Origin of the sequence: Archangium minus (genome assembly GCF_044360475.1) — a bacterium.
Taxonomy (GTDB): domain Bacteria; phylum Myxococcota; class Myxococcia; order Myxococcales; family Myxococcaceae; genus Archangium; species Archangium minus.
This window is the reverse complement of record NZ_CP043494.1, coordinates 6,430,370-6,488,040: the sequence shown is the minus strand read 5'-3', so window position 1 is coordinate 6,488,040 and position 57,671 is coordinate 6,430,370. Positions and strand designations below refer to the sequence as shown.

General features: G+C 68.4%; 47 protein-coding genes (2 of these 47 running past the window's edge). 22 read left to right on the top strand and 25 right to left on the bottom strand.

Annotated elements, in window-relative coordinates:
- Together F0U60_RS26295 and F0U60_RS26290 are read left to right on the top strand one after the other, a co-directional pair.
- A protein-coding gene (locus tag F0U60_RS26295) for an MDR family MFS transporter (protein ID WP_395825449.1) crosses the window boundary here: on the top strand, window positions 1-183 show its final stretch. Its footprint begins 1,611 nt before the window's first position; the window shows 183 of its 1,794 coding nt (coding positions 1,612-1,794); its start codon lies off the left edge, out of view; the stop codon is at window positions 181-183.
- A 72-nt stretch (window positions 184-255) separates the two neighbouring features.
- On the top strand, window positions 256-1,557 hold the full coding sequence (locus tag F0U60_RS26290; RefSeq protein WP_395824811.1) for a UDP-glucose dehydrogenase family protein: 1,302 nt from the start codon (window positions 256-258) through the stop codon (window positions 1,555-1,557).
- Window positions 1,558-1,857: 300 nt separating this feature from the next.
- Here the strand turns inward: F0U60_RS26290 and F0U60_RS26285 are convergent, their stop codons facing one another.
- On the bottom strand, window positions 1,858-3,471 hold the full coding sequence (locus F0U60_RS26285) for a family 16 glycosylhydrolase (protein ID WP_395824808.1): 1,614 nt from the start codon (window positions 3,469-3,471) through the stop codon (window positions 1,858-1,860).
- Between the two features lie 165 nt (window positions 3,472-3,636).
- Window positions 3,637-6,711 carry a tetratricopeptide repeat protein gene (locus tag F0U60_RS26280; protein WP_395824805.1) on the bottom strand — a complete coding sequence of 1,025 codons (3,075 nt, stop codon included), beginning with the start codon at window positions 6,709-6,711 and terminating at the stop codon, window positions 3,637-3,639.
- Between the two features lie 153 nt (window positions 6,712-6,864).
- Between F0U60_RS26280 and F0U60_RS26275 the strand changes: the two genes are divergently transcribed.
- Entirely contained in the window at window positions 6,865-8,178 is a 1,314-nt protein-coding gene (locus tag F0U60_RS26275) for a sigma 54-interacting transcriptional regulator (protein WP_395824802.1), read from the top strand.
- A gap of 438 nt (window positions 8,179-8,616) precedes the next feature.
- Here F0U60_RS26275 and F0U60_RS26270 read toward each other — a convergent pair whose 3' ends face one another.
- Genes F0U60_RS26270 through F0U60_RS26260 form a run of 3 tightly spaced genes read right to left on the bottom strand, consistent with a single transcriptional unit; the run spans window position 8,617 to window position 10,746 of the window.
- Window positions 8,617-9,138, bottom strand: a complete 522-nt coding sequence (locus F0U60_RS26270) for a gamma-glutamylcyclotransferase (RefSeq protein WP_395824799.1) — start codon at window positions 9,136-9,138, stop codon at window positions 8,617-8,619.
- 28 nt (window positions 9,139-9,166) lie between these two features.
- The gene (locus F0U60_RS26265) at window positions 9,167-9,745 is read right to left on the bottom strand and encodes a GbsR/MarR family transcriptional regulator (RefSeq protein WP_395824796.1); all 579 of its coding nucleotides are present in this window, start codon (window positions 9,743-9,745) and stop codon (window positions 9,167-9,169) included.
- Window positions 9,742-10,746, bottom strand: coding sequence for a polyprenyl synthetase family protein (locus tag F0U60_RS26260; RefSeq protein ID WP_395824793.1), 1,005 nt, complete (start codon window positions 10,744-10,746; stop codon window positions 9,742-9,744). The genes F0U60_RS26265 and F0U60_RS26260 overlap by 4 nt, the downstream gene beginning before the upstream one ends.
- A gap of 181 nt (window positions 10,747-10,927) precedes the next feature.
- Here F0U60_RS26260 and F0U60_RS26255 point away from each other — a divergent pair, with 181 nt between their 5' ends.
- Complete coding sequence (locus F0U60_RS26255; protein WP_395824790.1) at window positions 10,928-12,460, top strand: MFS transporter; 1,533 nt, start codon at window positions 10,928-10,930, stop codon at window positions 12,458-12,460.
- A gap of 65 nt (window positions 12,461-12,525) precedes the next feature.
- Here the strand turns inward: F0U60_RS26255 and F0U60_RS26250 are convergent, their stop codons facing one another.
- A complete protein-coding gene (locus F0U60_RS26250; RefSeq protein WP_395824787.1) occupies window positions 12,526-13,602 on the bottom strand; it encodes an IS4 family transposase in 1,077 nt (358 codons plus the stop codon).
- 5 nt (window positions 13,603-13,607) lie between these two features.
- Window positions 13,608-13,946: a hypothetical protein gene (locus F0U60_RS26245; RefSeq protein WP_395824785.1), complete on the bottom strand. Its 339-nt coding sequence runs from the start codon at window positions 13,944-13,946 to the stop codon at window positions 13,608-13,610.
- A gap of 184 nt (window positions 13,947-14,130) precedes the next feature.
- On the opposite strand from F0U60_RS26245, the gene F0U60_RS26240 reads away from it, so the two are divergent.
- Entirely contained in the window at window positions 14,131-15,420 is a 1,290-nt protein-coding gene (locus F0U60_RS26240) for a hypothetical protein (protein WP_395824782.1), read from the top strand.
- A 69-nt stretch (window positions 15,421-15,489) separates the two neighbouring features.
- On the opposite strand, the gene F0U60_RS26235 is transcribed toward F0U60_RS26240, so the two are convergent.
- Entirely contained in the window at window positions 15,490-17,181 is a 1,692-nt protein-coding gene (locus tag F0U60_RS26235; RefSeq protein WP_395824779.1) for a type IV pilus twitching motility protein PilT, read from the bottom strand.
- Between the two features lie 6 nt (window positions 17,182-17,187).
- Window positions 17,188-17,664, bottom strand: coding sequence for a hypothetical protein (locus F0U60_RS26230; protein ID WP_395824775.1), 477 nt, complete (start codon window positions 17,662-17,664; stop codon window positions 17,188-17,190).
- Between the two features lie 223 nt (window positions 17,665-17,887).
- On the opposite strand from F0U60_RS26230, the gene valS reads away from it, so the two are divergent.
- From valS to F0U60_RS26210, 4 genes are all read left to right on the top strand, one after another.
- Window positions 17,888-20,566 carry a valine--tRNA ligase gene (valS, locus tag F0U60_RS26225; RefSeq protein ID WP_395824772.1) on the top strand — a complete coding sequence of 893 codons (2,679 nt, stop codon included), beginning with the start codon at window positions 17,888-17,890 and terminating at the stop codon, window positions 20,564-20,566.
- A gap of 12 nt (window positions 20,567-20,578) precedes the next feature.
- Window positions 20,579-21,157, top strand: coding sequence for a 2'-5' RNA ligase family protein (locus F0U60_RS26220; protein ID WP_395824769.1), 579 nt, complete (start codon window positions 20,579-20,581; stop codon window positions 21,155-21,157).
- Between the two features lie 71 nt (window positions 21,158-21,228).
- Window positions 21,229-22,122 (top strand): transporter, encoded by an 894-nt coding sequence (locus F0U60_RS26215; RefSeq protein WP_395824766.1) that lies wholly within the window; start codon window positions 21,229-21,231, stop codon window positions 22,120-22,122.
- On the top strand, window positions 22,119-22,832 hold the full coding sequence (locus F0U60_RS26210; protein ID WP_395824763.1) for a hypothetical protein: 714 nt from the start codon (window positions 22,119-22,121) through the stop codon (window positions 22,830-22,832). The genes F0U60_RS26215 and F0U60_RS26210 overlap by 4 nt, the downstream gene beginning before the upstream one ends.
- 21 nt (window positions 22,833-22,853) lie before the next feature.
- Here F0U60_RS26210 and F0U60_RS26205 read toward each other — a convergent pair whose 3' ends face one another.
- From F0U60_RS26205 to F0U60_RS26190, 4 genes are read right to left on the bottom strand one after another with little or no spacing between them, the layout of a single operon-like run.
- A complete protein-coding gene (locus F0U60_RS26205) occupies window positions 22,854-23,642 on the bottom strand; it encodes a hypothetical protein (protein WP_395824760.1) in 789 nt (262 codons plus the stop codon).
- Window positions 23,643-23,647: 5 nt separating this feature from the next.
- On the bottom strand, window positions 23,648-24,418 hold the full coding sequence (locus F0U60_RS26200) for an ABC transporter permease subunit (protein WP_395824756.1): 771 nt from the start codon (window positions 24,416-24,418) through the stop codon (window positions 23,648-23,650).
- Window positions 24,415-25,146 carry an ABC transporter ATP-binding protein gene (locus tag F0U60_RS26195; protein ID WP_395824753.1) on the bottom strand — a complete coding sequence of 244 codons (732 nt, stop codon included), beginning with the start codon at window positions 25,144-25,146 and terminating at the stop codon, window positions 24,415-24,417. The genes F0U60_RS26200 and F0U60_RS26195 overlap by 4 nt, the downstream gene beginning before the upstream one ends.
- 4 nt (window positions 25,147-25,150) lie before the next feature.
- On the bottom strand, window positions 25,151-25,795 hold the full coding sequence (locus F0U60_RS26190; protein ID WP_395824750.1) for a TetR/AcrR family transcriptional regulator: 645 nt from the start codon (window positions 25,793-25,795) through the stop codon (window positions 25,151-25,153).
- A 144-nt stretch (window positions 25,796-25,939) separates the two neighbouring features.
- Here F0U60_RS26190 and F0U60_RS26185 point away from each other — a divergent pair, with 144 nt between their 5' ends.
- The 3 genes from F0U60_RS26185 (at window position 25,940) to F0U60_RS26175 (ending at window position 29,904) form a co-directional block, all read left to right on the top strand.
- The gene (locus F0U60_RS26185) at window positions 25,940-27,502 is read left to right on the top strand and encodes a sigma 54-interacting transcriptional regulator (protein WP_395824746.1); all 1,563 of its coding nucleotides are present in this window, start codon (window positions 25,940-25,942) and stop codon (window positions 27,500-27,502) included.
- A gap of 189 nt (window positions 27,503-27,691) precedes the next feature.
- Window positions 27,692-29,218, top strand: coding sequence for a catalase (locus tag F0U60_RS26180; protein WP_395824743.1), 1,527 nt, complete (start codon window positions 27,692-27,694; stop codon window positions 29,216-29,218).
- Window positions 29,219-29,265: 47 nt separating this feature from the next.
- On the top strand, window positions 29,266-29,904 hold the full coding sequence (locus F0U60_RS26175; RefSeq protein WP_395824740.1) for an ankyrin repeat domain-containing protein: 639 nt from the start codon (window positions 29,266-29,268) through the stop codon (window positions 29,902-29,904).
- 4 nt (window positions 29,905-29,908) lie between these two features.
- Here F0U60_RS26175 and F0U60_RS26170 read toward each other — a convergent pair whose 3' ends face one another.
- A complete protein-coding gene (locus F0U60_RS26170; RefSeq protein WP_395824737.1) occupies window positions 29,909-30,655 on the bottom strand; it encodes an alpha/beta hydrolase family protein in 747 nt (248 codons plus the stop codon).
- A 163-nt stretch (window positions 30,656-30,818) separates the two neighbouring features.
- Between F0U60_RS26170 and F0U60_RS26165 the strand changes: the two genes are divergently transcribed.
- The 3 genes from F0U60_RS26165 to F0U60_RS26155 are packed head-to-tail and all read left to right on the top strand — an operon-like array spanning window position 30,819 to window position 33,423.
- Entirely contained in the window at window positions 30,819-31,571 is a 753-nt protein-coding gene (locus F0U60_RS26165; RefSeq protein ID WP_395824733.1) for an ABC transporter ATP-binding protein, read from the top strand.
- Complete coding sequence (locus F0U60_RS26160) at window positions 31,568-32,350, top strand: ABC transporter permease (RefSeq protein WP_395824730.1); 783 nt, start codon at window positions 31,568-31,570, stop codon at window positions 32,348-32,350. Before F0U60_RS26165 ends, F0U60_RS26160 begins: the two co-directional genes overlap by 4 nt.
- Window positions 32,351-32,379: 29 nt before the next feature.
- Window positions 32,380-33,423: an ABC transporter substrate-binding protein gene (locus F0U60_RS26155; RefSeq protein WP_395824727.1), complete on the top strand. Its 1,044-nt coding sequence runs from the start codon at window positions 32,380-32,382 to the stop codon at window positions 33,421-33,423.
- 589 nt (window positions 33,424-34,012) lie between these two features.
- Here the strand turns inward: F0U60_RS26155 and tesB are convergent.
- Window positions 34,013-34,882: an acyl-CoA thioesterase II gene (gene tesB / locus F0U60_RS26150; protein ID WP_395824724.1), complete on the bottom strand. Its 870-nt coding sequence runs from the start codon at window positions 34,880-34,882 to the stop codon at window positions 34,013-34,015.
- A 249-nt stretch (window positions 34,883-35,131) separates the two neighbouring features.
- On the opposite strand from tesB, the gene F0U60_RS26145 reads away from it, so the two are divergent.
- The gene (locus F0U60_RS26145; RefSeq protein WP_395824721.1) at window positions 35,132-35,692 is read left to right on the top strand and encodes a hypothetical protein; all 561 of its coding nucleotides are present in this window, start codon (window positions 35,132-35,134) and stop codon (window positions 35,690-35,692) included.
- Window positions 35,693-35,722: 30 nt separating this feature from the next.
- Here the strand turns inward: F0U60_RS26145 and F0U60_RS26140 are convergent, their stop codons facing one another.
- On the bottom strand, window positions 35,723-36,166 hold the full coding sequence (locus tag F0U60_RS26140) for a protease (RefSeq protein ID WP_395824718.1): 444 nt from the start codon (window positions 36,164-36,166) through the stop codon (window positions 35,723-35,725).
- A gap of 249 nt (window positions 36,167-36,415) precedes the next feature.
- Complete coding sequence (locus F0U60_RS26135) at window positions 36,416-37,516, bottom strand: M35 family metallo-endopeptidase (RefSeq protein ID WP_395824714.1); 1,101 nt, start codon at window positions 37,514-37,516, stop codon at window positions 36,416-36,418.
- Window positions 37,517-37,973: 457 nt separating this feature from the next.
- Here F0U60_RS26135 and F0U60_RS26130 point away from each other — a divergent pair, with 457 nt between their 5' ends.
- From F0U60_RS26130 to F0U60_RS26120, 3 genes are all read left to right on the top strand, one after another.
- Window positions 37,974-42,224, top strand: a complete 4,251-nt coding sequence (locus F0U60_RS26130; protein ID WP_395824711.1) for a M4 family metallopeptidase — start codon at window positions 37,974-37,976, stop codon at window positions 42,222-42,224.
- A gap of 3 nt (window positions 42,225-42,227) precedes the next feature.
- Window positions 42,228-43,022, top strand: a complete 795-nt coding sequence (locus F0U60_RS26125) for a hypothetical protein (protein ID WP_395824708.1) — start codon at window positions 42,228-42,230, stop codon at window positions 43,020-43,022.
- Between the two features lie 167 nt (window positions 43,023-43,189).
- Complete coding sequence (locus F0U60_RS26120) at window positions 43,190-43,888, top strand: hypothetical protein (RefSeq protein WP_395824705.1); 699 nt, start codon at window positions 43,190-43,192, stop codon at window positions 43,886-43,888.
- 27 nt (window positions 43,889-43,915) lie between these two features.
- On the opposite strand, the gene F0U60_RS26115 is transcribed toward F0U60_RS26120, so the two are convergent.
- A complete protein-coding gene (locus F0U60_RS26115; protein ID WP_395824702.1) occupies window positions 43,916-45,709 on the bottom strand; it encodes a YndJ family transporter in 1,794 nt (597 codons plus the stop codon).
- Window positions 45,710-45,769: 60 nt separating this feature from the next.
- Between F0U60_RS26115 and F0U60_RS26110 the strand changes: the two genes are divergently transcribed.
- A complete protein-coding gene (locus F0U60_RS26110; protein ID WP_395824699.1) occupies window positions 45,770-46,420 on the top strand; it encodes a 2OG-Fe(II) oxygenase in 651 nt (216 codons plus the stop codon).
- Window positions 46,417-47,076: an SRPBCC domain-containing protein gene (locus tag F0U60_RS26105; protein ID WP_395824696.1), complete on the top strand. Its 660-nt coding sequence runs from the start codon at window positions 46,417-46,419 to the stop codon at window positions 47,074-47,076. Before F0U60_RS26110 ends, F0U60_RS26105 begins: the two co-directional genes overlap by 4 nt.
- A 13-nt stretch (window positions 47,077-47,089) precedes the next feature.
- Here F0U60_RS26105 and F0U60_RS26100 read toward each other — a convergent pair whose 3' ends face one another.
- From F0U60_RS26100 to F0U60_RS26075, 6 genes are all read right to left on the bottom strand, one after another.
- Window positions 47,090-50,128 carry an SNF2-related protein gene (locus tag F0U60_RS26100; RefSeq protein WP_395824693.1) on the bottom strand — a complete coding sequence of 1,013 codons (3,039 nt, stop codon included), beginning with the start codon at window positions 50,126-50,128 and terminating at the stop codon, window positions 47,090-47,092.
- A 94-nt stretch (window positions 50,129-50,222) separates the two neighbouring features.
- On the bottom strand, window positions 50,223-50,855 hold the full coding sequence (locus F0U60_RS26095; protein WP_395824690.1) for a pentapeptide repeat-containing protein: 633 nt from the start codon (window positions 50,853-50,855) through the stop codon (window positions 50,223-50,225).
- Window positions 50,856-50,869: 14 nt separating this feature from the next.
- A complete protein-coding gene (locus F0U60_RS26090) occupies window positions 50,870-51,406 on the bottom strand; it encodes a hypothetical protein (RefSeq protein WP_395824687.1) in 537 nt (178 codons plus the stop codon).
- Between the two features lie 14 nt (window positions 51,407-51,420).
- Window positions 51,421-52,551 carry a hypothetical protein gene (locus F0U60_RS26085; protein WP_395824684.1) on the bottom strand — a complete coding sequence of 377 codons (1,131 nt, stop codon included), beginning with the start codon at window positions 52,549-52,551 and terminating at the stop codon, window positions 51,421-51,423.
- 171 nt (window positions 52,552-52,722) lie between these two features.
- Window positions 52,723-53,790 (bottom strand): hypothetical protein, encoded by a 1,068-nt coding sequence (locus F0U60_RS26080; protein ID WP_395824681.1) that lies wholly within the window; start codon window positions 53,788-53,790, stop codon window positions 52,723-52,725.
- Window positions 53,791-53,956: 166 nt separating this feature from the next.
- Window positions 53,957-55,543, bottom strand: a complete 1,587-nt coding sequence (locus F0U60_RS26075) for a carboxylesterase/lipase family protein (RefSeq protein WP_395824679.1) — start codon at window positions 55,541-55,543, stop codon at window positions 53,957-53,959.
- A 162-nt stretch (window positions 55,544-55,705) separates the two neighbouring features.
- On the opposite strand from F0U60_RS26075, the gene F0U60_RS26070 reads away from it, so the two are divergent.
- The gene (locus tag F0U60_RS26070) at window positions 55,706-57,145 is read left to right on the top strand and encodes a S41 family peptidase (protein ID WP_395824676.1); all 1,440 of its coding nucleotides are present in this window, start codon (window positions 55,706-55,708) and stop codon (window positions 57,143-57,145) included.
- A gap of 66 nt (window positions 57,146-57,211) precedes the next feature.
- Here F0U60_RS26070 and F0U60_RS26065 read toward each other — a convergent pair whose 3' ends face one another.
- Window positions 57,212-57,671: the 3' portion of a DUF4215 domain-containing protein gene (locus tag F0U60_RS26065; RefSeq protein WP_395824673.1), read on the bottom strand. Its footprint extends 1,274 nt past the window's final position; 460 of the gene's 1,734 nt are visible here — the last part of the coding sequence; its start codon lies beyond the right edge, outside the window; it ends in the stop codon at window positions 57,212-57,214.

Sequence of the window (57,671 nt, the reverse complement as noted above, 5' to 3'; positions counted from 1 at the left end):
CGGGTGCTCGAGCTCGGTCGCGCAGGCGAGCAGGCGGTGCGCCTGTCCTTCACCCGGGCCGTGACGCGCGTCTATGACTGGGCGCTGCTCGTGGGGTTGTGCGCGCTGATCCTGGCCTTGTTCACCCGCGAGATTCCACTGCGCAAGGCGAACCCTCCGGAGCCTTCATTGGCGAGCGAGTAGACCCGCCTCACCTCTCCCAAATCATACGCTGACGGGTGTCAGCCGAACGCTTCAAGCACCACGGGAAGACACATGCAACTTGCAGTCATTGGAACGGGTTATGTTGGACTGGTGGCCGGTGTGGGGTTCGCGGACATCGGGAATGATGTCGTCTGCGTGGACGTCGATGAGACGAAGATCGCGCGCCTGAAGCGCGGCGAGGTCCCCATCTACGAGCCCGGGCTCGACGCCCTCATCGAGACCAACGTCAAGGCCGGGCGCCTGACCTTCTCGACGGACATCGCCACGGCGATCCGCGCCGCCGAGGTCGTCATCATCGCCGTGGGAACGCCGCCCGCAGCGGACGGCTCCGCCGATCTGTCCGCCGTCTTCTCGGTCGCCGAGACCATCGGGAAGAACCTGAACGGCTTCAAGGTGGTGGTCACCAAGAGCACCGTGCCCGTGGGCACCGCCGATCGCATCGAGGAGCGCATCCGCCGCCACACGACTCAGCCCTTCGGCGTCGCCTCCAACCCGGAGTTCTTGAAGGAAGGCGCGGCGATCGAAGACTTCATGAAGCCGGATCGCGTGGTGATCGGCTCGAACAACGCGCGAGCGCTCGAGGTGCTGCGGAACCTGTACACCCCGCTCGTCCGCAAGAGCGAGGACATCCATGAGATGGACGCGCGCTCGGCCGAGCTGACCAAGTACGCGGCCAACGCGATGCTCGCGACGCGCATCTCGTTCATGAACGACCTGGCCGTGCTCAGCGAGAAGCTCGGCGCGGACATCGAGCGGGTGCGCAAGGCCGTGGGCGCGGATCCGCGCATCGGCCCCAAGTTCCTGTACCCAGGAGCGGGCTTCGGCGGCTCGTGCTTCCCCAAGGACATCTCGGCGCTGATCCAGATCGGCCAGGGCGTGGGACACGAGCTCGAGGTGGTGCGCGCGGTCGAGTCCGTGAACAAGCGGCAGAAGCGCTTGCTGTTCGAGAAGCTCCGCCGTCACCTGGACGGAGCGCTCGAGGGCCGGACGGTGGCGGTGTGGGGGCTCGCGTTCAAACCCCAGACCGACGACATCCGCGAGGCACCCGCACTCGTGATGATCCGCGAGTTGCTCGAGGCCGGCGCGAAGGTGCGCGCGCACGACCCGGAGGCCATGGACAACGTGCGAGCGGTCCTCGGTGACCGCATCACGTATTGCGAGAACATGTACGAGGCCCTCGAGGGCGCCGACGCCCTCGCGCTCCTCACCGAATGGCAGGAGTACCGGCAGCCGGACTTCGAGCGCGTCAAACGCCTCCTGCGCACGCCCACGCTCCTCGACGGTCGCAACATCTGGGACCCCAAGGCGCTGCGCGCCCTCGGCTTCTGGTACACCGGCATCGGGCGGCCGTAGGGCAACCAAGCCCTCCCCTTCCCCCAGCCGGCCAGCGCCTCGTGGCGAACGCGAGAGCCTGGACATTAAAATCCAGGCGTCGAGCACTCCGAGCAACCGAGGATCTGGCCATGAGCAACGGTGGAGAAGACGAAGGGATTGCGAGGTTTGCTTCCCGGACGGGGTTGCGGACCGCGATGGAGCCGGTGGGCGCGGGCTTCCACCGAGCCGCCGGTGTTCCACGAGGTGCGCGGCCGTGATTCGAGCACGGCCGCGCTGGACATGCGGCTCCGCCGCGTCCGAGGTGTCGGACCGGCCGGGTCAGTCGATGGCCGGCGCCGCCTCGGAGGACCTGAACTGCCAGGCGCGGACGTAGTTGACCTCGAAGGAGTTGCCCTCACCGGTGGGCGTGGTGCTGTCCGGCGTGCCGCTCGCGCTGCCAAACCACAGGTCCAGCATGATGTACATCGGGTCAGCCATGCTGACGTTCACCGTCCAGAACGGCTGGCCGTCGAAGTAGAACGTCTGCCGCCCCGGCTCCCACTTCACCGCGTACGTGTGGAAGCCCGCCGACAGGTCCACCGTCTGCAGCGTCTTGTGCCCGGCGTTGGGATTGCTCGCGCCGTTGGGCCAGACCGTCGCGGCGAAGGCGACCGGGTGAAGGTTGGCGTCACCCCAGCCGGAGTTGGGGCCGCCACCCGGGTAGGCTTCCATGATGTCGATTTCGGGGCGGCGGTCGCCCGGGTGATTGAACAGCCAGAACGCCGGCCACACGCCACGGCCGATGGGCAGCTTCGCCTCCATCTCGAAGAAGCCATACGTCTGGTAGTACTTCCCGTCGGTGTCGATGGTGCGGTTGAAGAAGCTCCCGCTCGCGTCGCGCTGCGGCCAGATCTTCAGCACGCCGTTCTTCACCGCGTAGTTGATGGTGGGGTTCGGGGTCTCGTACCAGATGTGGTTGTTCCACTTGCTGGTGTCGAAGCCGCTGTTGAACTCCTCGGAGAACGTCAGCACGTACTGGCTCGCGTCCTGGCCCACCGGCCCGCCCGGGGTCGTCGTGCCTCCGGTGACGTTGAGCGTGCCAACGATGTAGCGCGTCTCATTGTCCGCGGTGACGCCCGGCCCCACCGCCAGCGTGACGCGGTTGTTGGGGGCGGACATGGGGTAGAGGCCCACGCGAATCGTGTACGTCCCCGCCGGGAAGTTCGTGGGCACCGTCACCGAGCGGTTGTAGGAGATGGCCCCGCTCCAGACGGAGGTGTCCACCGGCGGCAGGTGGTCGCCACTGAGGGGCATCTGCGTGCCGCTGGCATTCACGAAGTGGACGAAGACGTAGTAGTTCTGGGACATGGGCACCGAGCTCCACCGCATGCCCAGCGTCACCGTCTGGCCCGTCTGCGCGGACAGGGCCGGGTTGGACAGCTGCAGGACCTGGGTGGTGGTGGGCTGCGTCTGGCCCACGGTGAGCGTGCCGACGGTGTAGCGGAGCTGGTCGTCGACGGTGACGCCCGTACCCATGCCCAGCGAGACGCGGCCCCAGGGCGAGCGCTGCTGGTAGAGGCCGACGCGGATGGAGTAGGTGCCGCGCGGCAGCGTGGACGGCAGCGCCACCGTGTGGTTGTAGGCGACGGTGCCGCTCCACCGGGAGGTGGCGACGGGCGGCGAGTGGTCCGCGCCGGCCGGGGCGTGGTTGACGCCGCTGGCGTCTACGAAGTGCACGAAGACGCCGTAGTCCTCGGCCAGGGGCACGGCGTTGAAGCGCATGGCCAGCGTCACGGACTGGCCCGGCGCGGCCGTCAGACCCGGCGTGCCCAGCCGCTGCACCGTGGTGCCCTGGGCCCGCGCCTCCGGGCTCAGCGCGAGGAGGAAGAACGCGAGCAGGACGCCGTACGATGACTCAGACAGTTTCTGGAGTGATTTCAGGATTTCTTTCACGGGCAATCCCTTGCAGGGGGAAGGAGGGGACTTCGCCCCACGCATTGGCAACCGCCGTGCCAGCGTCCGCCCCATTCCAGGAAAGCCAGAAGGCATGGAATTCCGCCCACTTATGGGGACGTCGCATTCCCGACGGCTGACACGTGACGACACACCTGTGTCAGCTCACCGGCGCGCCTCGCCCCCGGAGCGGGCCGTGGCGGCCGGGCCCGGCGCGGCGGTGCGCCGCTCGTGCCGGGCCAGCCACGCGCGCACCTGGGCGAGCGAGTGCTGGCCAGACTCGCCCACGGACTCGAGCTCCGCGCGGGCCTGGTGGGCTCCGGCGAGCGCCTCCGCGCGGCGGCCCGTGGCATACCGCCCCCGGGCCAGGGCGAAGCGCGCCTCGGCGAGATCCTGGGCCGTGGCGGGAATGGACTCCAGCAGCTTCAGGGCCTCCTCGAAGAGGGCCACGGCCTCGGGGCCGTGCCCGCGCGCCAGGTGCACCTCGGCCATGCCTCGCAGGGGCGCGGCCATGGTGGAGACCTTCTCCCGCCCCAGCGCCCGGTAGATGCGCAGGGCGCGCGCGTAGTCGTCCCACGCCTCCGGGAGCCGGCCCAGCGCGCGGTACACCTCCCCCCGCTCCGCGAGCGAGTACGCGACGTCGTCGTGCCGCTCGCCAAAGGCCTTCAGGCGCAAGTCCAGCGCACGCTGGTGCCAGGCCAGGGCCTCCTGGTCGCGGCCGAGGCGGTGCAGCACGATGGCGATGTTGCAGACGGCCAGGGCGACGCTCAGGTGCTCCTTGCCCAGCGACTTCTCCTTGATGGCCAGGGAGCGCTGGAAGTAGCGGAGCGCCTCCTGGTTGTCGTGCTGGAGGAAGGCGAGCACGCCCAGGCCGTTGAGCGCGGTGCCCGTCTCCGGGTGCTCCGGCCCCTGGACGCGCTCGCGGATGGAGAGGGTGCGCAAGAGCAGCGGGCGGGACTCCTCCAGGCGGCCCAGCTCCGTGAGGATGATGGCGGCGTTATTGGCGGAGGCGGCGACCTCCGGGTGGTCGGGCCCCAGGGCCCGCTCGCGCAGGCCGAGGGCCCGCTGGGTGAGGGCGAGCGCCGTGGGCAGCTCGTCCATCTGCCGGACGGTGGCGCCCAGCACGTGCAGCGAGGCCCCCACGTCCGGGTGCTCCGGGCCGAGCAGCCTCTCGCGCAGCGCCAGGGCGCGCTCGGACGTCTTGCGCGCCTCGGCCAGCCGCGTCTGTCCGAGCTGGACGACGGCCATCGTGTTCAGCGTGAGGGCCAGGTCCACATGCTCGGGGCCGAGCTCCTTCTCCTGCAGGGCCAGCGTGCGCTCCAGGTACCGCAGCGCCTCCACGGGCTTGCCCGCGCGCCAGGAGAGCTGGCCCAGGAACATGGACAGCGCCATCTCCAGCCGGGCCGGCCTTCCGAGCGACTCGAGCACCGCGTCCGCGTGGCGCGCGTAGCGCTGTCCGTCCTCGATGCGCCCCTGCTGCACGCCCACCGCGTTGATGAGGTGGATCCACGCCCACGCCTCGAGCTCCCGCTGCCGCGAGCGCGTGGCCGCGAGCAGGGCCTCGTCGAGGCTCTTCTCCGCCGCCCGGGCATCGCCTCCCGCGCTCCACAACACGCCGAGCCACAGCAGGGCCTCCGCCTGGAGCGGGGAGTCCGGCGCAGCCCGCTCCGCGGCGTCCTTCGCCAGGGCGATGCCCTGGGTGTAGCGGCCTGCGGCGCGCAGCACCCGCGCCCGCGCCACCTGGGCCCACAGCGCGGGGGCGGACTCCCCGGGCTCCTGCACCGCGGCAGGGGCCCCTGCCGCGCCGGGGCCGCACTGCGTGATGGGGCTCAGCGACTGCACGGCCTGCATCACCTTGCCCGCCACCTCATCGTCCGCCTGGGCGAGCAGCTCCCCCAGCGCGCGCAACTCGTCACGCCGCCGCTGCAGGCAGGTGTCGCGCAGGTGGTAGTCCTCCTCCGGCTGCGTGGCGCGCACGCGCGTGGCCTCGCAGTTGTCCCGGGTCTGCGCGGCCCAGGCCCGGGCATAGGTGTCCAGCAGGGGCCCGGCGCGCTTCCAGGCCTCCAGCGCGAAGGGACGCCCGAGGGCCGTGAAGGCCCGGGCCGCCGCGTCCCTGCGTGCGTCGTCCCACAGGCCCGCGAGGCTCGCGGACTCGGCGCACATGCGCTCCTCGCGCCAGCGCTTGTAGGGGAAGAGGCCCACGCCGGTGAGCACCGCCAGCGCGAGGGCCCCGAGGCCCAGCCGGCGCGCGTGCGTGGCGCTCGCGTCCCGCGTCAACTCCTGCAGCAGCGCGTCCAGGGAGGGATAGCGCTCGCGCGGCTCCAGGGACAGGCCGCGCCGCAGCACCCGCCGCACGCGGGCGGGGAGGCGGAGCGCGCTGGAGGGGGCGGGCGGTGCGTCGAAGCCCTCATCGAAGGGCCTGCGCCCGTGGAGCGCCTCGTACAGCGCGACGCAGAAGGAGAACTGGTCTGCGCGCGCGTCCGCGGGGCGGCCCGCCAGCACCTCCGGCGCCTGGTAGCCGCGCGTGCCCACCACGGGTGCGCCGCCCGCGCCTTCGCGCTCCACCTCGGCGGGGAGGAGCGCGAGCCCGAAGTCGGTGACGCGCGCGCGGCCGTCCCTGCCGAGCAGGACGTTGTCGGGCTTGAAGTCGCGGTGGACAAGCCCCGCGGCGTGCGCGGCCGCCAACCCCCGCCCCGCCTGGAGGAAGACCTGCACCGTGTCGCGCCAGGCGCGGGGGCCGTCCTTCAGCCAGTCGCGCAGCGTGCCGCCGTCGACGAACTCCATGGCCAGGAACACCTGGTCCCGGAGGTAGCTGCCAGCGTCGTGCACGGAGACAACATTCGGGTGGGAGAGCCGCGCGAGCGCCTGCGCCTCCTGGAGCAGCCGCTGCTGCCGGGCCGCCCCGGGCACGTCCGCGTCCATGCGCACGAGCTTGAGGGCCACCTTGCGGTCGAGCTTCGGGTCATACGCCGCGTACACCACGCCCATGCCGCCGGAGCCCACCGGCTCCAGCACGACGTAGCGCCCCACGCTCGTGCCCCGCATCAGCGGGCGCGACACGGGCCGGAGTCCCTCCCCCGTGGCCGCCGAGACGTCATCCGCCGTCGCGGCGCCCGGGCCCGGGCCGAGGTGCCGGCACCGCGCGCAGCCCTCGCGATGCGACGCGAGCTCGCGCAGCGTCCGTGCCGGCAGCGTGCCAAGGCTCCAAGCCCGCCATGTCTCCAGGTCCGGGCAGTCCATGCGTCCCCTCCTCAGGAAGTTCCCTCCCCCGGAGGCTGACACGGAAGTCTCGTCCCGCGACAGCCCGCCCGGCCCCCGCTCCGGGAGTGTGGCCGGGCGGGTGGCATCCATGTGACTGGCGGGGCCCGAGCCGCCTGTGCCAGCCTCCGCGGGATGCGAACGGGTCTGGAGACACAGGAGGACAGCCAGCTGGAGCCGGCCGCGCCGGAGCCTCCCCGGCCCGGGCTCGTCTTCGTCTTTTCCGGCGGCGCACCGCTGTTCCGCCCCGTCCCCCTCACCCAGGGCCGCCAGGTGCTGGGGCGCGAGGGCGCGGGCGAGCTGCCGCTGCCGGACGAGCGCCTGTCCCGCCAGCACGCGGAGGTGTGCCGCGAGGGCGCGCACTGGCACGTCGAGGACCTGGGAAGCCGCAACGGGACGTTCGTGGACGGCGAGCAGGTGACGGGCCGCCGCGCCTTCACCAACCCCCGCGTGCTGCGGCTGGGCAACACGCTGGCCCTCTTCCGGGACGACGTGCGCCCCCTGGCCGGCGCGGACGTCATCTGCGGTCCGGACGTGGTGCGGGGCCCCACGTTCCACGCGGTGCTGGAGCAGGTGGCCCCGGCCGCCCTGGCCGGAGAGACGCTGCTCATCACCGGAGAGAGCGGCACGGGCAAGGAGCTGGCCGCGCGCGCCTACCACCAGTCCGGCCCCAACGCGCGGGGGCGCTTCGTCGCCATCAACTGCGCCGCCGTCCCCGCCAGCGTCGCCGAGCGGCTGCTCTTCGGCTCGCGGCGCGGCGCGTACTCGGGCGCGGAGGCGGACGCGGAGGGCTACGTGCAGGCCGCGGACCGGGGCGTCCTCTTCCTCGACGAGGTGGCGGAGCTGTCAGCCGAGGTCCAGGCCAAGCTGCTGCGCATGCTGGAGACGCGCGAGGTGCTGGCGCTGGGGGCCTCGCGGGCGCAGCCGGTGGACGTGCGGGTGTGTTCGGCCACGCACCGGGACTTGCGCGCCGCCGTGGCCGCCGGCCAGTTCCGCGCGGACCTCTACCACCGGCTGGCCCAGGCCCGCGTGCGCCTGCCGCCCCTGCGCGAGCGGCTGGAGGAGGTGCCGTGGCTGCTCGCGCATGCGCTCCGGGACGTCCCCACGCCCGCCCTCCACGCCACCTTCGTCGAGGCCTGCCTGTTCCGCCCCTGGCCCGGCAACGTGCGCGAGCTGCTCGGCGAGGCCCGGCGCGCGGCACGCGAGGGCACCGCCTCCGGCACCCGCTCCCTGCGAGCGGAGCACCTGGACGCGGAGGCGGGCCTGCCGCTGGAAGGCCCCACCGAGGCCGCGGCCGCCTCCCCTGCCCCGGCGGCTCCGGACCGCGCCACGCTGGAGGCCACGCTGGCCGCGCACGGCGGCAACGTCAGCGCGGCGGCGCGTGCGCTGGGGCTGCACCGGACGCAAGTGTACCGGCTGATGCAGCGCTGGGGCCTGGGCACTCCGTAGACAGCGAGCCCCCATACCCGCGTGGAGCGAAGCATGAGCGAGTGCTTCATGACGTCATCGTGGCCGGAGCGGGACTGGCGGGGCTGACAGCGGCCCTGCGCCTGGCCCGTGAGAGGGGCGCGAGGTCCTCGTGTTGAAGCGGCGCGCACAGGCCGGCGGGCTATGCGGGGATGTTGCGGCTGCCAGCAACCAGTGCCTCCACCGCCCACCGTCCCGTGGGCTGTTGAGCATGCTGACGATGACGGGCTCGGAGTCACCGAGGGTGAGCTCGGAGCGACACCACGAAGGACAACCGGGAGGACCTGCTGCCCATCGCGATGGGCCTGGTGCCCTACCTGCGCGAGGCCATGGCCACGTCCCCCTCGGAGCTTCTATTCCCTCGATTTGAACCTGCGACCCCTTGGTCCCGAACCAAGGGGCTCGACACACCGCCCCCCCCTACTCCCCGCGACGCAGCCTCTCGATGTACTCCGCGGGCAGTCCCGCGCTCTGCGCGCCGCGCACCAGCGCCTCGATGAACCGCTGGCTCAGGGGGCCCTCGGTGGACGCACGCCTCGGCGACGTCACGAACGCCGTGGCCTGCAGCTCCTGGCCCTCCACCCGGACGCGCACGAGCCGCTCCACGCACATGCCCGTCACCGCGCCCTCCTTGTGCTGGATGATGGGCCAGTCCTTCCCGCCAATCTCGAAGAGCCTCCCGTACACGCTCTTCCCCGGCGCGTCCGTCAGCCCCGCTACCCGCCCTCCCCACCATCTCGAGGGGAAGTCGTACACCAGGTCCACGTCCAGCGCCTCGGCCAGCTTGCCCTCGGGCAGCTCGAAGAAGTCGTAGCCGTGCTGCGAGCGCCACTCCTCGAAGGCCGCCCGGTCCAGGATCGTCGAGTAGGCGAAGTACAGCTTCGAGGCCGCGGTATCCGCCGTGTTCCGCGCCTTCATCACCTGATCGTAATGCGAGTCCATGCCGTGCTCCTCCGGCCCCCAGGCCGCCTCACTGCCGGTTCGAGTCCTCGCGCAGCGCGCCGAGGATGGCGCCCACGTCCAGGCGCGCCGTCTTGATGAACAGCCGTAACGCGCGCTCGACGTGCTCGGCAAGGGTGGCCATCTTCTCCAGCCGGGAGAGATGTTCGTGGGGAACGTTCCCCGCCGCCTGGGCGAGCCGTCGGGCCTCGGCCAGGTCGGCGCGGATGCGCTCGATGAAGCCCGCCTCCCGCTCCTCGATCACATGCGACACCATGCGGATGAGGTCCGTCTCGGCGGCGTAGCGCCAGGCGCTGTCCTGGGGCGAGCGCACGCGCCGCACCACGCCCCAGCGCTCCAGATCCCGGAGCAGCATGGACACTCCGCCCTTGGAGAGCTCCAGCTCGCGCTCGAGCTCTCCGGCGGTGAGGGGCTCGCCGCGCAGGTACAGCAGGGCCCAGACGCGGCCCTGGTTGCGCTTGAAGCCCCAGAACTCAATCACGTTGCCAACGGCATCGACGGCGATGGCTTCCCAGGGAGCGAGACGTCCGTTGTTCGAGCCCACCCCCCGGGCCGATTCAAGACCGCCTGTCCACAGGTAGCCTTTCATGCAGCGCGGCTCCGTTCCTGCGCCTGGGCGGCGATGCCCACGGACAGCTTGCGCGCCCAATCCACCAGCTCCGCGCCCGTGCCCTGCTGGCCGTACGGCCCAAGCGCGTCCAGGGCGGCCTCGAGCTCCTTGTTCATCCGATCCATGGCCAGCTCCACAGCTCCGGTGGCCTCGATGGCGTCGCCGATAGCGCGGGTGCGCTCGGGGTTCACCGTGGTGAAGGCCCAGGCGTCCTTCAGCTTGCTCTTCAGGCTGCCGTCACGCGCCACCGCCAGGAGGATGGGCAGCGAGGGCGTCCCCGAGAGCACGTCCGCGTAGCGCGGCTTGCCGGGATCCGTGCCGAGCACGTCGCGGATGTCATCGGCGATCTGGAAGGCCACGCCAAAGCGGCGGCCGAAGCGATCAAAGCGCTCGGCGGCCTCGGGCAGACCGGCGAGCGTGGCGGCGGCGCTGCCGCACCAGCCGAAGAGCGAGCCCGTCTTGCCCTCGGCGACGTAGCGCAGGCGCTCCAGGGGCAGCTCCAGGTTGCCGCGGGACTCCACCTCGGTGATGGCTGCGCGGGACATCTCCATGACCACGGCCAGGGCACTCTGGGTGAGGCGCGAGTCCAGCGTGGCCAGGCGGTGCAGCGCGGTGGACAGGATGAGGTCCCCGCTCATGACCGCGACGATGTTGCCCCAACGGGCGTTCACCGTGGGCCGGGCGCGGCGGTACATGCCGGCGTCCACCACGTCGTCGTGCAGGAGGCTGGAGGAGTGGATCATCTCCGCGGCCACGGCCACGTCCACGAGCTTCTCGGGGGCCACACCCACGGCGCCGCCGAACAGGCGCACCAGTAGGGGGCGGGCGCGCTTGCCGCCAGTACCGATGCACAGGTGGCGCGCGGCCTCCATGAGCGTATCGCCCTTCACACCTGGGCCCGCATCCCCGTCCTCGAGCATCGAGCCTAGCCGCTGCTCCACGCTCCCCAGAAAGTCCGCCAGTTCTCGCGCGAGTTCCATGTACCCCTCGTGTCCTCTGCGCCCGTTCATATAGTTCAAGACTACGTGAACTGCACCTGCTTCCTGCATGGCCGGGCAGGCGGAGGGGCCTGCAAGGGGGGCAGGCAGGCGCAGGAGGTCGGTTTGAGTGGGCGCGGGGCGTCGTGAGACAGACTCGGCCTCTACCGCCACAAGGGTTCGTGTGTCACTCGCCGTCGTGCGCCGCAACGTTCTGCGCAGCTTCGCTGCCCTGGCATCTGCTGTCCCCCTTTTCAGGCCTGGAAACTCGCTGCCAGGCTCCGCCGCCCCGCTGCTGGGAGCACCCGCCGCGAGCACCACCGCGACGTCCGCTCCGGGCAACGCGGGACGCAGGGCCCTGCGCTGCTCGCTGACGGCCTCGGTGTCCGAGGGAATCGTGGCGGAGGTGTTCACCGCGTGCGCGGGAGCCACGGTGCTCACCGCCTGGGCGCTCGCGCTGAAGCTGGGGCCTTTCCTGGTGGGGGTGATGACCGCCCTGCCCTTCTTCGCTCAGTTCATCCAGTTCCCGGCGGCGTGGCTGACGTCCACCTTTGGCTACCGGCGGGTGGCGCTGGTGGCGGTGTTCCTGTCGCGCCAGGTGATGCTGCCGCTGTGTGTGCTGCCCTGGCTGCCGCTGACGCTGGAGGGACAACAGCGGCTGCTGGTGGCGGTAGCGGCGGTGTCGGCCGTGCTGGCTGTCATCGGCAATAACGCCTGGGTGGCGTGGATGGGCGAGCTCGTGCCCGAGTCCATCCGGGGGCGCTTCTTCGGCCGGCGCACGGCGCTGTGCACCCTGGGTGGCACGCTGGCCTCGCTGGTGGCGGGCGTGGTGATGGACAAGCTGCGCCCTCCCGAGGGCGTGGGCGTGGGCCTGCCGCTGCTGGCCGCGCTCGCCTGCGTGGCGGGCCTGGTGACCACGGTGCTGATGACGCGCCAGCATGATCCCGCGCCGCACCGGGAGAAGACGAAGCTCGACTTCCACGTGGCGCTGCTGCCGCTGCGCGACGAGCGAGCGCGCCGGGTGCTGCTGTACCAGGTGGCCTGGAACGCGGCGGTGGGCCTGTCCGCGCCCTTCTTCTCGTTCCACATGCTGAAGAACCTGAAGATGAGCTTCCTGACCATGGCGCTGTACCTGGCAGCCGTGGCCGGGATGCGCATGATCACCGCCCCCCTGTGGGGGAAGCTCATCGACAGCCTGGGGGCCCAGCCGGTGCTGCTGGCGTGCTCGCTGGGAATCGGCTTCATCCCCGCCATCTGGCTGTTCCCCACGGCCACGTTCCTCTGGCCGCTGCTGCTGGACGTGGTGATGGCCGGGGCGCTCTGGGGCGGTCACGGTCTGGCCATCTTCGCGCTGCCGCTGTCGGTCGCACCACGCAAGGGCCGGCCCTTCTACCTCGCGGCGTTCTCCACGGCGGGTGGGCTGGCCTACGCGGCGGCCTCGACGCTGGGCGGGGGACTGGCGAGCCTGCTGCCCACGGAGTTCACCCTCGGAGGCCACCTCTGGGTGAACCTGCACGTGCTCTTCGTGCTGTCCGCGGTGACGCGGGTGGCCGCGGCCTTCCTGGCCATGCGCATCGTCGAGCCGGACGCGAAGCCGGTGGGCTCGTTGGGGGCACTGGTGTCGTTGGTGGGCTCGAGACTCCAGGCCCGCGCGGCGCGGGAGCCCTCTCCGGCTCCGGTGCTCGCCGACAGCCCGTCCGCCAGCGCTAAGTCCTGACCCGCCGACTCCAGGGGGAAGACCCTCACCCTGACCCTCTCCCCTTGGGCTGAGGATTGCACACGCTAGGCAGGCGGGGGGGCGGCGGAAAGGAACTGGGCAAGGGAGAAGCCCGCGACGTAGTCGCGCAGCCGTTCGTAGCCGCGCCAGAGGACGAGCCAGCCCGGAGGGCGCTTCTGCGGGTTGGCCATGTAACCGCCCAGGGCGGCGATGAGCAGCAGGGCCTGACGAAGCGTCAGCGCCCCTTGCAAGGGCATGCGTGGAGAGAGTTGGGGTGCCATGGCTTGGAGCACTTGCACCTCGGCCGGAGCCAGCACTGCGTCGGCGGGCTCATCCGGGAGGGTACGGCTCAGGGTGCGCAGGCGCAGCAACTTGACGGAGGTCAGCAGGGTGAGGGCGAGCAGGTTCTCCAGGTGCTCGCGTGCCTCGTGCTGACGCCCCTCCAGTCGGCAGCCCGTCTTCAGGGCCTTGTGCAATTCCTCAATGCCCCACCTCTTCTGGTAGGCCGTCACTGCGCCCCAGGCCGCCTCCTCACTTTCAATGGGCGCGTTGCTCAGCAGCAGCCACTCCACGGCTTTCTGTCCCTGTGGCGGCGCCTCTTCGCGCACCAGTACGCCCCACACCCGCACCGGCTGCCCACCCTGGCGCCCGGGGGGCAGCAGCGTGAGGGGGGCATAGCGCAGCGACAGCGTGGCGTCGCGTGCCGTGCGCGCCACCCTGTCGGCCCGGGCTGGCTGGGCCGACACGTGCAACGGCCGGCTGCCCACCACGGGTAACCCTTCCAGGGTGGCCCACAGCTTCCCCCCTTCCCCCTCCACTCGCCTGTCCTGGCCGGCGCGCACCAGCAGCTGAAAGCCCTCGCCGGTCGCGCGGGAGAGCAACTCGAAAATGTCTCCTTCGGCGTCGATGATGTGCAGCAGCCGCCCTGGCTCTCCCACGCGCTCTTCGGCCTCCACCAGGGCCCGCCACCACAAGACGCTCTCCTTCTGCTCGAAGGGCCGCTGCTTTCTGCTCTTGGCCTTGCCCCTTTGCGCGGCCGGGCGCTCCCAGGTGCACGCTCCCAGCACTCCAAAGGCGGCGCCGTCCGTCTGCACCACCAACGCCGTCTGCACGAAGAAGCCCTGACAGACGGGGTTGCCCACCTGTCCTACCCGCTCATGGACAGGTGACTGAGTTCCACCTCGGTCCGGTCGTGCACGCACAGCGCCACTTCTCCCGCCAGCCCTTGTGCCACCGCCTTGCCCACTGTCTGGGCCGCCGGCTCCAGCAGCCTCTGGAAGCTGACGTCTTCATTCTCCACCATCCGGTAGGCCCCCATTCGCTCCGCCCGGCTGGTGCCCAATCGATTGAGGGTGACCCCAGGCTGCCCCTCCATCAGGTGAAGGGTGTGCAGCAGCCTGTCCCTCAGCCACACCTCGTCCTGGGGACCGAAACTCCCGGCCGGATAGAGAACCTCGTACGTCAGATACAATGCGGCAGCGTCCATGGGCTGCCTCCCTATCGGACCCTACCGCTCAAGTCATGCGCCTTCCTGCTTGCCCACCCCTTGCTCCCTCTCTCCCTCTGCGTGTGCATTCTTCAGCCCAGAGGGAGAGGGGGTGTCGGGGATGATTGTCACAATCTTGTAAAACAAGTAAGCCGCGCCTTCCATTGCTTTTCAGGAGGCGGACTTGATCGGATTCAAGGGGACGCGAGGGCTCTTCATCGCGACGTGGATGGCCGGGCTCGCGGGGTGTGGACCCGCTCCGGAGTTGGAGCCTGGGGACGAGCTCACGGGCTCCGAGCAGCAGGCGCTCACCGAGGGGGCACCGCTGACGACGCATGACGCGAGCTGCCTGAAGCTGCAGGACCAGAACACCTGGAGCACCTACGCCTCGTACATGACGCCCGTGGGCCCCGCGGTTGGACTGTCGGGCGTCCTCCAGGATCTGAACCGCGCAGGCCCCGTGCTCACCTCCAGCTCGCACCCGCCGGCCGTGGGCTACAAGGGTGGCTTCCGCTGGAACGATGGCGACATGGCCACCACGGACTGGGTGCCCCAGGCGCTGACCGCGGGCGTGTCTGGCAGCACGAATGTGGCCATCGTCTCCTGGCACTACGCGCCCACCACCGCTCCGGAGAAGGGCGTGCGCATCTCGGTGGCGGACATCTCGGACATGTCCGTGAGCGCGGTGAACTACCGCCACGTCCTGCTGGTGCGGCCCACCAGCTCCGGCAACTTCACCGTGGTGGGCGAGCATGGCGGCGGCCTGGCCTGGTACGGCAACTACCTCTACATGGCCGACACCTCAGACGGCATGCGCGTGTTCGACCTCACGCAGATCCGCGAGGTGGACACCAGCACCACGTGTGACACGGCGATCGGCAAGGTCGGCTCGGTCTGGTGCGCCTACGGCTACAAGTACGTGCTGCCGCAGGTGAGCGCGTACGTGGTGCCCTCGACCCTCACCAGCCCCTGCCGCCCCAAGTTCTCCTTCCTTGGCAAGGACACGCGCGGCACCACGGACGTGGTGCTCTCGGGCGAGTACTGCAACAACACCGGCACGTCATGCCCCTACGACGGCTCCACGCCGGGGCTCGGTGGGCGGCTCTACCGCTGGCCGGTGGACTCCTCCACGTACCGGCTCAAGACGGTGAACGGCGCGGTGACGCCTGAGCGCGCCTACATCATGAACGAGCCCAACGTGCAGGGCGTGGCCCCCATCATGACCACGACCTCGACCACCTCGTACTGGCTGAGCTCGACGCGCTACTCCGGCGCCCTCTTCAAGGTGTCCACGAGCGCCTCGCGCACGGCGTACCTGTCCGGGAGCAGCCAGTGGGCCCGAATGCCCGAGGGCATGCACGCCACGGGCAGCGGCACCAACCTGTGGACGGTCACCGAGGGCTACAACGACTCCACGAACCCAGCGACTGGCGGGCGCGTGGTCTTCTTCGTGGATCAGGCCGCGGTCGACTGAGGAGCGCCCTTCCAGTGGGCGCCGCCACGCACGCAGCGGCGCCCCACCCCGGGAGCTCAGTCCGGAGACTCAGGAGGTCGGCAGGTCGATCTTGAAGCCCGAGCGCTCCAGCATCTGCTTGAACTCCGCCTTGGCGATGGCCTTGACGTAGGCGTCGTTCGGCTCGCACAGCTTCTTCTTCACCAGATCCAGCAGGGCATCGTTGAGCGTCTGCATGCCGATGCCGCGCGAGGTCTGCATGATGGAGGGAATCTGGAACGTCTTACCCTCGCGGATGAGGTTGGACACGGAGTTGGTGCACAGGAGCACCTCCTGCGCCGGTACGCGGCCTCCGCCGATCTTCTTCACGAGCATCTGCGAGATGACGCCCTTGAGGGACTCGGAGAGCATCATGCGGATCTGCTCCTGCCGGTCCGCGGGGAACTGGTCGATGATGCGGTCCACCGTCGAGGGCGCCGTGTTGGTGTGCAGCGTTCCGAAGACGAGGTGGCCCGTTTCGGCCGTTTCAATCGCGATGGCGATTGTCTCCAGGTCTCGCATTTCGCCCACGAGCACGATGTCCGGGTCCTCTCGGAGGGCGGCGCGCAGGGCGTTCTTGAACCCGTGGGTATGGACGTGCACCTCGCGCTGGTTGACCAGGCACTTCTTGTTCGGGTGAACGAACTCGATCGGGTCTTCGATCGTGATGATGTGGTCCTCGCGATTGCGATTGATGTAGTCAATCATCGCGGCCAGCGTCGTGGACTTACCCGAGCCCGTCGGACCCGTGACGAGCACCAATCCCTTGCTGAGGAAGCACAGGTCGAGGATGTGCTTGGAGAGCCCCATGTCCTCGGCGGTCATGATCTTGCTGGGGATCTGCCGCATCACCGAGCCGATGCCCTTGCGATCCTCGAAGACGTTGACGCGGAAACGGGCGCGCTCGGTCTCGTGGGCGAAGTCCGTGTCGCGGGTCTCCTCCCACTGCTTCTTGTTCTTCTCCGGGGCAATCGTCCAGAGCATCGCCTTGAGGCGCTCGGGCGAGAGGGGCCGGTAGTCCTCCTGCGGCACCATGTCGCCGTCGATGCGCAGCATGGGCACCACGGTGCTCGACAGGTGGAGGTCCGAGGCCTTCTTGTCGAGCATGCGATCCAACAGCCCGCGCAGGGCCTGGCTCGCATCCACGTCCGCCCCATCCACCGGCAGCACCTGGATGGCCGGCCTGGCCTCGGCGGCGGGAGCAGCAGGAGCGGCCGGGGCCTTCGCAGCGGGGGCAGCCGGCGTCTTCGCGGCCGGAGCCGCGGGAGCACGCGCAGGAGCGGCGGAGGCGTAGGCACCGCCGGCGCCACGGGCCGCCAGCTCCATCATGTCGGAGGGAGAGGCCAGCTCCAGCTTGTCGTCCTCGGACGCAGGGGGCAGATCCAGGGCGACGGGGGCCGAGGGTGCCGCCGCCACGGTGTTCACCGCCGGCTGCGAGGGCGCCTTGTAGGGCACCAGCGCCACCTTCAAGTGGCCCGAGACGTTCTGCACCTTCACCTGCACCGAGCCGGCGGGAGCGGCGTACGGGAAGTTGGTGACCCCCTCGGCGGGGAAGCTCCCGCGCATGTCGGCGGGGAGGATCTCCGAGAGCGCGCCGATGATCTGCTGGGAGTTGAGCCCCGCTTTCACCATGGGCACGTTGCCCGAGGCGGTCCGCAAGGTGATGCCACTGCCGGTCTCCAGCATGATGGCGACACCGGATTCTTTGTAGAGCTTCTCGATGAAGGCGTCGAACCGAGCCATGGCTTCTCAGCGGCGAAGAGTTTCCACGTACGCGACGTGGCGTTTGTTGACGAGCGCGACCTGCTTCCCCTCCAACACGGGGATGAACGGGGGGGCGCTGTTGAGGTAGTCCGTCAGGCGCGAGTGCGCCTCGGGCAGCACGTAGGTGATGAGCCCACGCAACTTCTGTCCATCCACCAGCCGCACCTCCACCTCGTGCTCGGTGGGGATGGTGAACTGATCGACGACGTTGGGCTCGAGCTCGGCGGCCACGCGCGCCAAGGCGAGGTTCTCGCACCGGACGAACGTCATGGCCTCTGTCTCCGCATCCACCGCGGGGATGAACTGCGAGCCGCTGTTGTTGAGCAGATCCGACAGCCGCTCGCCACCGGTGTGCCCGGGCGCGGCTTCGGAGAGGAACACGGCCACTTCACGCGACGAGCCGCCCGGTAGGACGAACTGGGCCGCTACGCGTCGCTTGGGAACGGAGAGGGATTCCAGCATAGGGGGGTCAGCGAGATGTGCGTTGTTTAGCACACTCGACGATTCCCCCAGGAATCCGGACCCCAGGTACGCACATTTCCTACCCACAGTAGCGCCGAGCAACCGCGGATCATCCGGCGCCGGCTCCCGCGATCTGCGATCTCCCCTCTGAGAAACCGTGGTAGCAGGGGAGGATTTGCTTGCCAGCTTCCCTTCCTACAACGCCCTACACACCCACTTCACCATGAAGACGTTCCGTTCCATCAATCCCGAGCTCCTCCCGAAGCACTTCGAGGCAGAAAACGTCGAGAAGCGCCTCGATGCCTGGTGGGAGTCGGAGGGGCTCTATCGCTACGATCCCTCGCGCTCGAGGGAGGAGACCTTCGTCGTCGACACGCCGCCGCCGACGGTGTCCGGCTCGCTGCACGTGGGCCACATCTTCAGCTACACGCACACGGACGTCATCGCCCGGCAGCAGCGGATGCTCGGACGGAACATCTTCTACCCCATGGGCTGGGACGACAACGGCCTGCCCACTGAGCGCCGGGTGCAGAACTACTTCAACGTGCGCGCCGATGTCCGCACCCCGCACGAGCCCGGCCTGCGCATGGAGCAGGTCTCGGCCGAGGCCGCCAAGCAGCCGCCGCGCACGGTGTCTCGCCCCAACTTCATCGAGCTGTGCCACCAGGTGACGCAGCAGGATGAGCAGGTCTTCAAGGGCCTGTTCCGGCGCATCGGCCTGTCGGTGGACTGGAGCGAGGAGTACGCCACCATCGACGATCACAGCCGTGAGCTGGCGCAGCTCTCCTTCCTGGACTTGTACGAGAAGGGCCACGCGTACTCGGTGACGGCGCCCACGATGTGGGACGTGGACTTCCAGACGGCGGTAGCGCAGGCGGAGGTGGAGGATCGGCCGCAGGCGGGCGCGTTCCACGACATTGAGTTTGGCGTGGAGGGCTCGGACGCGCGCTTCACCATCGCCACCACGCGGCCGGAGCTGCTGGCGGCGTGCGTGGGCGTCACCGCACACCCAGAGGACGAGCGCTATAAGGGCCTCTTCGGCAAGCGCGCCATCACCCCGCTCTTCCGCGTCCCGGTGCCCATCTTCCCGAGCGAGCTGGCGGACCCCACCAAGGGCACGGGCATCCTGATGGTGTGTACCTTCGGTGACGCCACGGACGTGCTCTGGTGGCGTCAGCAGAAGCTGCCGCTGCGACAGATCATCGGGCGCAACGGACGGCTGATGCCCGTCACCTTCGGGGCGCCGGGCTGGGAGAGCCTCGACGCGGCGGCGGCGCAGGGCTTCTACACGGGTCTGCAGGGCAAGTCGGTGAAGCAGGCCCGGACGGCCATGGTGGAGCTGCTGCGGCGCGAGGACGGTGCGTCGAAGCCGGGCCTGGGCGTTCCGCTCATCGGCGAGCCGAAGCCCATCCAGCGCGACGTGAAGTTCTTCGAGAAGGGAGACCAGCCGCTCGAGTTCATCTCCACGCGCCAGTGGTTCGTGCGGTTGATGGACAAGAAGGAGCAGCTGCTGCGCTTCGGCGATCGGGTGCAGTGGCACCCCGAGCACATGGGCTCGCGCTACCGCAACTGGACGGAGAACCTGCAGCTCGACTGGTGCATCAGCCGTCAGCGCTACTTCGGCGTGCAGTTCCCCGTGTGGTACCCGCTGGACGCGGAGGGCAACCCCCTCCACGACAAGCCCATCCTCGCGACGCGCGAGCGGCTGCCGGTGGATCCGACGGTGGATGTGCCCCCGGGCTACGAGGCCTCCCAGCGCGATCAGCCCAACGGCTTCACGGCCGAGTCGGACGTGTTCGACACCTGGTTCACCAGCTCGCTCACGCCGCAGATCGCCTCGGGGTGGGTGCTGGACGAGAAGCGCCACCACAACCTGTTCCCGGCGGACATCCGTCCGCAGAGCCACGAGATCATCCGCACGTGGGCCTTCTACACCATCGCGAAGGCGATGCTTCACGAGGACTCCATCCCGTGGAAGCACGTGATCATCTCCGGGTGGATCCTGGATCCGGACCGCAAGAAGATGTCCAAGAGCAAGGGCAACGTCATCACGCCCATGCACCTGTTGGAGAACTACGGCGCGGACGCGGTGCGCTACTGGTCGGCCTCGGCGCGCCTGGGCACGGACACCGCCTTCGATGAGAAGGTCTTCAAGGTGGGCAAGCGGCTCGTGACGAAGCTCTTCAACGCGGGCAAGTACGTGCTGAGCCAGACGGCGCAGGAGCACCCCATCACCCACGAGCTGGACCGGGCCTTCGTGGCGAAGCTGGCGGGCGTGGTGGAGGCGGCGACGGCGTCCTACAAGGACTTCGAGTTCGCGCCGGCACTGGCGAACACGGAGAGCTTCTTCTGGTCGAGCTTCACGGACACGTACCTGGAGCTGGTGAAGGCGCGAGCGCGCGGTGAGTCCTCCGGAGGCGAGGAGGCGCGCGGCTCGGCGGTGGCGGCGCTGCGGCTGGGCCTGAACGTGCTGCTGCGGCTGTTCGCGCCGGTGCTGCCCTACATCACCGAGGAGGTGTGGAGCTGGGCCTTCGCGGAGGAGACGGGGCACAAGAGCATCCACCGCGCCCCGTGGCCCGATGCGAGGACCTTCGAGGGCATCGCGAAGCCAGCGAACGCGGCCTCGTTCCAGCTCGCGGAGGGCGCGCAGCAGGCGATCAACAAGCGCAAGAGCGAGTTGGGCGCGGGCGTGGGCCGTGGAGTCACCCGCATGAGGCTCGCGGCCAACGCGGCCACCCTCGCCGGCTTCGAGCGGGTGCGGGAGGACGTGCTGTCCGCGACCCGCTGCCAGAGCGCGGAGCTGGTGGAGAAGGCCGAGCTGGCCGACGGCACGTTCGAAATCGTCGACTTCGAGCTGGCGCCCGCCGCGGAGAAGACCCCGGAGCCCACCTCCGAGGCCTGAGTCTCAGGAAACATGGCCAATCCAGCGTGGACCCATCGCACGGCGGTCGTCTTCATCCCGCCCGCCGAAGTCTGGCCACCGATCCAGGCGATCCGCCGTGTGCATGATCGCCAGGTCCAACGCTGGATGCCCCATGTCACCCTGCTCTACCCGTTCGCGCCTCGCTTTGAGTTGCCGAAGCTGCTGCCCGCGCTCGAAGCGGCCTGCGCCGCGCTGAGCCCATTCGAGGCGACCCTCGCCTCGTTCCGGGTCTTCCAGCACCGTGCCGACCGGAGCACCCTCTGGCTCGCGCCGGAGCCTCGCGAGGCCTTCGCGCGCATCCAGGCCGCGCTCCAGGCCGCCGCCCCCGATTACGCCCACACCTCGCGCTTCGCGAGTGGCTTCACACCGCACCTCAGCGTGGGCCAGTCGGGAAGCCCAGAGCAGGTGGCGGAACTCCTCTCGCGGCTGAGTGAGTCCTGGACGCCCCTCGTCTTCCGGGTCGCCGAGATCTGCATCATCGCGCGAGAGGGGAATCACCCCTTCGAGGTGGTGCGAACACTCCGGCTCGGAGCCACGCCACCTCAGGCCCACACTGAGAGTGTTCCCTGAAGCACTCGGAGGAGCCTCCGCGACAACTCGCCGCAGGGGGGCACTTCGCCCCGGTCGTTAGAGTACTTCTCATGTGGAAGTCCTCGCTCGTCGCCGCGCTGGCCCTCGCCACCCTCCTCGTCCCTACGGAGGGGCGTGCCTGTGCCACCTGTGCCTGTGGAGATCCAACCCTCACCTCCATGGGCACCGAGCAACCCTTCGCGGGTCGCCTGCGGTTCGCTACCCAGATGCGGGCCTGGGGGATGACGACGGGTCAACAGGCCGTCGACGCCGTCTCCTTGCGCGAGCTGCGCATGGACCTGTCGGTGGCCTACGCGCCCCTCTCCTGGCTCTTCCTGTCGGCCACGCTGCCTCTGCAAACCCGGGCGGTGCGGGACGTCAGCCTCGCGCGAGAGACTGCCTGGGGTGTCGGGGACATGGAGATCAGCGCCAAGGCCTTCGTCTTCCGGGATCGTGAGTTCTCGCCGGACCACCTCTTCGGAGTCCTCGTCGGCGCTCGGCTCCCCACCTCGACCACGGTGCGCGACGCGAATGGGCGGCAGCTGTCGCTCGATGCCCAGCTCGGCACTGGCTCCCTGGATCCGCTCCTGGGTCTCTCCTACTCGACCTTCCGCGCCGACTGGTCCTTCTTCGCCAGCGCCACGGGCTACCTCCCCACGCGCGGCCGCGAGGGCTTCCGCGCTGGCCCCTCCCTGCGAACCACCCTGGCCGCGCAGTACCAGCCCGACCCACGCTGGGCCTTGCACCTTGCCCTGGATGGTCTTCTGGATGGTGCCAGCGATACCCACGGCGTGCGCGACCCGGTGGGCAGTGGCGTCATCGCCTACCTCTCCCCGGACGTCCTCTTCAGCCCGGCCACCGACGTGGTGATGTCGCTCGGCGTGCGAGTGCCCGTCCTCAACTTCCTGCACGGCAACGTCCGGCAGCTGCCCATCCTCCAGGCCGCCGTCGCCTACGACCTATGAAGATCCGTCCCACCCTCCTCCTGCTGGCCTTCTGCGCGTGTGGCTCGCGCGAGGAAGGCATCCGGCTGCACCTCGACCTCGACCTGCGTCCCGCCCGAGAGGCCAAGACGGAAGGCCAGGTCCGCCAGTTCACCAACGCGCAGGGTGCTCGCGTCGTACTGACTCGGGCCCACGTCACCCTGGGCAGCGTGGAGATCTTCCCCTGCCAGACGAGCAGCGCATGGCGATGGCTGCGCGCGCTCTCCCCCATCGGGACGGCCGAGGCACACGAGGCCAGCACGCCCCGTCGGTTGGGCATCCCCCACGTGAGCGGCCTGGAGCGCCCGGATGGCGAGTCACTGGCGCTGGGCACCCTGCAACCCCCTCCCGGTAGCTATTGCCGCGCCCGGCTCGTCTTCTCTCCGGCGGACGCGGACGCCGAGGGACTGACGACCGCGAGGGACATGGAGGGGAAGACCCTGCTGCTAGAGGGACAGTTCGAGCCCTCCAGCGGAGAAGGGCCCACCCGGCCCTTCCACCTGGAGAGCGCCAGCCTTGCCAACGTCGAGGTCTGGCTGGAGGGAATCACCCTCTCCGCGGACGCGCTGGAGGCGAGCCGCACCATCCACCTGGCCTATGACACGTGGCTGGATGGCGTGGATCCCACGGCGGACGACGCCGCCGAGCAGGTGCTGAAGAACATCGCCAGCTCCGCCACGCTCGGGCCCTGAGCAGCCCCGTGCGCCGCGTGCTCAACGCAGCTCTGTGCGCTCGAACACGCGGGCGCCGAGCACCAGCGCGCCCCACGAGGCCACGAAGGCCACGACCAGTGCGATGACTCCCAGGAGAGGCATCGACGCGTCGAACCAGATGAAGTTCGGCCCCAGCACGATCAGCTCGCGCAGCCGCTCACGCCCCTCGAACAGGTCGGGGCGGTAGAGCAGCACCGCGCTCGGGGCGAGCGGCACGACCCAGAGGACGAACGCGATGAGGAGTGCCTGGAGCGCATCGCGCACCCGGAGCAGCGGGACGACGAGCACGGAGAGCAGCAGCACCGCCAGGGCCGTGAAGACGAGCCCCGACCCCAGCGCTCCCGCCATGCTCACGCTGGCTCCATCTCCGGTGAAGGGGCGCACGACGAGCGCCGTGGCCAGGGACATCACGACGCCCACGAGCGTGGAGGCGAGCAGGACGGGGCCCACCCGGGCCACCAGGAAGGCGCCGCGGGAAATGGGCTTGCTGAGCAGCAGCTCCAGGGAACGATTCTCCCGTGGCTCGACGAGGGCCCTCATCAACCCCGTGGCACCGCAGAAGAAGGCCAGGAAGTAGATGCCGATGTATTCGTTCAACAGGATCACGGCACCGAGCCCGCGGATCAGGAAGGCGCGCTCCATGAAGGCATTGACCGCGGTGGGCAGTCGCGGAATGAGCGCGGCCGTGAGGACGACGAGGGTGATGCCCACGAGCAGGGACAGGAGCGGCACCCACCCGACGGCATGGCGGGCCTCGAGGAGACGATAACGGCGAAGCGTGGCCTGCATGGACGTCACACCTCCAAGTGGCGCACCCGCAGGGCGCCGAGGGCGAGTACGACCGCGTTGATCCCCAACAAGACGGCGATGGGCATCAGCACGTGCCCGGGCCGCAGATCATCCATGTGGCCGAGCACGGAGATGCCCTGGGTGATGGGATTGAAGAAGGAGAGCCCACTCCAGGCGGGGTTGTAGAAACCCATGAAGGCCAGGCTCACGAGCAGGCTGAGCACCAGCAGGCTCACGAGCCCCGCCAGCGCCCGCTTCCGGATGAGCACGGCCATGAGCGCGCTGAAGCAGACGGCGAAGAACGCGGCGAAGAGGTGCACCGCCATCGACGCGAAGAAGAGCCCCCAGCGAAACCCCGGCATGCTCCGGGCGACGAGGGGCGCGACGGCCAGATTCGCGCCCAGATAGAGCACCGCCATGACGGCACAGGCGGACAACGTCCGCGCCAGGTAGTACGAGGCGGGCGACACGGGCTTGGACAACAGCACCGCCAGCTGCCCCGTCTCGCGCTCGCGGATGACCAGGCTGCCCGCGAGCACCACGCCGAGCATGGCGATGAGCTTGTTCATCGCCAGGTCCGTCCAGATGAAGAGGAAGAGGATGAAGGGATCCGACGTGGAGAACCACACCTTCAGGGCCGAGAGCACGTGCTCGGGCGGTTTCGCCGCGAGGATGGGCATGGTGAGCACCGCGTAGAACGCCAAACCCGCGGCCAGCCACGTCTTGCGCTCGCCGAGCGTGGCGCGCATGTCGAGCCAGAGGAAGCGCGCCTTCATGCGGCCCTCCTCGCGAGCGACAGGTAGAGCTCGTCCATATTCGCGGAGCGGTGCTCGCTCTTGAGCGCCTCGATGGGACCGAAGGCGACGAGCCTGCCCTGATGCAGCGCCGCGACACGCCGGCAGAGCGTCTCGATGTCCGACAGGATGTGGCTGGAGAAGAGCACGGTGACGCCTCGCTCGGAGGACAGGTGGCGAAGGTGCTCGAGCAGCTCATGTCGACCGAGCGGATCCAACCCGGAGGTCGGCTCGTCCAGCAGGACGATACGAGGCTCGTTGATGAGGGCCTGGGCGAGCCCCACCTTCTGCGTCATCCCCGTGGAGAAGCCGCCGAGCTTGCGATCCGCCGCGGCCTGGAGTCCGAAGAGCTGGAGCAGCGACTGGATGCGAGCCTCGGCGACGTCCGCCTCGAGGTCGAACATGGCGGCGACGTAGTGGAGGAACTGGCGCGCCGTCATATGGGCCGGGAGCGCGTAGCTCGCGGGGAGAAAGCCGCACTGGCGGCGCACCTCGAGGCTCTCGCGCACCACGTCGTGGCCGAGCACCCGGGCGCTGCCCGACGTGGGACGCGTCAGCCCGAGCAACATCCGCAGCGTGGTCGTCTTCCCCGCGCCGTTGTGTCCCATGAACCCGAAGATCTCCCCGGGCTCCACGTGGAAGCTCACTCCGTCCACGGCCCGGACGGAGCCGTAGACGCGGGTCAGCCGATCGATCTCGATGGCATGCATGGCGTTACCTCTGGGTTGGCGCGGAGAGTCCCGCGATGAAGATGTCGATGACCGCGTCGAGCAACCGCTCGCGGGTGATGCGGTCTCCCGTGGTGATGAGCGCGGTGTGGTAGTGAAGGAAGCGCAGCAGCCCGATGACAAAGGGCACCGCGTCGACGTCCAGGTCGGCGCGGAACTCGCCTCGCTCGATGCCCTCGTGCACCCAGCCGCGAATCATCTCCACCTGGGCATCCGCCTTGCGGGGGTTGTCCCCGGCCTTCGCCAGGGATTGGAACACCGCCAGCTCAGAATCCTCACGGCCGAGTCGCTCGAACAAGGCGTCGCGGGCGAACTCGCGGTAGGCGAAGCGCAGCGTGGCGCGCAGCCGCTCGCGAGGCGACTCCAGCGACATCACCTCCGCGGCATACCGACGCCCGATCTCTACGAACAAGGCTTCGATGACCGCGTGGAGCAACACCTCCTTGCTCTCGAACTCCAGGTAGACGGCCCCCTTCGCGATGCCGGCGTCGCGGGCGATGTCCTCGATACGGGTCCGGCGGAACCCGAAGCGCTCGAAGTGGCTCTTGGCCACCTGGAGGATGCGCTGGCGCCGGGCCTCGGCGGATGAACGACCGGCGGACGACGCCGGGGGATTGGAGGATGCGACCATATGGACAATATGACCAGATTTGAATTTCTAGTCAATGAGTCACAAAGTCGAGCCTCCTGGGCTGACGAGGCAACGAAAGGCCGTTGCGCAGGACAACGAAATAGCGTTGCCCCGGCAGCCTGGCCCCCTTACTCAGGCCCTCTCATGATCACCGGCGATTTTCAGACCCTCACCGGTCGGCTGGAGGAGCTGACCCGCCTGGCCGGTACTCCGGGACGGCTCGAGGAGCTCCTCACCCGTGCGCTCGATGCGCTCGGCTCGACCATTCCGCATGATCTCGTGGCGCTGCTCGAGCTGGAGGCGGGCGTCCTCCAGGTGCGCGTGGCGAGAGGCCCCCTGGCGGACAAGCGGGTGCTCTCTCACCGGTTGCCGCTCGAACGCCACCCTACCCTGCGCAGCGTGCTGGAGACGCGCCGGGCACGGGTACTAGAGGAGCACCACCACTCCGGAGACGAAGGTGATCCCTACGATGGCGTCCTGGAGCTGCCGCACGGCCACTCGTGCATGGTCATCCCCGTCTTCGCCGGCGAGAGGAACCTCGGCGTCATCACCTTCGACAGCCGCACCTGCGGCCTCTACCCGCCGGAGCTGGTGTCCATGGTGACGGTGTACGGCCAGGTCATCGGCCTGGCCATGGTGACCGCGGAGCTGGCCGGGGCGCTCGACCGTCACCGCCGCCGCTTGCAGGAACACAACCGGCTGCTCGAGGACGAGGCGCGCGGCGGGGAGGACGCGGGCGAATCGCTCGCGCGCTCACACCATCCGGAGATGCGCCGGGTGGTGGACGCGGCCCGGCAGGTGGCGGTGACGGACGCGCCGGTCCTCCTCTCCGGGGAGACGGGCACCGGCAAGGAGGTGCTGGCTCGCGCGCTCCACGGCTGGAGCAACCGGCGCGACATGCCCTTCGTGAAGGTCAACTGCGCCGCGCTCCCGGCCGGGCTGGTGGAGAGCGAGCTGTTCGGCCACGTAAAGGGGGCCTTCAGTGGCGCGGTGCGCGATCGCCCGGGCCGCTTCCAGTTGGCGGATGGCGGCACCCTGCTGCTCGACGAGGTGGGCGACATGCCGCTGGAGATCCAGGCCCGGCTGCTGCGCGTGCTCCAGGAGGGGACCCTCCAACCGGTGGGCTCGGATCACACGATGCGCGTGGACGTGCGCGTCATCGCCGCCACCCACGTGGATCTGGAGAAGGCGGTGGAGGAAGGCACCTTCCGTGAGGATCTCTACTACCGGCTCTCCGTCTTCCCCTTGAGGCTGCCGCCCCTGCGCGAGCGCCGCGAGGATCTGCCCCAACTGGCGGCGCACATCCTCGAGGGCATCCAGCGGAGGACCGGCCGTGGCCCCTGGCACCTGAGCGAGGAGAGCCTGCGCCGGATGAAGGCCTACGAGTGGCCGGGCAACATCCGCGAGCTGGTGAACGTGCTCGAGCGTGCCCGCATCCTCGCCCGGGGGAGCGAGCTGGACGTGGAGCTTCCGCGCGTACGCAACCGCCCGCGTGCTGGCGCCGCGACGGAAGGAAGCGTGGAGCCGCCCGCTGGGGACAAACTGCCCTCGCTCGTCGAGAACGAGCGCGCCTACCTCGAGCGGTTGCTGGCACACACCGAGGGCCGGGTGTACGGCGCCGGGGGCGCGGCCGAGCTCGCAGGCGTGCCGCCCACCACTCTGCAGAGTCGGCTCGCTCGCCTCGGGCTCAAGCGCAAGGCACGGTGAGGGGATCGGCAACGACGATATTTCGTTGCCACAACGTTCTGTCGTTGCTCCCCCCGGGCCATCCAAAGCAAACCCCTGAAACTCTTGGGGTTCTGGCGTTGGTCCGTTTCCCGCAGTGACGCAGGTGCAGAGGGTGGCCCGGTGAGCTCCACGGGCGCCCCCGACCCCGACACGAGGAACGACGACCCCATGAGAAACCTGATTCGCACGACGCTGATGGCCCTGGCCCTGGGTGTGAGCGGAGGCGCCCTGGCCGCCTCGCCACTGACCACCGACAGCGGCGCCCGGGTGGGCACCAACCAGAGCAGCAAGACGGCGGGACCGCGCGGCGGCATCCTGCTGGAGGACTTCCACCTCATTGAGAAGCTGGCGCGCTTCGATCGCGAGCGCATTCCGGAGCGGGTGGTGCACGCGCGTGGCGTGGGTGCCTACGGCGAGTTCATCAGTGACGGCGACTTCTCGAACCTCACGCGCCTGTCGATGCTGTCGGCCAAGGGGAAGAAGACGCCCATGTTCGTGCGCTTCTCCACGGTCATCCACCCGCAGGGCTCGTCCGAGACGGTGCGGGATCCGCGCGGGTTCGCCCTGAAGTTCTACACGGACGAGGGCAATTGGGATCTGGTGGGCAACAGCCTGCCGATCTTCTTCATCCGGGACGCCATCAAGTTCCCGGACATGGTGCACTCGCTGAAGCCCTCGCCGATCACCAACCGGCAGGATCCCAACCGCTTCTTCGACTTCTTCAGCCACGTGCCCGAGAGCACACACATGCTGACCCAGGTCTACTCGGATCTCGGCATCCCGGCGAACTACCGACAGATGGACGGGTTCGGCGTGCACGCCTTCAAGTTCGTCAACGCGAAGGGCGAGGTGAAGTACGTGAAGTTCGCCTGGCGCAGCCAGCAGGGCGTGAAGTCGCTCACCGCCGAGGAGGCGGAGCGGACCCAGGGGAAGGACATCCAACACGCCACCCATGATCTCTACGAGAGCATCGGCAAGGGCCAGTTCCCCTCGTGGGTGCTGACGGCGCAGGTGCTGGATCCGAAGGAGCTGGACGCGTTCGACTTCGATCCGCTGGATGCCACCAAGGTGTGGCCCGAGAGCAAGGCCCCGTCCATCAAGCTGGGCCGCTTCACGCTCAACCGGATGCCGGACAACTTCTTCGAGGAGACGGAGCAGGCCGCCTTCTCGCCGGGTGTGATGCCGTCCGGGGTGGAGCCGAGCGAGGACCGGCTGCTGCAGGGCCGCCTGTTCTCCTATGCCGACACCCAGCGCTACCGGGTGGGAGCCAACTACCTCCAGCTGCCGGTCAACCGGGCCCGAGCCGAGGTGCGCAACAACAACCAGGGGGGCAGCATGAACTTCGCCAATACGCGCTCGGACGTGAACTACGAGCCGAGCATCACCGGGCGCACGGGGGATGACACGCGCTTCCTGCTGTCGCGCGCGCCGCTGTCCGGGACCACGCAGCAGCAGCCCATCCAGAAGACGCTGAACTTCGCCCAGGCCGGTGAGTTCTACCGGTCCCTCCCGGCGGATGCGCGTGCCCGGCTGGTGAAGAACTTCGCGGCCGACCTCGGCCAGGTGAAGAGCGCCGAGGTGAAGACGCGCATGGTCGGCTTCCTGCTCCAGGCGGATCCCGAGTACGGCGAGCAGGTGGCGCGCGCGGTGGGGCTCAAGCCGGAGAAGGCCCGCACCGCCGACATGGTCCCCTGAGCCGACGCAGGTAGCCGCGCACCCTCTTCTCTTCCGGAGACACCCTCATGAGCACCCTCAAAGCCAACACTCGAGTCCGGCGCGCGGTGGGCGCCGCGGTCCTCCTCGTCCTCTCGGTCCTCGCCATCTCCTCGGGAATGGCGCTCTTCCGGCCGACGCACGCGGAGGCGGCTCCGGCGGGAGTCCGCCGGGAGCTTCCCGTCACCGAGGCAGAGAACATCCTCCTCGCGGCGGCTCGCGAGGGAGACACCGAGGTGGTGCGCGGGCTGCTCGCGGCCGGCACACCCGCCGCCCCCCGGGACGCGCGCGGCTACACACCGCTCATCCTCGCCGCCTACCACGGGCACCTGGAGACGGTGCGAGCGCTCATCTCGGGCGGGGCGAACCCCTGCGAGCCGGACACCCGGGGCAACACCGCGCTCATGGGCGCCGCCTTCCGGGGGCACCAGGCGGTGGTGGATCTGCTCATCGAGAGCGGCTGCCGCGTGGACCAGCAGAACCTGCTGGGCCAGACGGCGCTGATGTTCAGCGCGCTCACCGGCCGCATCGACGTGTCCCGCGCGCTCGAGCGGAACGGCGCCCACCGCGAGGTGCGGGACGCCCAGGGTCGCACCGCGGAGGACTGGGCCGCCACCCAAGGCGTGGAGCTGCCCGCGCCGCACCAGGGGGCGCCCACCGGGCAGTAGCCCGTCACTCCCGATAGAGGGTCCGCCGGAGGAAGCCGAGCGAGCGGTTCCAGACGTCGTCCCAATCTTGCTGCCGCATCATGTGCTCCGACTCGGGATACTCGACGTACCCCACGTGGGAGCCCAACGCGGGATGCCACTCCCAGAGCGTGCGCGCGAAGTCGCGGGACCAGTGTGGCGGCACGACGTTGTCACGGCCCCCGTTCAGCAGGAGCAGTGGGTTGCGCGCACAGTCCCACGGGCGGTGGACGGGCGCGTGGCGCATCAGCTCGCGGATCTCATCGGTGATGTGCCCGTCCCGAGGAGTCCAGTCCGGCGAGCCGAGGATGGATACAGTGGCCTGGACCCGCGAGTCCTGGGCCGCCACGGTCAGCGCCGTGTACGCGCCGAACGAGACACCCGCGATCCCGATGGGCCAATGACCCTCGTGAACCGCGTGGTCGATGACCCGTGAGACATCGTGGGCGGACTCGCGGATGGCGTGAAGCAGGCGGGTATGGGACTCGGGCTGGCCGAGCCACGACATCTCATCGAGCCACGCGTCTCGCCGGGCCCCATGGTGCGGAGCGTCCACTCCGATGGCACTCAACCCCCATCGGGCGAGCGCGTTCATCTCCCAGCGCTGGGAGTCTGCGTTCGCACCGAGCCCGTGCAGGACGACGACAGCTGGGCCAGGCCGGGGCTCGTAGTGCAGCTTGAGCACGGGGATGCGTCCATCCACGAAGAAGCGGTACTCGTCTGGCGTGTACACGGGTCGACCTCCCTGCCGAAGACGCCGCTGGCCCTCCATGCGGTCACTCAGAGCATTGGCCAGGGGAGCGCCATGCGGTTAGAAACCGTTCTACCACATGGCTCACCCCAGCCCGGTCCCCCCCGATTCGCCTCCGCCCAATGACAGCAGGGGCGGCGTCCGCGTGCAGATCTCCGGCCTCCGGCGGATTTTTCCAGGCGGCGTCCCTGTGCTCGACGGGATGGACCTGGACATCGCCGCGGGCTCCTTCGTGGCCCTGGTGGGCCCCTCCGGGTGTGGCAAGTCCACCCTGCTGCGACTGGTGGCCGGGTTGGACAAGCCCGACGCGGGCACCCTCACCTTCACCCCTCCCCTCGAACGAACCCGCGGCGCGCGCACCCCCATCGCCTACGTCTTCCAGGATGCGCACCTGCTGCCCTGGCGCTCGGTGCTGGACAACGTGGCCCTACCGCTGGAGCTGGCCGGCGTCCCCGCGTCCGAGCGCCACCCCGCGGCGCATACCCTGTTGAAGGAGGTCGGGCTCGGCGACGCCACCTCGCGCTTCCCGGCCGAGCTCTCCGGTGGAATGCGCATGCGTGTCTCCCTGGCCCGAGCGCTCGTCACTCGTCCCCGGCTGCTGCTCCTGGACGAGCCCTTCGCCGCCCTGGATGAACTGACGCGCAACCGGCTGGACGATCAACTCCTGGCCCTGTGGAAGGAGCTGGGGATGACCGTCCTCTTCGTCACCCACTCCCTCTCCGAGGCCGCGTACCTGGCCGAGCGAGCCGTGGTGCTGTCCCGGCGTCCCGCGCGCGTGATGCTGGACCACACCCTTGCCCTCCCCAAGGAGCGCACCCCCGCCCTGCGCGCCGAGCCCGACTTCGCCCGCGAGATGGGCCTGCTCCTCCAGGCCCTGGAGCGAGGAGACGCCACATGAAGACCTCATTCCCGGGCTCGCTCCTGGCACCCGTGGCCGCGCTCGCCGTGCTCCTGGGGCTCTGGGAGGGCGTGACACGCGCCTTCGCCATCCCCGTCTGGCTGCTGCCGCCCCCCTCTGCCGTCGCCATCGTCGGGGCCCACGAGGCGACGGCCCTGCTGGGCGCGGCGCTCACCACTGGACGCTCGGCGTTGCTGGGTTTCGGGCTGAGCGCGCTGGTGGGCGTGCTCGCCGCCATTCTCCTCTCCTCATCGAAGCTGCTGGAGCGGGCGTTCTATCCCTACACCCTCTTCCTGCAGACGGTGCCCATCATCGCCATCGCCCCGTTGCTGGTGCTGTGGTTCGGCCCGGGGGGACGCGCGGTGGCCGCCTCGTCCTTCATCGTCTCGCTCTTTCCGGTGATCGCCAACACGCTCTCTGGGATGCGCTCGGTGGAGCCGGCGCTGCGGGATCTCTTCCGCCTCTACGGGGCGCGCCGGCTCGCGACGCTGTGGAAGCTGGAGTTGCCCGCCGCGCTGCCGCACCTGTTCACCGGCCTGAGGGTCGCCTCGGGGCTGGCCGTCATCGGCGCCATCGGAGGCGAGTTCGTCGCCGGCTTCTCCGAGGATGCCGCCGGCCTGGGCATCCTGGTGCTGTCGGCTTACCGACAGTTGCGAACGGATCTGCTCTTCGCAGCGGTGCTGGCGGCCTCGGTGGTGGGACTGGCACTGTTCGGAGCGGTAAGCCTGACGGGATCCCGGCTGCTGAGGCGCTGGCACCCGTCGGCTTCGGGCTCATAAGGAACCATTTCCTCTGGAGGAACCAACAAGTGAGAAGACGTCTCGTCGGATTGCTGGGCTGTGTGGCGCTGCTCGTAGCCGTAGGGGCGTGCTCTCGTTCAAAGGAAGGCACGAAACAGGCCGAGGGCACGGATGCAGGCAGCGGCGCGCAGGCTCAGGCGGCGCAGACCGCGCAGGTGAAGCTGGCCCTCAACTGGGTGCCCGAGCCCGAGTTCGGCGGCTTCTACGCCGCGCGGGAGACGGGAGCCTTCAAGCGGCACGGGATGGAGGTGAACATCCTCGGCGGCGGAGCGGGCGTGCCGGTGATGCAGATGGTGGCCTCCGGCCAGGTGGAGTTCGGCATCGTGGCCGCGGATGATGTCCTCACCGCCCGGGTGCGCGGCGTGGACGTGATTCCCCTGTTCGCCGTGTACCAGACGTCGCCCCACGGCATCATGGTGCACGCCTCACGAGGGGCGAAGGGCATCAAGGACGTGCTCGCCTCGGGGACCATCGCCCTGGAGCCCGGCCTGCCGTATGCCGCGTACCTGAAGAAGAAGTACGGCTTCGACAAGGTGAAGGTAGTGCCCTACGACGGTGGCGTGGCTCGCTTCGTGGCGGACAAGGAGTTCGCGCAGCAGTGCTTCATCACCTCGGAGCCCATCGCGGCGCGCAAGCAGGGTGCGGACCCGACCGTGTTCCTGGTGGCCGACGAAGGCTTCAATCCCTACCAGGCCGTGGTCATTACCCGCCGGGAGTTGTGGAAGGAGCAGCCGGAGCGGGTGAAGAGCTTCGTAGCGGCGGTGCGCGAGGGCTGGAGCAGCTATCTGGAGAACCCTGAGCCCGCAAACGCGGTCATGGCGAAGCTGAACACCACGATGGACGCGGAGACGTTCGCGGCGGCCGCGCAGGCGCAGAAGCCGCTCATCGAGACGGAGGAGACGCGCGCCCGGGGGCTGGGGACGATGAGCCGCGAGCGGTGGGAGACGCTGGGGCGGCAGCTTGTGGAGCTGGGCCTCATCGAGAAGGCGCCGCCCGTGGACGAGTTCCTGCTGGCGGAGTTCACGGCGCCGGCCAGTAAGGCCTCGCCCTAAGACGCGCTATCCGGAGTGCGTCCAGGCCAGGTCTGGGTCCTCCGAGCAGAGGAACCGCCGGCATTGGTGGCGCTTCTGGCGCCGTGGCTGAGTTGGCTGCGACCAGGGGTGGCGGCTGGGTTTGACGCCGCTGCCCCAAACAATGACAAACAAAACAACGAAGCAGCTTGCACACCACTCAATTAAATACAAACAAAGCACGCCATTCCAATCAAAAACAGACACAGACACTTATTTCTGTTTTTGTTTGTATTTAATTGCAAATATAAACATCCAGTCGTCCCATATGCGCGAAATGTAGGCATGGGTGGCCAAGACCATGGATACAGATACACTGTAACGCAGACATGTCGCGCATCAGGCGCATGGCTTACATAGTCGCGAAATGTAGGCACGGTAGTTCGTGTACGAACCGTCCGACGCAAGCCCGGACCCTGGCCTGCCCTCCCGGGTCCGAGGTGGCGAGCGAGGCGCCGTCATGCAGGGCCGTACTCAAGCCGTTGACATGAAAACGCCCTCACCCCACCCCACATGGGGCGGAGGGAGGGCGGATCCATCCAACGAAACGCTCGGACCGAGGCCAGCCCGTTCAGCGTGCGTCCTGGCGCAGACGAACGAGGCCCTCCTGGGCCACGGACGCCACCAGACGGCCATCCCGGGTGAAGATGTGCCCGCGCGCCAGACCTCGGGCATTGCCCGCCCAGGGGCTGTCCATGGCGTACAGGAGCCAATCGTTCACGCGCATGTCGGTGTGGAACCACAGGGCGTGATCGAGGCTCGCCATCTGCATGTTGCGCTGCATGAAGCTGGCGCCATGCGGCTGGAGCGAGGTGGTGATGAGGTTGAAGTCGGAGGCGTAGGCCAGCACGTACTTGTGCACCTGCGGATCCTCCGGGAGCAGCCCGTCGGCGCGGAACCACACGTACTTGATCGGCTCGCCCACCTTCGGGTTGAACGGATCCACCTGCGTCACCGGGCGGATCTCAATGGGCTTGTCGCACAGGATCTTGTCCCGCACCCGCTCGGGGATGAGGTGGGCATTGCGGCGCAGCAGCTCGACGTCCGAGGGGAGCCCCTCCGGCGCGGGCACCTCCGGCATCTTCGCCTGGTGCTCGAAACCGGGCTCGTCCCCCTGAAAGGAGGCCATCATGGTGAAGATGGGCTGGCCCTTCTGGATGGCCGTCACACTGCGGGTGGTGAAGCTGCCACCATCACGCACGCGTGTGACCGTGTAGACCACAGGCAGGCTGGCATCGCCGGGGCGTAGAAAGTACCCATGCAGCGAGTGGACATGGCGCTCGGGTGCCACGGTCCGGCTGGCCGCTGAAAGCGACTGACCGAGCACCTGTCCACCGAAGAGCTGCCGGTAACCGAGGTCCTGGCTCCGTCCACGGAACAGGTTTTCCTCGATGGCCTCCAGCTTCAGAAGCTCCAGCAGGTCCTCCAAAACTCGACTCATTGCGTCACCCCTCCAATGCGGCCGCTTTAGAGGAAATGGAGGGACTCCGCCAGAGACAGCCATAGGAGCCCGCGAGAGGAACCCTCCCCCTTTCTCGGAAACCGGGCCTGAGGGGCAGGCAGCCAGGTGCGCCTGGGCCTCACTGGGAGCGCGAGCGGACGGAAGAGGAGAATACCGCTGTTGCCAGCGCCGTCAGGTCACCTCGTACACTGCGGTCCGTCCCTATCCCCCTGGAGGAGATTCTTACCTATGCGAATCCTGGTGGTACTGGCCTGCTTGATAGGACTGTTCGGAGCACTCCCGGCACACGCCTCGGGCCTCGAGGACGTCTTCGGACGGGAGGTTCCTCTCGGACAAGGGCGGCCAGCGGTGGTGCTCTACGCCAACCGGGACACGCGCCAGGTCCTCCGCGAGCACGCCATGCGGTTCGCCTACGAGCTGCGCCACGAGAACCCCATTGTGGTGGTGCATGTGGACCTGCGTGGCATCCCCGGCTTCTTCATGGGGGCCGCGAGCAGGGAGATCCGCAAGATCCACAAGGATTCGCTCGACAAGGTCCGGCAGCTGTTCCTGGAGCACGGTCAGCAGCCGCCCGCCGACCTGGAGGCGTCGTTCTACATGGTGGCCGACTCCAGCGGCGAGCCGCACCGCGCGCTGGGGCTGGTGAAGGGCTTCCAGCAGGTGCTCATCCGAGCGATGAGCCCCTCGGGCCGGGAGCTCGCGCGGGGGCCATTCCCCCAGGCCGCCGGGACCATCCGCCGGGTGCTCGAGTCGTCGGCCCCGCCGCGCATCAGCGCGGTCTCCCGGTAGTGCCCCTCGGCGGCCTGGAACGGCCTCAGCTCAAGGCGCGGTGATCGTCGTCTCGATCACTGGGCACTGCACCGGCGTGGACTGGAGCTGATCCAGGGTCCGAGGCACATCCGCCTGCTTCTCGGCGACATCCATGAGCTGGTTGCTGAACTCGATGCGATAGCGCCCCGGCTGGTTCATCTCATAGGCCAGGGTCAGCTCCACCCGGGCCTCCACCGACGCGCCGGGGGCGATCGTCACGTAGCTGTCCGCGGACGGGTTGGCCCGCTTCACCATCGGCCCCTGATAGGGAATCTCGGTGCCGTCGCGGGTGACTTGGAAGTCATTGCCGCGCAGCCCCTCGAGCGGCGTACGCCACTTGAGCACGAACAGGGGCTGCGCCGTGCGGTTGGTGAGCTGGAAACGAACCTCCACGGGCTCACCCGCGCGCACGCTCGGAGGCACGCTCAACGAACACTCCAGGGGCGTTGCCACGGCCGGGTTCTCCTTCTGAGGTGGGGCCTCCTGTTGCTGCGCCGGCTCCGGCTGCGCCGGGATTTCCTTGCGCGTACATGCGCTACCACCGAATGCCAGACAGCACAGCGCGACCCAACCCACATGTCCACGAGTCATAGGACGGATTCTCTCCGCTCCAGGCGCGGCAAGGATGGGCGCACGCGCCAGAAAAGAAAAACGGGAGCGTCGCCGCTCCCGTCTCCCATCAAGCCCCTACCCTAACCGAGATCACGGCAGGGAGGGCGTGTTCTCCGCGAAGTACTCGTGGTTATCCGCGTTGTCCAGGGCCCGGGTGGCGCTGGAGGTCGCCAGGCTCTTGGCCGCGGTCTGCCCGTAGGCGTGGTCATCCGTGCCCGCCACCACGTTGAAGTGGCTCATCTCGTGGACCAGCGTGCCCGCCTTGGAGTCCGTGCCCGTCGTGGGGGCGCTCCAGAAGGCGTTGCACACGTAGATCTTGTACGGCTGGGTCGGGTAGACGTAGGCGTAGTAGCTGTCATTGCAGCTGCAGTCGACCACGATCGCCGCGTTGGCCAGGGCGTTCTTGATGTTGGTGAAGTGGTTGCGCGCCGTGGTCAGGTTGGTGGTGGAGAAGGTGCCGAACCAGGTCTTGTAGCGCGTGGTGCTGGCGGAGATGCCGTTGAGGTAGGTCGACGCGTTGTTCGCGTAGGTCCTCGCGGACGTCAGCGCCGAGCTGATCGACGACTGCTCAGAGCTGGTGCAGGAGCCGGAGTACGACAGGCCCTGGGCCGACACGGTGCCCTGCGCCTGGAGCTCGGGCAGGCCGCTGTCACGGCCCTCGATCCACAGGTTCACAAGGTTCGAGTCGAGCTGCGCCGCCTTGGTGAGCACCGCGCTGTGCTGCTCCAGCGAGCGCGCCGCGTAGCGGATGGTGTAGCTGCCGGTCTCGGACAGATCATACATGCCAGAGACAGGCGCCGAGCCCGACAGGCTCTCGCCGGGCTGCAGGGTGATGTAGTCCTCAGCGCGCGGCGCCGCGCGCTTGATGTGGGGACCGATGTACTCCACGGGCTCGCCGTTGCGAGACACCTCGAACAAGCCCTCCTTGAGGCGCTCATCCGGGATGTAGAACTTGAGCAGGCGCACGGGCTCGGACGAGATGTTGGTGAGGGTCACCGTCACCGACACGTCCTCGCGAGCGCTGAGGGAGGCCTTGGTCACGGACAGGCTCACCGCCACCTCGCCCGTAGCCTGCGCGTCGACCTGCTCAGTGGCAGTCTCGACATCCGCCGGCGCGCCGCACGCACCCAGCATGGACACACCGACGATTCCCCCCACCAGCCACTTGAAACCGCGAACGCTCTTGCTCACGCAGTGACTTCCTTTCTGAACGAAGGACCGGTAGCGCTTTGGCTACACCGGTTAATCAATACTTATAACAAAATCCTGGAATTCGTCTACGGAAACGTCTTCACGGAAATACATTGAAATAATTCTTTCCAGGGTACCGGCACATTTATGGATGGGCGCCACGTGTCCGTGGGGGCCCCAACGACAGCACGGGGCAACGCACAGGCTTTCCTGTTTTTACCTGTCTGTGTGGCCGATCCGTCGCCCGCCGGGTCTGGACTGATTCAGCCCAAAGTTCCAATTGTGTATACTTCCGCTGCTGCGCTGAAAGGCGAAAGTCCAGGGAGAAGTGTGCCCGCTGTACGCAGTCGGACTCTTCGAGCATCAGCGGAGTCGTAGTGCCGCTCCCGGCGCTGGTGCTCGATGTGGGTGCCGGACAGCCGGTCACCTCCTCGACGAAGTCCGGTGGAGTCAATCCATGTCCATGCCGTGGCCTCGCTGGCCTCTGCTCCTCGCCTCGCTGCTGACGGCGGGTCCCTCCCTTGCGGGTGAGAAAGTCACCCCGCTCTCCCAGTCCGCGCTCACACAGCTCCGAGCAAGGGAGCCGTCGCGCGTGGCCGAATCCCTCACCACGCTGCGAACCCAGAAGACACGCCTCGGGCTGAATGACGGGGATGACTTCCGGATGTCCGGTGCCCACACGGACCGCTTCGGCCTCACGCACGCTCATTTCCAGCAGCTCCACCAGGGCGTGCCGGTCTGGGGCGCCATGGCCATCACCCACCTGGATCCGAGCGGACGAAGCCTGCCGATGACGGCGAACGGGCTGCGCACGGGCATCCGCCTGTCCACCCAGCCGACGGTGGACGCGGCCAGCGCGATCTCCCTGGCGACCCTCGAGCTTGCCCCGCGCGGCCTGTTGGGTGCCGAGCCGACCGCCGAGCTCATCATCTACCCGGAGACGCGCCGGGTGAACCTCGCGCCGCACAAGCCCTTCAAGCAACAGAACGCGGCGGACTTTCAGCACGAGGTGGTGGGCTACCGGCTCGCCTGGCACGTCCACACCGAGCTGGACAACCCCCAGGACGGCATCGCCCACACGGACCTCATCCTCGACGCGCGCTCCGGCGAGGTGCTGAAGAAGTGGAACTCGCTGGAGACGGCGGCGGCCATCGGCAAGGGCCTCTCCCAGCACAGCGGAACCGTGCAGCTCAACGTCTGGAAGAACAGCGAAGGCCTTTACGAGCTACGGGACACGACCCGCGCCCTCGGCGAGGGGCTGCGGACCTATGACGTGAACCACGCCAACGTGCAGAACGGCGCCGAGGCCACGCTCACCCTGTACACGGACCCCGACAACACCTGGGGTGATGGGGCGAACTACATCCCCGGTAGGCCCACGCTCAGCGACAACGGCCAGACGGCCGCCGTGGATGCGCACTACGGCCTGCAGGCGACGTGGGACTACTACCTGAAGATCCACGGCCGGCTGGGCATCGACAACGCTGGCACTCCCACCTTCAACCGGGTGCACGTCAGCAACCTCTACAACAACGCCTTCTGGAACAGCTCGTGCTTCTGCATGAGCTACGGCGACGGCTCCTACCCCAGCTCCGCCACGGGCTCCAAGTCCCTCGCCTCGCTCGACGTGTCGGCCCACGAGCTGAGCCACGGCGTCATGTCGCAGACGGCCGCGCTCATCTACTCCGGTGAGTCCGGCGGCCTGAACGAAGCCAACTCCGACATCTTCGCCACCATGACGGAGTTCTGGGTGCGCAACGGCCAGGGCTCCACCATTGGAGATGGCACCAAGGGCAACTGGTTCATCGGCGAGAACCTGAATCCGTCCGCCCCGATGCGCTACATGCACAAGCCGAGCCTGGACGGCGTGAGCGCGGATGCCTGGTTCCCCGGCATCGAGAACATCGACGTCCACTTCAGCAGCGGCCCGATGAACCGCGCCTTCTACTTCCTGTCCCGGGGCGCGGACAAAGCGAGCTTCGAGCTCGAGACCTCCAGCGAGTACCTGCCGGAGGGCATGACGGGGATCGGCAACGACAAGGCGGCGGCCATCTGGTACCGGGCCATCACCGTCTACCTGTTCCCGTCGGCCAACTACATGGCGGCCCGCACGGCGTCCCTGCAGTCGGCGGCGGACCTCTTCGGTGCCGCGTCCAACGAGTACCGCGCGGTGCAGAACGCCTTCGCCGCCATCAACGTGGGCTACTCCGCCAAGATCTATGATGACCGGACGGATCCGTCCGTTACCGCGAGCGTCTCGGGCAGCGCCCCGAGCATCCAGATGCACGCCCTGGGCTCGGACAACGTGGGTATCACGCGCGTGGAGTTCCTCGTCGACGGGGTCCTGGTGGGCACGGACGCCTCGCTGCCCTTCTCGGCGCCACTCGACACCACCACGCTCACCAACGGAACGCACCAGCTGGTGGCGAAGGCCTTCGACCTGGCTGGCAACTACAGCGCGTCAGCGCCCCATTCCTTCAACGTGGCCAACAGCTTCGAGCAGCTCCTGAAGGATCCGGGCTTCGAGAAGGGCGGCGAGGGCTGGGAGGCCAATCCCCGCGGCAACATCAACTACCCCGTAACCGGCGCGCGTACGGGCCAGGGCTACGTCTGGCTCAACGGGTACGGCTCCGTCCACGTGGACAACCTCTACCAGGACGTCACCATCCCCGCCTCCGCCGCGCGGGCCTCGCTGACCTTCTACCTCGAGCTCACCACCGCGGAGCCCGCCACCGCCGCCAGGGACACCTTCGTGGTGCAGGTGCGCAACACCTCGGGTGACGTGCTGGAGACGCTCGCCACCTGGTCCAACCTGGACGCGACGTTCGGGTGGGTACAGCGCAGCTTCGACCTCTCCGCCTACGCGGGCCAGACCGTCCGCATCTACCTGGAGGGCAACGAGGACGCCACGCTCGGCACCAGCTTCAAGGTCGATGACTTCACGCTGCGCGTGAGCGACGCCGCTGATGCCGAGGCACCGTCCGTGACGGCCAAGACTGTCGTGGTGGGCAACAAGGTGGGCTTCTTCGCGAACGTGTCGGACAACGGCCACGTCGACGCCGTCGAGTTCTTCCTGGATGGCACGTCCGTGGGAACCACGCCCAAGTCGTTCGCCTACGTGCTGGACGCCTCGTCGCTGTCCAATGACGTGCACACCGTCACGGCCCGCGCCGTGGACGCTGCGGGTAACGTGGGTGACTCGGCCCCGGTGACGTTCTTCTTCGACCTCAACCAACAGCAGCGGGTGCAGAACCCCAGCTTCGAGAACACAACCGCCCCGGGTCTGGCGTTCTGGCCGGTCACCACGACCCTGCCTGGCTCGGCCCGACTCCTCACGAACAGCTCCTTCGCCCACACGGGCGCGACGTTCTTCCTCTTCTGGTCGAACCCAGGCCTCCACAGGTCGTCCGTGTACCAGACCGTCGCCATCCCCTCGGACGCCACCTCGGCCATCTACAGCTTCTGGCTGCGCATCTACAACGGCGCCTTCACCGATGGGAATCCGCACCACACCCTCACCGCGAAGGTGCGGGACTCCAGCGGCGTGGAGCTGAAAACGCTCCAGTCGTTCTCCAACCTGGATGACACCGGTGGCAACTACTTCGAGCACCGCTTCGATCTGAGCGCCTACAAGGGCCGGGTGATCCAGCTCTACTTCGAGGCCAACCAGTCGGAGGCGCCGCAGGTTCCAGGTGGCGTCACCCAGGTGTTCCTCGATGACGTCACGCTGACCACCACGAGCACGCCGGACACGCTGCCTCCCCAGCTCACCGCGTCCGTCAGTAGCACCTACGGGGATACGGTTCGACTCCATGCCTCCGTGAGCGACAACGTCTGGACGGCGCGCCTGGAGTTCTCCGTGGACGGCACCCCGGTGGTCACGCGCACGGAGCCCCATGGCAGCTACGCGGAGCCGTTCGATGCGTCCGCTCTGACCAATGGTCCCCACACCCTGACGGTCAAGGCGGTGGACATCTCGGGCAACGAGAGCACGGCGGAGGTGGTCTTCGACATCTTCAACTCCAAGGTGGTCGACGTGGCCGGCCCCAACGTCAGCGTGGGCCTGGAGGGCCTGTTCGAGACGACGGTCCTGAAGGCCGAGGCCACCGACGACACGGGCGTCACGGCCGTGGAGTTCTACGTGGATGGCGCGTTCAAGGGCCGGGCCCTGGCACCGCCGTACACGCTCCCCTTCAGCCTCCTCCCGCTGGCGCCCGGTGAGCACACGCTGGAGGCGGTCGCGTACGACGCCTACGGCCACTCCAACAAGGCCTCGACCACCTTCACGAGCGAGGCCGTCTCCGTGAGCGTCGGGTCCCCCTTCATCGTGGTGCCGGTGGGCGGCTCGGCCACCCTCACCGCGAGCGTCGCCCATGCGGTGAACACGTCGTTCACCTGGGCCCTGAAGGAAGGACGCATCTGCGGTTCTCTCACTGAAGCGGGCGTCTACACCGCGCCCACCGGCCCGGGCTTCTGCCACGCCATCGCCACCAGCACCGTGGCTCCCGGCGCGAGCGCCACGACGACCATCAAGGTCTTCACCGGCGATCTCAACGGCGATCACGTCGTGGACGGAGAAGACATGGGCCGGATGGCCCAGGCCTACGGCTCCACCGGCCCCAGCGCCGGCGAGGACGTGGATCTCGATGCGAGCAGCTCCGTGGACGACAACGACGTCACCCTCTTCGTCAGCCAGTTCGGACGGTAAGCCATGAAAACGTTGACCCAATTCATTGTTCCGCTGCTGCTCGGGCTGCTGACCGCCTGCGGCAACCCCAATGCCGGGCCGGTGACGATCTCACCGAAGACAGCCACCGTGAACGCGGGTGACCGGTTCACCTTCACCGCCACCATCAAGGACGCCAAGGAGCCCCAGGTGCTCTGGTCGGTGGAGGGCGGTGATGCCCACGGCACCATCTCCAGCACGGGTGTCTACACCGCGCCCTCGGAGCCTGGCACCTACACCGTGGTGGCCACGAACGCGGCGGACACCACCAAGAAGGACACGGCCACTGTCACCGTGCCGGGCACCTCGGGCGTGGGTTATCAGGACCCGACGGGCACCGGCTGGCGCCTCGTGAAGAACACGGGTGCGTCCACGGACAGCCGCCTCGTGCTGGATCTCGTGGGCCCCGCGGATCAGTCTGGCCGGGGCGTGGGCCTGACGCTCTCGGTGGACTCGGCCCAGGCGAGCTGGTCCAAGGTGTCCGACGCGGACACCGAGTATGTGACCAACCGGCTGTTCGAGCTGGGCAGCGAGCCCCGGCTCTTCAAGAGCACCATCAAGGAGGGCACCCTCTCGCTTGGCGTGTTCCAGAAGGGCGTGACCGGCCCGGCGACGGCGTACTCCGGGGCCCTGCTCTCGGTGGCGCTGGAGCTGAAAACGAGCCCCTCGACGCCGGCGGGCACCGTCGTTCCCATCTCCGTCATCAAGGCGCACGCCCTGACGGACAGCGGTGACCTGAGTGCCATCGACGTGGCCGTGGGGACGCTCACCACCCGGTGAGCCCTCACTCCAGGTCACTCGAACGGCGGTCTCCTTCCCGGGAGGCCGCCGTTTTTATTTGGGCGCGACTGCTTCAAAAAATCCCGGTTCCCAAATTCCGGCGCACGTCCGGTCTTCCTAGACAAGAGGCCCTCATGCAGGGGGCCCGTCTCACCTGGGAGAGACACATGAGAACCCATTTCCGTTACCGGTCGTCCCTGCTGCTCGCGCTGTCGCTCGTTACGTCCGCTTGTGGCGGAGGCACGGAAGGGATGGAGGAGTCCACCCACCTGGGCACGCACGAGCCGCGCATCGAGGATGCCCAGGAGACCCGCATGCGCATTGGGGGAGCCGTGCGGTTCGACAACGGGGGCTCCGTGATGGACTTCATCGTCTACCGAGGAGACCTGCAGTTGATGGACGCGAAGGTGACGTTCAACGGCATCCCCGTCGAGTACGACATCTCTCGCGGCACCTACAACCTGGTGGAGTTCCTCGGCTCGGTGTTCTCCGAGGGGCGCTCGGCCGAGGTGTGCGCCGCATGGCAGGATGAGTTGCTCTGCCGCACGCTCACGGCTCCCGGCGACTTCTCCATCCTCGGCCCCGAGATGTTTCAGCGCGTGAGTGGCAGTCAGCCGTTCTGGGCGTGGTGGCAGACATCCGCTGGCGCCTCCCGCTACGAGCTCACCCTGACGGATTCGAGCGGCTCCGACACGCTGGCGCGCGTGTCCATGAGCGGCACCCCGAGCTACATGTTCTACCCCGTGAACTACACCGGCCTCGCGACCCTCACCGTCGAGGCAGTGGCCCTCGCGCCGGACAGCGACGTGCTGGGCGAGCTCACGGTACAGCGAATGGTCCGCGTGTCCTTTCACCTCGAGCCGTGAGGGCCACTTCGGGGGAGGACTCCTCCCCTACCCCGGGCGGGTCTCGCTGGCGCGCTGGATGTAGTAGTGCAGCTCCATGTACTTCCTGCCGAAGAACCACATCTCGTGCCGGGCCCGCAGCACCACCGAGGGATCGTCACAGGGCGGCTCCGTTTGCGGCGTGCCCTCGGAGCTCCAAACCCAGATGGTCTCGTTGAGAGGCAGCCGCAGCGGGAGCACCGGGTTGGCCAGGTATACGCCCTGGTCGCCCCCCGGTACCTCCTCCTGAGCGCACGAGGTGAGCCGCAGCCCCGTGCCTCCCGGCGCGTCATGGTCGATGCGCAGGATGCTGGTCATGTTGGAGAAGGGCAGCGGGAAGGCGATGTTCATGTACCGCATCGCGCCGGCAACGTGGCTGGAGTAGGCGGCGACGTAGATGGGGCTTCCATCACTCTCGTAGGTGCGGATCCACCCGCGCACGCGCTCGCGACCGTCCTCCCTGTCATCCACGGCGACGATGGCCCCCTTCACCCCATGGCGTTGGAGGTTCGCCGCACTCGGCAGGACGAGCTGCTGCACCTGCCGCGCGAACCATCCCCACAGCCGCCCCCCGAGCCGGAAGCCCGGCTTCCAGTCCGGGACGACCCACAATGTGTAGCTCGCGGTGTGCTCATAGAAGCGCCGGACCTCCGGGTCCAACCGGAGCGGGTCGAAGTCGGGACGTGCGTACTCGGAGAAGTCGTCCACGAGGCCCGTGGGTTGACGGCCGTCCGAAGGGGCGAGGCGCTCGAAGAAGCGCGGACCCGTCCGCCCGCGAGAGCTCAACCGGCTGAACACCAACCCCGCCACGTTCGCGCGTGAGGCGGGGTGCAGCAGGCGCATACCGAGCAACCCGAGCCCCACGAACCCCAGGGCGTTCAGCGTGCCGTGGAAGCGGAGCATGGTGGGCAGCGCCACGAGGCTCGGGCGGAACAGGCCCCAGAGACCGGCGAGCGTGGTGGAGCCGAGCAGCGCCAGGCCCGCCGCCACCAGCAGCCAGCGGCCCGCGCTCCTGGAGTCCACCCGCACGGCGCCCACGAGCAGCAGCACCGCCACCAGGGGCAGCAGGAGCACATAGATCGTCACGCCGATGATCTCGATGATGCGGAAGCCGGCAATGCCCGCGGCGAGCAGGGGGAACGCCCCGATCAACCCCACGGCAACGACCGGATAGAGCCGCCAGGCCCGAGGAGCCAACGTCCGGCGGGAGCCGAGAATCCGTCCGAGCAGCCCGACGAGGAGCAGGCACCCGAAGGCGGCGAAGTGGAAGTGGATGGCGGTGAGCAGCACCCACAGCCCCTGGAACCCCAGAAGCGGGAAGTCCCCCAACCAGGTGAGCATCCAGATCGCGCCGCCTGGGAGGACCAGCAGGGCCACGTCGAGGGTCATCTCCTCCAGGAGGAACGCGCTGCGCCCGGCCAGCCGCACGAGCCCGTGCAGTGCGGCGCAGACTGTGAAGAGCAGATACGGCACGCCCAGGGCAAACCGGGCCTGCCAGGGCAGCTCCAGGGCGAATGCCGGCACGAGCGCCAGGGCCCCGATGGGATGGAGGACACCGGCCAGGGTGAACAGCCGGGAGGGACGTCCGGAGCGCACAGGGACAGAGGTGAGCGGGAGACCCAGCGGGACGATCACGAGGGGCGCCAACAAGAAAAGCGTCTCGGCCAGGAGGAACTCGTGAACCTCCCCCGTGGCCCACCTCCACGCCAGCAGGGTAAGCCAGATTCCAAATCCGAGAATGGGCACCCCCGCGGCGTACGGGACGCTCCCGCCCTCCCCCTGTTCGGCTGTCAGCATGCGCATCGTGGCCACAACATACCCGCATTGATCGACTTCTCGCGTCGACTGAGGCCAAATCCTCCCATGCGCTTCCAGCCACCGTGGAGCGGAGCCTTCCGCCTCCAGAACTTCTTCCACCGCACGCCCAACGCCCTGCCCGTGGACGCCATCGAAGCCATCCGGTCGGCCATCCTGGGCTCCTCCCTGCTGGGCGAGACCAATCTGTCCTCCCATTTCTCGGGGACCTATGGCTTCTCAGTGACGTTCCGACGCGAGGCCCTCTCCGAGGTGACGGAGCGCTTCCCCGCCTTCGCCCCCTTCCTCCAAGCCGCGCTCCTGCCAGATAGCAACGCGTTCCTGCTCAACCCGCTCCTGGTTCAGAACGGGCGCGGGGTGGATGCGCACTTGGATCGCAGCATGACTTTCTACGGAGCAAGCGTCGACGGGCCGATCGCCGTGAGCGTGCTCTACGTCCAGGTGCCCGAGCAGCTCGCAGGGGGCGAGCTGCGGCTGTATCACCGCGGCAAGCGAGTGGCTGCGTTGGCGCCCCTGCCGCACTCGCTGGTGACGTTCCGGGGAGACCTGGTGCACGAGGTGGTGGCGGTCGAGGCCGGGGCCCCGGAGCTCTCAGCGGCGCGCATCAGCCTGGTGGTCGAGCAATACCGTATGCCGAAGGCGCAGCTCACCAAGGTGCCTCGGTTCGAGCTGCGGACCCGGCAGGGAGCGCTGGCATGAGCGACACGCGCGAGTTGAAGATGGAGTGGTGGGTGGCCCAAAGCCAGGAGCAGGTCTTCGCGGCCATCGATGATCCCTTCCGGATGCGACGCTGGTACGGGGCCCCTCCGGGAGGCCATCGCCTGGGGGAGGAAGGAAGCGATGAGGATGGCGAGCCGTTTCGGGTGAACTTGATCGATGCGAAGGGCGCCCCCCTGGTGCAGACCGGACGTATCCTCGAAACGTACCCTCGCATGGGGTTCCTGATGGAGCTGAGCTGGGACGGCGGGGACCTTGGCTACGAAACAACCCGCGTCTCCTTCACCCTCCACCCCGATGGCGAAGGGACTCGCATCAAGATCCGTCAGGGACCCTTCTCGAGTCATGCGGTCGAGGACGCGTACAGGGCGTACTGGGAAGCCAACGTGGGGCGGCTGATCCGCGTCGCCTCCGGAGAAGCCGTGCCCTGCTTCGAGGAGTTCTGGGAAGAGTCGAATGGCTTCGTCGAGCCACTCGGCCTGGCGGCCTATACCGTCCTGGCTGGCATGCGGGAGGCCGGTGCAGCGCCCGAGCTCATCGCCCAACTCGAGGAAACGCTCTACACGCACCTCTCCCGCGTGCCGGAGGAAACCGCGAAGGTGCTGGGAGCAGTCCTTCGCGCGCGCCTCAATCAGTAGGGGCAGGACCTCGTCAGTCCAGCAGTTGCATGAGGTCCGCCCGCGTGATGGCCGCGGCCCCGGAGGCTCCACCCAGCGCGGACTCGAAGAGTGCGCGCTTCTTCTCCTGGAGGGTGAGGATCTTCTCCTCCACCGTGCCCTGAGACACCAGCCGGTACACCATCACCGGCCGCTGCTGGCCAATGCGGTGCGCGCGGTCCGCCGCCTGCGCCTCCACGGACGGGTTCCACCACGGGTCCACCAGGAAGACGTGATCCGCCGCTGTGAGGTTGAGCCCCGTGGCTCCCGCCTTGAGTGAGATCAGCATCACCGGAGGGCCGTTCGGCTCCTGGAACGACGCGGCCACGGCACCGCGGTTGGACGTGCTGCCGTCCAGCCGGATGAACCCGATGCCCGCCTCCTTCAGCGCTGGCTCGATGAGATCCAACATGGACGTCCACTGCGAGAAGACGAGCGCCTTGTGCCCCTCCTCCACCGCGGTACCGAGCGCCTCGACCAGCGCCTCCACCTTGGAGGACGTCTTCGCCTGCTGTCCCGGCACGAGCGCCGGGTGGCACGCCGCCTGACGCAACCGCAGCAGCGCCTCCAACGCCTTCAGGACGCTGCCCCCCTCCTCCAACTGGGACACCACCTCCTCGCGCGTGGCGGCGTACACCGCGTCATAGACGGCGCGCTCCCGCTCGTTGAGGGTGACGTGCCGCACGGAGTCAGTACGCGGCGGGAGCTCGGGCGCCACGTCCCGCTTGAGCCTGCGCAGCACGAAGGGGCGGATGCGCGCGCGCAGCTGCTCGGCCGCGCCCTTCTGGTTGTCTGACACGGGCCGCGCCCACCGCTCCTCGAACTCCTTGCGCCCCCCGAGCAGCCCCTGGTTGGTGAAGTGCATCAGGCTCCAGAGCTCCTCGAGCCGGTTCTCGATGGGCGTGCCGCTCAAGGCGATCCGGAAGGAAGCCTGCAGCCCGTACGCCGCACGTGCCACCTGGCTGTCCGGGTTCTTGATGGCCTGGGCCTCGTCCAGCACCACCGTGTCCCACGTCTTCGCCCCGAGCACCTCTGCGTCCAGGCGCAGCAGCGCGTAGGTGGTGAGCGTCACGTCCGCCGTCTCATCCAGGGTGCGGCCGGGGCCGTGGTACACGGAGACCTTCAACGAGGGACGGAAGCGCTTCACCTCCGCCTCCCAGTTGGGCAGCACGCTCGTGGGAGCCACCACCAGCGTGCCCGGCCCCAGCATGCAGATGGTCTGCAGCGTCTTGCCCAGACCCATGTCGTCCGCGAGCACGCCGCCGAGGCCCGCCTGTCGCAGGAAGGTAAGCCAGCTGACGCCCTGGAGCTGGTAGGGGCGCAACGTCGCGGTGAGATCCTTCGGCAGCTGCACGTCCGGCAGCTTCTCGAAGCCCTGCACCAGAGGCGCCAGCCGCTCGAGTCCAGGCGGAGGCGGATGCTCCAGCGCCTCGCACAATCCGGTGAGCTGCGGGAGGGCGTGGTTGGCGAGCCGCCCGTCCTTCCCGCGCGCGGCCAGGAGATCCGCCACGCGCTGGCCGTGCGTCTTCAGCCATGCGGTGGGCAGCGGGGCCCACCCACCGCCCTCCAGCGGCACCAGTCCCAGTCCCTCCTCCCACGCACGCATCACCGCGCCCGCGTCCACCGAGCGCGGCGCACCCGGTCCCGCCCCCTCCACCTGGAAGTCGAGCGAGAACTCCACCCGAGGCACGCCCGTCTGCGTGGCGCCCGCCTCCACCGAGAGAGTGGGGCGCAGCTGCACGTTGGGGCTCACCACGCGCGCCGCGTCTCCGGTGAGATCGCCACGCCAGCGCCGCAGCTTGTCGGCAAGCTGCACAGCTTCCTTGCCCTGCACCGTCACGCGCCGGCCGGGCACCATGTTCAAATCGTCGCGCAGCTGGTGGATGAGCTTCTGCTCGGCGGCCTCGTCGCGCACGGGCACTGCGCCCTTCAGGTACACCATGCGCCCGTTGTCGATGCGCACGGAGGGCGGCGAGCCGTACACCAACGTGGGCAGCACGGAGAGGCCAGAGTCCAGCTGGTTGAGCTCCAGGGAGATGCGCGGCTTGAGCGTGCGATCGATGGGCGGAATCCGCTGGCTCCGCACATCCACCGGCATGCGCCGCGCGAAGTCCGGCAACACCTTGCCGGTGAGGTCCCCCATCTGCTCGGGCGAGAAGACACGCTCCTGCGGCAGCTTCTCCAACCATGCGCCGGTGAGGGACTGCTCACCGAGCCGGCAGAGCGTGCCTCCGCAGACCGCCACCCCGGGGCTCACCACCTCGGTGATGCGCGGATCCTTCTCCACCTTGAGCACCGTCTGCTCGCCCCGATCCTCTACGGTGACGTGCGGAAGCAGCGGCTCGCTCGAAACGGACACCAGGACACCATCGAAGAGCACGGTGCGCGCGGGCTCCAACACGCGAAGGAGCGCATCGAGCCGCTCGGGAGGAAGCGCGCCCCGCGTGGGCTTCATCAGCAGCTTGTCCGCGAGCAGATCGCACGGCTCCACCTGGATCCGAGCCGCCTCCACGGGGTTCGTCAGCACCGACGCCAGACTGCGCGCCAGCAACCGCGCCGTGTTATCCGGACGCACCAGCAGGCGCTCGAGTTGCAATCCTCCTTCCACGCGCTTGAAGCGGTACACCATGCGCTCCGGCTTCGGCGTGGCGGCACCTGATCGCGGGCTGGCCTGCGCCACGGGGGCCTGCGAGGGCCGAGCCGGCATGGACGGAGAGGAGACGCGAGGCGCGGGAGCACGCTGAGCGGGAGCGCGCTGCGTCACCGAGTGGTGGAGGATGATGGCCGCCGCCACCACGTGCTCACAGGGGTCCACCCGGCCGCGGCAGTCACACTCCCAGATTTCGTCCTCCGGGTAGAGCACGGTGGTCAGCGGGGCGGGACGGCCGGCCGCGCGCACTCGCAGCACGGCCTCCTCCTGCCCGACGGACTGCACCGAGACAGCGCCTGCGCGGGCCAGACCCATACCGGCGGACCAGGTGTCCGGGCGCGCTTCCTCCCGGACGGCTTCGAGCAGCTCGGCGGTCACAGACATGCGAAGACCGCATCCCTACCCTCCCGGCGCTCCCCGCGCAACAAAGGCACCAGGCCCGCCTCGCACGCCCTGCGTCCATGGAGAGTGACTCCGCTCAGTAGAGGATGCAGTCGAACTTCTCGACGACGGCTCGGAGCTCCTCGGGGGTTGTCTCGAAACGCTCGGCAGCGGAGGGAGCGTAATAGGTCAAGGCCCTGGTGGACGCCGGGTGGGTATGCAGGTTGTCCACGACGATATCGCCAAAGCTTCCCGGCCATTTAACACGGCGTAGTTCGGAGGCTCGGCCAATGGGGTCCAGGAAGGTAAAGCAGGGCCATTTGGGGAAGCGCAGGGTGTTGATGTCGCAGCCATGAAACCGACACCCTGCCAGGCGGGCCTCGGTGAAGTCACAGTCCTCGATGGAGCCGTGCTGAAACCCCGGCAGGCTCATGTACTCGGGCCAGTGCCCGAAGTCGCACCCAGACAGCCGCCCCTTGAACCGACAGCCCTTCAGCGACGCCGCCAGCCATTGCTGGTGGTTCTTCAACTCCTGCTTCACCTCGAAGGTGCAGTTGATGAAGCGCGCTCCATCGAAGAACAGATGCCGGGCGGACACCTTCAGCACGAGCGTGCAGTTCTTCATCGTCAGGTTGGGGCCCAGGAAGTAGTGCGCCTCCTTCTCCATCAACTCCAGCCGCTCGTTTTCAATCTCCTTGTTCTCGAAGAGGACGTTACCGAACCGGTCCATGGCCACCGCCCCTTTTAGAAGGTGAGCATCCGGAAGAACTCGCCCGCCAAACGCCTGCCGTGCCGTGCCAGGTTCGACTCCGTTCCGGAGAGAATCTCGTACTTGCGGTTGTTCGTCAGATCAACCACGTCGACGCCCTGGTGGTTGAACCGAAGGCGGCCTTTGAATTGTGCCTCCACCTTGGCGTGCACGAAACGCCCCCGGGCCTCGCGCTCCAGCAACCGCGCCAGCCAGTACTCGCCCTTCTTCAGGGCCTGCTCTATGGCGTCTTTTTCGTTCGGCGAGAGTCTGTGGGGTCCCCACTCGTTCGCGGCCTGGGTGACGGCCTCCTGGAGCATGTCGCCTACTTTGTCCTCGGCGGGAATGTCCGCGGCCGACTTTCCGCGTGGCAAGTGCCAGCGCTGGCCGTCGCTCAACTCCACCTGTCGGTTGCCGCCCCGGTGGCGAATGACGGTTTCGGCGGAGCGGCCCCCAGAAGCCTGTCCGGCTCCTGAACCCGTCCCCTTCTTGAGCATCACCACGGCCATGGAGCCCTGCGGTGAGGTGGCCACTGTCTCCACCGCTGCTACCGCCTTGGCCAGGGCCCCTCCGTCGCAAGCGCCGCCTCCGTCACCTCCAGGCGTCCCAGGACGGCAGCGCCGCCCTGTGCCTCGAACCGCGCCCCCGCGAGATTGAAGCGCGGAAGCGACTTCACCCGCGGCAGCACCTGCCCCAGCGTGTGCCCGCTGAGGGTGGCCACGGCGAGAATCATGGCCCGGGCGGCGTCCTCGCCCAGCACCTTGCCGAATTGCTCACCCGCCGCGCGCAGCTCCTCGAAGGTGGTGGCGTGGTGCGCTGTGTCGGCCAGGCGGGCCCACCCGTCCATCAGCCCGTACACCGTCTCAAGGCCCAGGTAGCCCATGAGGAGGAGGGTCATGCCGGCGGCAAGGGCCTTGGTGGTCGGCTCGGGCACCACCCACATCATGCAGTAGAGGGCCACTGTCCAGACGACCATGGAGACGAGCGCTCTCACGTCCAGCAGCTCATGCTTGAGGGCGTCGCGCGTCTCGTCGAGCACCGAGCCGAAGGCCAGCGCCAGGGCGAACGCCCGCCGGTCATCCGCGCGCAGATAGGGCCCATCGTCCAACAGGCCCAGGCAGTCGCCGACGCCTCGGTGCGCACACCACTTGAAGTACTTCTCTTTCAGGGTTTCTTCGGCCTGGGGGGTGAGAGCAACCGGGCCCTCCTGCCGCTCAGGTATCCAGGTGAGGGCCGCGCCGCGGTGGTGCTCCAACTTCCAGTAACCCGTTACGGCCACCGTGGGGGCGTCTGGTTGCGTAGGCACGAGGTTCAGCAATTCATGGGCGGCCTGCCGTGGCGTCTTCGCGCCCAGCCGCACGTCGTGGGCGAGCCGCTGGAAGGCCTGCTGGAACTCGGCCCTGGGGAGGGGCACTGGCCGCGAGGCAACGGCACCGGGCTCCATGAAATCCACGACGTACACAGTGGCGGACTCGAGCCCGGGCTCCGCCGTGGCGGCCAGAAGTTCCCTAGAAGCTGGCGGGGGCGTGAGCGAGTTGTAGCGGCCGCCAACGAGGAGGCTGCCCTGGGGGGTGCCCGTAGCACACGCGAATTGGAAAAGGACGATGAGGGCCCAGGCCCGAGAACAGAGGCCCAAACCCGCGCCCGTAAGACTCGCGCCAGGAAGACGGGTGAACACGGCGCACCTCCGGAAGCGACGTCAATCACCAGCACGTACACCTTGCCCAGACGCGCGAGCACCCGTGCGTACGCGTATGCCAGCGTCAGCTCATCGAAGAGCCGGGGCGCTCCCCGCGCAAAAAAGGAACCCTGGCCTCCTTTGCGCGGCCCTTCACTCACCTGTAAGCGCTCAAGGGGCGTTCGGGTCCCCAATCCCCTTGAAGGGGTTGAACGTGTACGTCGTCGAGAACCGCGAGGACGGGCTGAAGTAGTACGCCGCGAGCTTCGCCGGATCCGAGGCGATCTCGCCGCGCTGGATGGAGCCATCGTTCCCGTCATCCCAGCCCCAGGGCGCATTCGCCGAGTTCGTGGAGCAGAGGCCCGCGATAAGGCCGCAGCCACCGCTCGTGTCGCCCCGGAGCGTTCCCTCGGACGCGAACAGCTCGGAGAGGCCTCGACGCTGCCACAGCCCCTCGGAGCCGTACATGTCGATGAGCTTGTAGCGCACATCGGAATCGGTGGCCGACGAGGGCTCCTCGGCGGTGGTCAGTGAGGGGTAGTACTTCACGCCGTCCCCCACGATGTCATAGGCCGGCCAGGCCTTGAGCCCGTGCCCCTTGGCTTCCTGCGCCGTGATGGGGTGCTGGACGCCCTCGAAGGTTGCGAAGGACAGCTTGCCGTCGACCGACTCCGAGCCCGCGCTGATCGGGCTGCCATCCGGCAGGAACGAGAAGAAGTCCTTGTGCGCCACAGTCACGGCACCGATGAGCTTGCCGTACTCGCTCCCGTCACGCTCCACGACGAGCAGCACGCCTTCACCGTCGTTCTCGTGCTCCGTGTCGAAGATGGTGTCGGACCAGTCGCGCGGGTGGAAGAAGGTGTAGACGATGTACCAGTGGGAGCTCGTCTCCACCACCGATTGGTAGGCATGCGCGGTGAGCGGCTTGGAGGCGGCGTTGTCCCAGTTGTTCGTCCCGCTCCAGTCCCCATCAAAGTCGACCCGGCTGATGTAGTCGGACCGACCGCTGAGCGAGTGCGAGCCCGTCACATCCACGTCCTGGTAGTGGATGGGCGCCCAGCGCTTGGCGAGCGCCGCCCGGAACGCGGACGAGCCCACGCCGGTCGCGAGCGCCTGCTGGGCCTCTCCGACGCTTTCTTCTTCCAGGGAGCTCGCTCCACAAGCGGAGAGCAACATCACGGCAACAGGAACAACAGCACGAGCAATGACGCCATGAGACTGACGACGAATGGGTTGCATCGGGGATCCCGCCTTTCGCGCGGACCACTAAACGATCTCCCGAATGATGAGGTAAACTGTTTTTTCCTGTTACCTTCTTTTTACGCCTACCCGCGCCGGAGGCCCCGAGGAACACGGCGAGGCCGTCCCCAGCCGTGCGTAGCGAGCCTCCTCCCGGCGGCGTGCGTCACCTCGAGGCCGCCGCCGCGTTCGCGGCTGCCTCGGTCGCGTCCAGACGGGCCTTCCACGGATCGGGCTGGGCAACTGGCTCGCCGCTCGCCGAGAAGTCCAGGATCAGGTCCGTACCGGCCTCGTATCGCGGCCATTGAGGCAGACCCTGCCCGCTCGGCTCGCCCGTCTTGGCGAAGTGGGCGAAATAGGCGTTGGCCTCGCGTCCAACCTTGCGGTCGAGCTCGGTCGCCTCCGCCCCGTACCGGGCTTCGACCGTATCAAACACATACGGAATTTCGGTCGCGTGCGGGGCCCCGGTCTTCCACTCGTCGCGCATGGAGTCGGCGACGTAGGAGAAACGATAGTGGTAGGCGGGCAGCCCCTGAGCTGCCACGAGGCGGGCCGTGTACCGCGCGGGCTCGATCATGGTGCGATCCATCGCAGTCAGGGCGACCAGGGTGCGCACATCCGCGTTTCCGGTCGGATCATAGGCAGCACGAGCCGCCGCCTGATCCGGGAAGGGAGCGAACACCTCGTCCTTGGTCCGGGCGAAGCCGAAGCCCAGGTCCGCGCTCGTGGCGCCCACCATCACCGGCACCTTGGCCCAGCGGCCGGCACGGTAGGCGGCGTCCGGCCACTCGACGACAATCTGACCGTCGAGCATCGGGCCCGAGTAGGTCGGCACGCCCATGTTCATCATGCTCAGGTCGCCGATCCGCTCCACCGGCAGGGCGCGCAGTGCGGCCAGGGCTTCCGGGCCGGTCTGATGGATGCCGACGCTCTTGGCGAACTCCACGCCAATCGACTCCGCCGAGCGCGGCCCGCCCGGCGTGTCTTCGCTCAGCTTGCTACCACCGAGCAGCGAACCCCGACCGCCGCCAGACATGATGATGGCCTTGTGGAACAGCCCCTGTGCTTTCGGCGAAGCCAGCAGGGTATGGACCGAGCCGCCACCCGCGGACTCGCCAAAAATGGTGACGTTGTCCGGATCACCCCCAAAGGCGGCGATGTTGTGCTTCACCCACTCCAGGGCGGCGAGCTGATCCATGTAGCCAAAGTTGCCAGTTGGGGCGCCCCCCGCCTCGGCCGTCAGCGCCGGGTGAGCGAAGAAGCCCAGCCGTCCGAGGCGGTAGTTGAAGCTGACCAGCACCACACCCTGCTGGGCAAACCGCGAGCCGTCGTACACGGAGGGAGACGAGCCGCCGTTCACGAAGCCGCCGCCGTAGATCCACACCATCACCGGCAACTTGCCGTCCGCGGGTGCGTCGGCCGCGCGCCAGACATTGAGCGTCAGGCAGTCCTCAGCGGGCGGAGTACCCAACGGGGCGGCGTCCCCCGCGAAGGGAACCTGCATGCAGTCATGACCGAAGGCAGTGGCTTGACGCACGCCGCTCCACTCCTGGACAGGCTGGGGTGGGCGCCAACGCAGGTCACCCACGGGCGGCGCGGCGAAAGGGATGCCCTTGAAGGACAGGACGCCGTCCGCCACCGAGCCCTGCACGACCCCTCCTGAGACCCGCACTTGCTCGGACGGCGTAGAGGGCTTCGGAGTCGATGCGCACCCGGCGACAGACGCTGCCAACATCACCATCCACCACTTCATGGTCCCTCCGAGAAGAACCGGGCGGGCTTGGAGGCGCCGCCCGTCAATGGTCATGCGCGGGACGTGTAGCAGACCTCCGCCAACCCCACTTTGGGCGTTTCGCGAACCTCACAAAGTGAACGTTTTGGAGCTAGCGTCACATTCTTTGTCGCGAAGGATGACATGAAACACCTTGTCTTTATCTGCGCAGCAACCTGCACCTTCGGCATGCTCGGGACTGGCCTTGCGGGTTGTGCCACTCCCGCCGCGGGTGTGCGTTCTCCCTCCGTGGAGCCAACCCTTCTCGTCCGGGACGGTGTCACCGCCGAGATCGCGCGGGGTGTCTGGCGCTCACGAGGCTACGGCATGCTGCTGTCCGTCTCGGAGAACGGAACGCAGCTGCACCACGAGACGGCGGCCGGCTGCTACCCGGACCCTGGTGGCGAGAACAGCCCGCGAGAGAGCCTCGTCTACCTCGAGCCGGGCTCAACTTCGGACGAGCTTTCCCTCTCCCCAACTCCTGGCGATACGCGCTACCTCTTCCAACGAATCCAGACCCTGCCCGCCGCCTGCGAAGCCACGGTGGACTGGACGCCACTGCGCCTGTTCGACGTGTTCGCTGCAACGTTCGCGGAGCACTACGCCTTCTTCCAGGAGCGTGGCATCGACTGGAATGCACGCGTCACCGCGCTCCGTCCACGAATCACCGACACCCTGGACGCGCGCGCCCTGTTCAGCGTCTTCAAGGAGCTGACGACGGGACTGGAGGACGCGCACACTCGGATCTCAGCCGAGGTCGCGGGCGAGGAGCTCAGCTATGGCGAGGGCGAACGGGAGACCCTCCGGCGCGTCGAGGCCGCCGGGCGGAAGACCGGTGTCCCAGCCCGTGAGGCCCTACGTGCCTGGCTGAGTGCCTACCGCGAAGGAATCCTCCAGACCGTGCTGAAGGGCGCTGGCCACCACGTCGCGAACAACCGCATCTTCTATGGGCGCGTCGGAGACGTGGGCTACCTCAACATCGTGACCATGGGAGGCTTCGTCGAGGGCGAGGAGGTCTCGATCGATCAGGAGCTTCGCGCCCTCAACGCAGTGCTCGACGAAGCGCTCCAGACCTTCCAAGGCGCTCGGGCCGTCATCGTCGATGTGAGCAACAACCGAGGTGGCCACGACCTCATCAGCCGGGAGATCGCCGCACGCTTCGCCGACACCCGGCACCTCGCCTATCGCAAGCGCCCTCGCCAGGCGGACGTGCCACCGCAGACCTTCTACGTGGAGCCGGCCACGGGACCACGCTTCACCGGGCCCGTCTACCTCCTGACGAGCGACGTCACCGTGAGCGCTGGGGAGATCTTCACCCTGGCCATGCGCGCGCTCCCGAACGTCACACACGCGGGCACCGCCACGCGCGGCGCCTTGTCCGACGTGCTCGTCAAGCCGCTGCCCAACGGGTGGCGCATGGAGCTGTCCAACGAGCTCTACTTCGATGCGAAGGGTGAGCTCTTCGAGGTCCGCGGCATCCCCCCCACACTCGCCCTCGACGTCTTCCCGGAGGACGAGCTCCAGACCGGGCACGCCAAGGCAGTGCTCACACTGGCGGAACGGGCGAGCCACGGCGCCCGGTAGCGAGGAAAAACGCAAACGGCCGCTCCGGGTAGCGCTCCCCCGAAGCGGCCGCTCTTCACAACCCGCTCACCGGGTCAGGCTGAGCACGATCTGGCAGGTCGCGGTGCAGCCGTCACCTTCCAGCCTGTTGCCATCATCGCACTGCTCGCCATACTCCTGCTGGATGACCTTGTCGCCGCAGCGGGGCCCCCACACGCAGCCGCGGGCGCACTTGCCGTACTGGCCGTTGTTGATGCCGTCATCGCACTCCTCGCCCTTGTCGACCACCTTGTTGCCACAGGTGGCGGCGCACGCGGTGCGGCGCGTGATGAAGTTGTTGAGCGTGAGCTTGTACTGGGAACCCGACGTGTGACGTTCGGCCTGGAACACAACGGCCTCATAGATGCCGCCCTTGCTCAGCTTGAGCTCACTGGCCTTCTGGGAGAGGGTGATGGTGTCCTCCAGCGGCCCGTGAACGCCGCCCAGGTCGAGCGCCAGACGGCCGTTGATGAACACCCAGACGTCATCATCCCCGTAGAAGTTGAGC

What these genes read in the sequence shown, in the direction of transcription:
- F0U60_RS26290 (WP_395824811.1), top strand. Translation starts at nt 256, where the DNA reads ATGCAACTTGCAGTCATTGGAACGGGTTATGTTGGACTGGTGGCCGGT.
- F0U60_RS26280 (WP_395824805.1), bottom strand. Translation starts at nt 6,711, where the DNA reads ATGGACTGCCCGGACCTGGAGACATGGCGGGCTTGGAGCCTTGGCACG.
- F0U60_RS26275 (WP_395824802.1), top strand. Translation starts at nt 6,865, where the DNA reads ATGCGAACGGGTCTGGAGACACAGGAGGACAGCCAGCTGGAGCCGGCC.
- F0U60_RS26270 (WP_395824799.1), bottom strand. Translation starts at nt 9,138, where the DNA reads ATGGACTCGCATTACGATCAGGTGATGAAGGCGCGGAACACGGCGGAT.
- F0U60_RS26265 (WP_395824796.1), bottom strand. Translation starts at nt 9,745, where the DNA reads ATGAAAGGCTACCTGTGGACAGGCGGTCTTGAATCGGCCCGGGGGGTG.
- F0U60_RS26260 (WP_395824793.1), bottom strand. Translation starts at nt 10,746, where the DNA reads ATGGAACTCGCGCGAGAACTGGCGGACTTTCTGGGGAGCGTGGAGCAG.
- F0U60_RS26245 (WP_395824785.1), bottom strand. Translation starts at nt 13,946, where the DNA reads ATGGACGCTGCCGCATTGTATCTGACGTACGAGGTTCTCTATCCGGCC.
- F0U60_RS26235 (WP_395824779.1), bottom strand. Translation starts at nt 17,181, where the DNA reads ATGGCTCGGTTCGACGCCTTCATCGAGAAGCTCTACAAAGAATCCGGT.
- F0U60_RS26230 (WP_395824775.1), bottom strand. Translation starts at nt 17,664, where the DNA reads ATGCTGGAATCCCTCTCCGTTCCCAAGCGACGCGTAGCGGCCCAGTTC.
- valS (WP_395824772.1), top strand. Translation starts at nt 17,888, where the DNA reads ATGAAGACGTTCCGTTCCATCAATCCCGAGCTCCTCCCGAAGCACTTC.
- F0U60_RS26220 (WP_395824769.1), top strand. Translation starts at nt 20,579, where the DNA reads ATGGCCAATCCAGCGTGGACCCATCGCACGGCGGTCGTCTTCATCCCG.
- F0U60_RS26215 (WP_395824766.1), top strand. Translation starts at nt 21,229, where the DNA reads ATGTGGAAGTCCTCGCTCGTCGCCGCGCTGGCCCTCGCCACCCTCCTC.
- F0U60_RS26210 (WP_395824763.1), top strand. Translation starts at nt 22,119, where the DNA reads ATGAAGATCCGTCCCACCCTCCTCCTGCTGGCCTTCTGCGCGTGTGGC.
- F0U60_RS26205 (WP_395824760.1), bottom strand. Translation starts at nt 23,642, where the DNA reads ATGCAGGCCACGCTTCGCCGTTATCGTCTCCTCGAGGCCCGCCATGCC.
- F0U60_RS26200 (WP_395824756.1), bottom strand. Translation starts at nt 24,418, where the DNA reads ATGAAGGCGCGCTTCCTCTGGCTCGACATGCGCGCCACGCTCGGCGAG.
- F0U60_RS26195 (WP_395824753.1), bottom strand. Translation starts at nt 25,146, where the DNA reads ATGCATGCCATCGAGATCGATCGGCTGACCCGCGTCTACGGCTCCGTC.
- F0U60_RS26190 (WP_395824750.1), bottom strand. Translation starts at nt 25,795, where the DNA reads ATGGTCGCATCCTCCAATCCCCCGGCGTCGTCCGCCGGTCGTTCATCC.
- F0U60_RS26185 (WP_395824746.1), top strand. Translation starts at nt 25,940, where the DNA reads ATGATCACCGGCGATTTTCAGACCCTCACCGGTCGGCTGGAGGAGCTG.
- F0U60_RS26180 (WP_395824743.1), top strand. Translation starts at nt 27,692, where the DNA reads ATGAGAAACCTGATTCGCACGACGCTGATGGCCCTGGCCCTGGGTGTG.
- F0U60_RS26175 (WP_395824740.1), top strand. Translation starts at nt 29,266, where the DNA reads ATGAGCACCCTCAAAGCCAACACTCGAGTCCGGCGCGCGGTGGGCGCC.
- F0U60_RS26160 (WP_395824730.1), top strand. Translation starts at nt 31,568, where the DNA reads ATGAAGACCTCATTCCCGGGCTCGCTCCTGGCACCCGTGGCCGCGCTC.
- tesB (WP_395824724.1), bottom strand. Translation starts at nt 34,882, where the DNA reads ATGAGTCGAGTTTTGGAGGACCTGCTGGAGCTTCTGAAGCTGGAGGCC.
- F0U60_RS26145 (WP_395824721.1), top strand. Translation starts at nt 35,132, where the DNA reads ATGCGAATCCTGGTGGTACTGGCCTGCTTGATAGGACTGTTCGGAGCA.
- F0U60_RS26130 (WP_395824711.1), top strand. Translation starts at nt 37,974, where the DNA reads ATGTCCATGCCGTGGCCTCGCTGGCCTCTGCTCCTCGCCTCGCTGCTG.
- F0U60_RS26125 (WP_395824708.1), top strand. Translation starts at nt 42,228, where the DNA reads ATGAAAACGTTGACCCAATTCATTGTTCCGCTGCTGCTCGGGCTGCTG.
- F0U60_RS26120 (WP_395824705.1), top strand. Translation starts at nt 43,190, where the DNA reads ATGAGAACCCATTTCCGTTACCGGTCGTCCCTGCTGCTCGCGCTGTCG.
- F0U60_RS26115 (WP_395824702.1), bottom strand. Translation starts at nt 45,709, where the DNA reads ATGCGCATGCTGACAGCCGAACAGGGGGAGGGCGGGAGCGTCCCGTAC.
- F0U60_RS26110 (WP_395824699.1), top strand. Translation starts at nt 45,770, where the DNA reads ATGCGCTTCCAGCCACCGTGGAGCGGAGCCTTCCGCCTCCAGAACTTC.
- F0U60_RS26105 (WP_395824696.1), top strand. Translation starts at nt 46,417, where the DNA reads ATGAGCGACACGCGCGAGTTGAAGATGGAGTGGTGGGTGGCCCAAAGC.
- F0U60_RS26100 (WP_395824693.1), bottom strand. Translation starts at nt 50,128, where the DNA reads ATGTCTGTGACCGCCGAGCTGCTCGAAGCCGTCCGGGAGGAAGCGCGC.
- F0U60_RS26095 (WP_395824690.1), bottom strand. Translation starts at nt 50,855, where the DNA reads ATGGACCGGTTCGGTAACGTCCTCTTCGAGAACAAGGAGATTGAAAAC.
- F0U60_RS26080 (WP_395824681.1), bottom strand. Translation starts at nt 53,790, where the DNA reads ATGCAACCCATTCGTCGTCAGTCTCATGGCGTCATTGCTCGTGCTGTT.
- F0U60_RS26075 (WP_395824679.1), bottom strand. Translation starts at nt 55,543, where the DNA reads ATGAAGTGGTGGATGGTGATGTTGGCAGCGTCTGTCGCCGGGTGCGCA.
- F0U60_RS26070 (WP_395824676.1), top strand. Translation starts at nt 55,706, where the DNA reads ATGAAACACCTTGTCTTTATCTGCGCAGCAACCTGCACCTTCGGCATG.